Source organism: Deltaproteobacteria bacterium (assembly GCA_016180845.1).
Lineage (GTDB): Bacteria > UBA10199 > UBA10199 > JACPAL01 > JACPAL01 > JACPAK01.
In genome coordinates, this window is sequence record JACPAK010000008.1 from 1 (window position 1) to 57,671 (window position 57,671).

The 57,671-nt window shown below is 50.1% G+C and carries 52 protein-coding genes (1 of these 52 running past the window's edge); 21 read left to right on the forward strand and 31 right to left on the reverse strand.

The window, feature by feature from the left end; translation table 11 throughout:
* Positions 1-241: hypothetical protein (locus HYT76_09275; GenBank protein MBI2083736.1), on the reverse strand; the 241-nt coding region annotated here is incomplete at its 3' end.
* 187 nt (positions 242-428) lie between these two features.
* A complete protein-coding gene (locus HYT76_09280) occupies positions 429-4,499 on the reverse strand; it encodes a hypothetical protein (protein ID MBI2083737.1) in 4,071 nt (1,356 codons plus the stop codon).
* 99 nt (positions 4,500-4,598) lie between these two features.
* On the opposite strand from HYT76_09280, the gene HYT76_09285 reads away from it, so the two are divergent.
* Positions 4,599-5,252 (forward strand): hypothetical protein, encoded by a 654-nt coding sequence (locus HYT76_09285; protein MBI2083738.1) that lies wholly within the window; start codon positions 4,599-4,601, stop codon positions 5,250-5,252.
* Here the strand turns inward: HYT76_09285 and HYT76_09290 are convergent.
* From HYT76_09290 to HYT76_09305, 4 genes are read right to left on the reverse strand one after another with little or no spacing between them, the layout of a single operon-like run.
* Positions 5,230-5,859, reverse strand: coding sequence for a hypothetical protein (locus HYT76_09290; GenBank protein MBI2083739.1), 630 nt, complete (start codon positions 5,857-5,859; stop codon positions 5,230-5,232). The genes HYT76_09285 and HYT76_09290 overlap by 23 nt on opposite strands.
* Positions 5,846-6,637, reverse strand: coding sequence for an inositol monophosphatase (locus HYT76_09295; GenBank protein ID MBI2083740.1), 792 nt, complete (start codon positions 6,635-6,637; stop codon positions 5,846-5,848). The genes HYT76_09290 and HYT76_09295 overlap by 14 nt, the downstream gene beginning before the upstream one ends.
* A complete protein-coding gene (locus tag HYT76_09300) occupies positions 6,637-7,353 on the reverse strand; it encodes a ComF family protein (GenBank protein MBI2083741.1) in 717 nt (238 codons plus the stop codon). The genes HYT76_09295 and HYT76_09300 overlap by 1 nt, the downstream gene beginning before the upstream one ends.
* Positions 7,322-7,918 carry an outer membrane lipoprotein carrier protein LolA gene (locus tag HYT76_09305; GenBank protein MBI2083742.1) on the reverse strand — a complete coding sequence of 199 codons (597 nt, stop codon included), beginning with the start codon at positions 7,916-7,918 and terminating at the stop codon, positions 7,322-7,324. The genes HYT76_09300 and HYT76_09305 overlap by 32 nt, the downstream gene beginning before the upstream one ends.
* Positions 7,919-8,180: 262 nt before the next feature.
* On the opposite strand from HYT76_09305, the gene HYT76_09310 reads away from it, so the two are divergent.
* The 4 genes from HYT76_09310 to HYT76_09325 all read left to right on the forward strand — a co-directional run bounded on the left by HYT76_09310 (position 8,181) and on the right by HYT76_09325 (position 11,953).
* Positions 8,181-9,179 (forward strand): hypothetical protein, encoded by a 999-nt coding sequence (locus HYT76_09310; GenBank protein MBI2083743.1) that lies wholly within the window; start codon positions 8,181-8,183, stop codon positions 9,177-9,179.
* 19 nt (positions 9,180-9,198) lie between these two features.
* On the forward strand, positions 9,199-10,050 hold the full coding sequence (locus HYT76_09315; protein MBI2083744.1) for a TIGR02147 family protein: 852 nt from the start codon (positions 9,199-9,201) through the stop codon (positions 10,048-10,050).
* A gap of 292 nt (positions 10,051-10,342) precedes the next feature.
* Complete coding sequence (locus tag HYT76_09320; GenBank protein MBI2083745.1) at positions 10,343-11,011, forward strand: hypothetical protein; 669 nt, start codon at positions 10,343-10,345, stop codon at positions 11,009-11,011.
* Positions 11,012-11,041: 30 nt separating this feature from the next.
* Positions 11,042-11,953 carry an Ig-like domain-containing protein gene (locus HYT76_09325; GenBank protein MBI2083746.1) on the forward strand — a complete coding sequence of 304 codons (912 nt, stop codon included), beginning with the start codon at positions 11,042-11,044 and terminating at the stop codon, positions 11,951-11,953.
* Positions 11,954-12,035: 82 nt separating this feature from the next.
* Here HYT76_09325 and HYT76_09330 read toward each other — a convergent pair whose 3' ends face one another.
* From HYT76_09330 to HYT76_09340, 3 genes are read right to left on the reverse strand one after another with little or no spacing between them, the layout of a single operon-like run.
* Positions 12,036-14,306, reverse strand: coding sequence for a DNA translocase FtsK (locus HYT76_09330; protein ID MBI2083747.1), 2,271 nt, complete (start codon positions 14,304-14,306; stop codon positions 12,036-12,038).
* A 10-nt stretch (positions 14,307-14,316) separates the two neighbouring features.
* Positions 14,317-15,654, reverse strand: coding sequence for a hypothetical protein (locus HYT76_09335; GenBank protein ID MBI2083748.1), 1,338 nt, complete (start codon positions 15,652-15,654; stop codon positions 14,317-14,319).
* Positions 15,651-16,106, reverse strand: coding sequence for a hypothetical protein (locus HYT76_09340; protein ID MBI2083749.1), 456 nt, complete (start codon positions 16,104-16,106; stop codon positions 15,651-15,653). Before HYT76_09340 ends, HYT76_09335 begins: the two co-directional genes overlap by 4 nt.
* 53 nt (positions 16,107-16,159) lie before the next feature.
* Here HYT76_09340 and HYT76_09345 point away from each other — a divergent pair, with 53 nt between their 5' ends.
* From HYT76_09345 to HYT76_09365, 5 genes are all read left to right on the forward strand, one after another.
* Positions 16,160-18,805 (forward strand): PDZ domain-containing protein, encoded by a 2,646-nt coding sequence (locus HYT76_09345; protein MBI2083750.1) that lies wholly within the window; start codon positions 16,160-16,162, stop codon positions 18,803-18,805.
* On the forward strand, positions 18,802-19,689 hold the full coding sequence (locus HYT76_09350) for a bifunctional riboflavin kinase/FAD synthetase (protein MBI2083751.1): 888 nt from the start codon (positions 18,802-18,804) through the stop codon (positions 19,687-19,689). Before HYT76_09345 ends, HYT76_09350 begins: the two co-directional genes overlap by 4 nt.
* A complete protein-coding gene (gene aroE / locus HYT76_09355; protein ID MBI2083752.1) occupies positions 19,686-20,516 on the forward strand; it encodes a shikimate dehydrogenase in 831 nt (276 codons plus the stop codon). The genes HYT76_09350 and aroE overlap by 4 nt, the downstream gene beginning before the upstream one ends.
* 29 nt (positions 20,517-20,545) lie before the next feature.
* The gene (locus HYT76_09360; protein ID MBI2083753.1) at positions 20,546-20,704 is read left to right on the forward strand and encodes a prepilin-type N-terminal cleavage/methylation domain-containing protein; all 159 of its coding nucleotides are present in this window, start codon (positions 20,546-20,548) and stop codon (positions 20,702-20,704) included.
* A 148-nt stretch (positions 20,705-20,852) separates the two neighbouring features.
* Positions 20,853-21,329, forward strand: coding sequence for a response regulator (locus HYT76_09365; GenBank protein ID MBI2083754.1), 477 nt, complete (start codon positions 20,853-20,855; stop codon positions 21,327-21,329).
* Here HYT76_09365 and pcrA read toward each other — a convergent pair whose 3' ends face one another.
* Positions 21,330-23,471 (reverse strand): DNA helicase PcrA, encoded by a 2,142-nt coding sequence (pcrA, locus tag HYT76_09370; GenBank protein MBI2083755.1) that lies wholly within the window; start codon positions 23,469-23,471, stop codon positions 21,330-21,332.
* A gap of 46 nt (positions 23,472-23,517) precedes the next feature.
* Here pcrA and HYT76_09375 point away from each other — a divergent pair, with 46 nt between their 5' ends.
* Together HYT76_09375 and HYT76_09380 are read left to right on the forward strand one after the other, a co-directional pair.
* Entirely contained in the window at positions 23,518-23,937 is a 420-nt protein-coding gene (locus HYT76_09375) for a rhodanese-like domain-containing protein (protein ID MBI2083756.1), read from the forward strand.
* Positions 23,938-24,366 (forward strand): hypothetical protein, encoded by a 429-nt coding sequence (locus HYT76_09380; protein ID MBI2083757.1) that lies wholly within the window; start codon positions 23,938-23,940, stop codon positions 24,364-24,366.
* Positions 24,367-24,376: 10 nt separating this feature from the next.
* On the opposite strand, the gene HYT76_09385 is transcribed toward HYT76_09380, so the two are convergent.
* From HYT76_09385 to HYT76_09405, 5 genes are all read right to left on the reverse strand, one after another.
* A complete protein-coding gene (locus tag HYT76_09385) occupies positions 24,377-24,982 on the reverse strand; it encodes a hypothetical protein (protein ID MBI2083758.1) in 606 nt (201 codons plus the stop codon).
* Between the two features lie 89 nt (positions 24,983-25,071).
* Complete coding sequence (locus HYT76_09390) at positions 25,072-26,268, reverse strand: hypothetical protein (GenBank protein MBI2083759.1); 1,197 nt, start codon at positions 26,266-26,268, stop codon at positions 25,072-25,074.
* A gap of 196 nt (positions 26,269-26,464) precedes the next feature.
* The gene (locus HYT76_09395; protein MBI2083760.1) at positions 26,465-26,857 is read right to left on the reverse strand and encodes a PIN domain-containing protein; all 393 of its coding nucleotides are present in this window, start codon (positions 26,855-26,857) and stop codon (positions 26,465-26,467) included.
* A gap of 8 nt (positions 26,858-26,865) precedes the next feature.
* The gene (locus HYT76_09400) at positions 26,866-27,066 is read right to left on the reverse strand and encodes a type II toxin-antitoxin system VapB family antitoxin (GenBank protein MBI2083761.1); all 201 of its coding nucleotides are present in this window, start codon (positions 27,064-27,066) and stop codon (positions 26,866-26,868) included.
* A 109-nt stretch (positions 27,067-27,175) separates the two neighbouring features.
* Positions 27,176-27,625 carry a hypothetical protein gene (locus HYT76_09405; protein ID MBI2083762.1) on the reverse strand — a complete coding sequence of 150 codons (450 nt, stop codon included), beginning with the start codon at positions 27,623-27,625 and terminating at the stop codon, positions 27,176-27,178.
* A gap of 169 nt (positions 27,626-27,794) precedes the next feature.
* On the opposite strand from HYT76_09405, the gene HYT76_09410 reads away from it, so the two are divergent.
* Positions 27,795-28,343, forward strand: coding sequence for a nucleotidyltransferase domain-containing protein (locus HYT76_09410; protein ID MBI2083763.1), 549 nt, complete (start codon positions 27,795-27,797; stop codon positions 28,341-28,343).
* The gene (locus tag HYT76_09415; GenBank protein ID MBI2083764.1) at positions 28,340-28,720 is read left to right on the forward strand and encodes a nucleotidyltransferase substrate binding protein; all 381 of its coding nucleotides are present in this window, start codon (positions 28,340-28,342) and stop codon (positions 28,718-28,720) included. Before HYT76_09410 ends, HYT76_09415 begins: the two co-directional genes overlap by 4 nt.
* Here the strand turns inward: HYT76_09415 and glmS are convergent.
* Both glmS and glmU read right to left on the reverse strand, forming a co-directional pair.
* Complete coding sequence (gene glmS, locus HYT76_09420; protein MBI2083765.1) at positions 28,707-30,533, reverse strand: glutamine--fructose-6-phosphate transaminase (isomerizing); 1,827 nt, start codon at positions 30,531-30,533, stop codon at positions 28,707-28,709. The genes HYT76_09415 and glmS overlap by 14 nt on opposite strands.
* Before the next feature lie 26 nt (positions 30,534-30,559).
* Positions 30,560-31,891 carry a bifunctional UDP-N-acetylglucosamine diphosphorylase/glucosamine-1-phosphate N-acetyltransferase GlmU gene (glmU, locus tag HYT76_09425; protein ID MBI2083766.1) on the reverse strand — a complete coding sequence of 444 codons (1,332 nt, stop codon included), beginning with the start codon at positions 31,889-31,891 and terminating at the stop codon, positions 30,560-30,562.
* A 77-nt stretch (positions 31,892-31,968) separates the two neighbouring features.
* On the opposite strand from glmU, the gene HYT76_09430 reads away from it, so the two are divergent.
* The 4 genes from HYT76_09430 to HYT76_09445 all read left to right on the forward strand — a co-directional run bounded on the left by HYT76_09430 (position 31,969) and on the right by HYT76_09445 (position 34,021).
* Positions 31,969-32,403, forward strand: coding sequence for a single-stranded DNA-binding protein (locus tag HYT76_09430; protein MBI2083767.1), 435 nt, complete (start codon positions 31,969-31,971; stop codon positions 32,401-32,403).
* Positions 32,404-33,327, forward strand: coding sequence for a thioredoxin-disulfide reductase (trxB, locus tag HYT76_09435; protein ID MBI2083768.1), 924 nt, complete (start codon positions 32,404-32,406; stop codon positions 33,325-33,327). It begins immediately after the preceding gene.
* A gap of 104 nt (positions 33,328-33,431) precedes the next feature.
* Entirely contained in the window at positions 33,432-33,719 is a 288-nt protein-coding gene (locus HYT76_09440; protein MBI2083769.1) for a type II toxin-antitoxin system Phd/YefM family antitoxin, read from the forward strand.
* Complete coding sequence (locus HYT76_09445) at positions 33,716-34,021, forward strand: type II toxin-antitoxin system RelE/ParE family toxin (protein MBI2083770.1); 306 nt, start codon at positions 33,716-33,718, stop codon at positions 34,019-34,021. Before HYT76_09440 ends, HYT76_09445 begins: the two co-directional genes overlap by 4 nt.
* A 124-nt stretch (positions 34,022-34,145) precedes the next feature.
* Here HYT76_09445 and sdhB read toward each other — a convergent pair whose 3' ends face one another.
* The 7 genes from sdhB to HYT76_09480 form a co-directional block, all read right to left on the reverse strand.
* A complete protein-coding gene (sdhB, locus tag HYT76_09450) occupies positions 34,146-34,892 on the reverse strand; it encodes a succinate dehydrogenase iron-sulfur subunit (protein ID MBI2083771.1) in 747 nt (248 codons plus the stop codon).
* A gap of 5 nt (positions 34,893-34,897) precedes the next feature.
* Positions 34,898-36,649 (reverse strand): succinate dehydrogenase flavoprotein subunit, encoded by a 1,752-nt coding sequence (gene sdhA / locus HYT76_09455; protein ID MBI2083772.1) that lies wholly within the window; start codon positions 36,647-36,649, stop codon positions 34,898-34,900.
* 13 nt (positions 36,650-36,662) lie between these two features.
* Positions 36,663-37,274 (reverse strand): succinate dehydrogenase, encoded by a 612-nt coding sequence (locus tag HYT76_09460; protein ID MBI2083773.1) that lies wholly within the window; start codon positions 37,272-37,274, stop codon positions 36,663-36,665.
* Positions 37,275-37,276: 2 nt separating this feature from the next.
* Positions 37,277-38,206, reverse strand: a complete 930-nt coding sequence (gene mdh, locus HYT76_09465) for a malate dehydrogenase (GenBank protein ID MBI2083774.1) — start codon at positions 38,204-38,206, stop codon at positions 37,277-37,279.
* 66 nt (positions 38,207-38,272) lie between these two features.
* Positions 38,273-39,124: an SDR family oxidoreductase gene (locus tag HYT76_09470; GenBank protein ID MBI2083775.1), complete on the reverse strand. Its 852-nt coding sequence runs from the start codon at positions 39,122-39,124 to the stop codon at positions 38,273-38,275.
* The gene (gene icd / locus HYT76_09475) at positions 39,124-40,353 is read right to left on the reverse strand and encodes an NADP-dependent isocitrate dehydrogenase (protein ID MBI2083776.1); all 1,230 of its coding nucleotides are present in this window, start codon (positions 40,351-40,353) and stop codon (positions 39,124-39,126) included. Before icd ends, HYT76_09470 begins: the two co-directional genes overlap by 1 nt.
* Positions 40,353-41,489, reverse strand: coding sequence for a citrate synthase (locus tag HYT76_09480; GenBank protein MBI2083777.1), 1,137 nt, complete (start codon positions 41,487-41,489; stop codon positions 40,353-40,355). Before HYT76_09480 ends, icd begins: the two co-directional genes overlap by 1 nt.
* Before the next feature lie 97 nt (positions 41,490-41,586).
* On the opposite strand from HYT76_09480, the gene HYT76_09485 reads away from it, so the two are divergent.
* Positions 41,587-43,206, forward strand: a complete 1,620-nt coding sequence (locus HYT76_09485; protein MBI2083778.1) for a ChaN family lipoprotein — start codon at positions 41,587-41,589, stop codon at positions 43,204-43,206.
* Here HYT76_09485 and HYT76_09490 read toward each other — a convergent pair.
* The 7 genes from HYT76_09490 to HYT76_09520 all read right to left on the reverse strand — a co-directional run bounded on the left by HYT76_09490 (position 43,184) and on the right by HYT76_09520 (position 55,760).
* Entirely contained in the window at positions 43,184-46,435 is a 3,252-nt protein-coding gene (locus tag HYT76_09490; protein ID MBI2083779.1) for an efflux RND transporter permease subunit, read from the reverse strand. The genes HYT76_09485 and HYT76_09490 overlap by 23 nt on opposite strands.
* Positions 46,436-46,540: 105 nt before the next feature.
* Positions 46,541-47,539, reverse strand: coding sequence for an efflux RND transporter periplasmic adaptor subunit (locus tag HYT76_09495; GenBank protein MBI2083780.1), 999 nt, complete (start codon positions 47,537-47,539; stop codon positions 46,541-46,543).
* Entirely contained in the window at positions 47,536-48,738 is a 1,203-nt protein-coding gene (locus tag HYT76_09500; GenBank protein MBI2083781.1) for a TolC family protein, read from the reverse strand. Before HYT76_09500 ends, HYT76_09495 begins: the two co-directional genes overlap by 4 nt.
* A 113-nt stretch (positions 48,739-48,851) precedes the next feature.
* Positions 48,852-49,208 carry a hypothetical protein gene (locus HYT76_09505; GenBank protein MBI2083782.1) on the reverse strand — a complete coding sequence of 119 codons (357 nt, stop codon included), beginning with the start codon at positions 49,206-49,208 and terminating at the stop codon, positions 48,852-48,854.
* 41 nt (positions 49,209-49,249) lie between these two features.
* Complete coding sequence (locus tag HYT76_09510) at positions 49,250-49,795, reverse strand: hypothetical protein (protein ID MBI2083783.1); 546 nt, start codon at positions 49,793-49,795, stop codon at positions 49,250-49,252.
* 3 nt (positions 49,796-49,798) lie between these two features.
* On the reverse strand, positions 49,799-54,289 hold the full coding sequence (locus HYT76_09515; protein ID MBI2083784.1) for a thrombospondin type 3 repeat-containing protein: 4,491 nt from the start codon (positions 54,287-54,289) through the stop codon (positions 49,799-49,801).
* A gap of 157 nt (positions 54,290-54,446) precedes the next feature.
* Positions 54,447-55,760 (reverse strand): inositol-3-phosphate synthase, encoded by a 1,314-nt coding sequence (locus HYT76_09520; GenBank protein ID MBI2083785.1) that lies wholly within the window; start codon positions 55,758-55,760, stop codon positions 54,447-54,449.
* An 88-nt stretch (positions 55,761-55,848) separates the two neighbouring features.
* Here HYT76_09520 and HYT76_09525 point away from each other — a divergent pair, with 88 nt between their 5' ends.
* Both HYT76_09525 and HYT76_09530 read left to right on the forward strand, forming a co-directional pair.
* Positions 55,849-56,355, forward strand: coding sequence for a hypothetical protein (locus HYT76_09525; protein MBI2083786.1), 507 nt, complete (start codon positions 55,849-55,851; stop codon positions 56,353-56,355).
* A gap of 84 nt (positions 56,356-56,439) precedes the next feature.
* Positions 56,440-57,671: the 5' portion of a hypothetical protein gene (locus HYT76_09530; GenBank protein MBI2083787.1), read on the forward strand. The gene runs 1,207 nt beyond the window's last position; the window shows 1,232 of its 2,439 coding nt (coding positions 1-1,232); it begins with the start codon at positions 56,440-56,442; its stop codon lies off the right edge, out of view.

The following is a 57,671-nucleotide window of genomic DNA, read 5'->3' on the forward strand; positions in this document are numbered from 1 at the left end:
CTGCCGCAGCGGTGATCGGTTGATCACAAAACTGAAGAATCGCCTCCGAGACAGTGCCAGTCGCACAGATCGAAACTGTCGCCCCCACCGGTCCACCGGAGGGGTAGATCGAAACGAGTCGGACAGGACCGGTCAGACCGGCAGGTCGATCCTGCTCGGCATCACCGCCTCCGGAACATCCCGAGAAGATCCCTATCAGGACAAATAATATTAAGATTGATCTGAAAAGACTCTTCCCCATCAACCCAAGATATGTGCAGGATCTGTGCCAACGTTTGGAAATTTGCGTACCTGGTACGCTTGTATATGCTTGATAATAAATTGTTATTTTATCTGTTGGGCGACCTCCTGGATCGGCTGGGAAAAGTAGGGTTTTGAGTCACCGATTTTGGGGAATTATTTAAAGGGCAAGCTCAGGACGTTCGGGTCTATTCGGGTCTATTCGGGACGATCTCATTCGGCTCCCACTTTCGTGCGCGACAATAATGGGTTGGCCGGCACTCGAGACAGGGGAGCTGACCATCATGCTCGATACAGTTTTGAGGACAGTCGGTTGTATAATTACAGCTCGGCATCTTAAAGAAGAGCATCACCGGTGCAATCGAGTCGCTTCTTTGATTCTTGTAATGATAGAGTCGGTTGGGTCTTAAGAATCGGGCATGACCATTCCCCGGATCAATAGAACCATAATCGTTCAACTCAATGCCGTTAGGAACGGGATCTGGAGGAAGGGGGGTGTCAATATCATCAGGGGTATAGGTCACACCATCGATCCCTTCGGCGGTAATTCTGAAAGAGAGGACGCGTAACTTGCTTGTAAATCTGAAGTGGGAATGAACACCATCGGTCACCAGTTGTGGGTCAACGACCGCCTCAAGTCCCTCGGCATGTCCTTGCGCAATATATTTCCCCGTTGTGAACTGATAAAGATCATTGTCTGAATCGTTACCAACCGGCCGGTTGTCTTCATTCGCAGGCCATCTGAATGTATTATCACCATCATCTGATTCGGAACAGGTCTGCCACTTTCTCGCATCGGAGTAGGTGATCCCGCTTCCACCAAACTCGTCCCCCGGAAGTGATTCCCATCCCTTGATCCAGCCTTGACGCTCCGGGGTATAATAAACATTGTCCGTTACATCATAAGGATTCCAATCAGGCACAAAACGGGGGCTGCCGTAATAGTCTGGGTACGGCAAATAATCATGAGGCGAGCCACAATCCCCATCCCGGCAGGCACTTCCCGACAACAGCCCGTCATAGTTACAGTCACCCAGACATCCCCAGAAGAGGACCTGGAGTTGAGGTTTCGCCTTCAGATGCTGTGCCTTGAACGGGATGATGTAGGTGTATTCGTCCTCCTTGATCCCTGGATTGTCACAAACCTCTTCCTGCGTCGGCATCTCGGAGTTACGCCATGAGGCTGGAGAGCCACCCGCTGCCGCCGTGCTCGTTTCCCCATCCTCTGTCGTTTGGTAATAACCGAGACTCGCCGCCTCGGTCGCATCGATAATGACTCCAGGGGTCGCTACCTCGAATTCGGAGCGGTACCGGAGATCGAGCGTCTTTGCGCGTGGATATTGATCATGCCAGCCAAACTGCCAAGCCTTCATCATGTAACGGTTACAGGTGTTTCGCTTGCGGGCACGGAGGTGATTCCCATGCATCTGAAATCCGATCTCATCAGACTCAGTCCCCGCCTCCCCCTCCGGTGTGCTTGCCGGTTCCGAGGCAATGGGGCTCGTCTCAATATTGTTTTGATCCAGATACCTCTCCCAACTCGTTGTCTCCAAGGCCGGCTCTGGAGCGGTCATCATCACGGAGCTGTTGACCATCGTCCGGAGATTGATCGGCGGGAAGAGATGCTTCCACTGAGAGTCGTTTCGCACCCCTTCAGAGGGCTCGGGGGTATACCCCTTGTCATTCTCACATCCACCCGATTCATTCGCCAAACTGTAGGCAGACAACTCGATCCGCTCCGCCCACGGGAATTTGTAGTCCCCCTCTCCGGCGCGAAGCGTGCCTGAAGAACTCCCACCACCGGTAACGACCTCACGCACCATCATCGGCTGGTCGAAGTACCAGTGCATTCGGACATCACACCGACCGACATCATCATCAAAAGTCGCCTCCACAACGGCATCATCATCCGCGTTACCATCCCACTGGATCACATTCTCATCACAAAGGCTGGGGGCCACATCGGAACCTTTTGTCACCTCCGGGGCTGTTCGATGTCCTTGATCTGTTCCAGGTAGAGCGCCGCTATCGACCGCAGTCAGCTTGAGCCGAAGGTCTCCTATCCCATCGATCGCCCCATTCTCACCCAGGACAACCCGATATTTTTTCTCAATCTCCTGATCGATTCCAAGTGCGCGACAGGTCACGACCATTGTCGTCGTTTGGGTCGGGATGTAGCGGTATCCCAGATCGATCGTATCGGTCACCTTATTCCCACGCTCATCGACACGAATCTCGCTCATCGTCCTGTTGGCATCGAACCAATGAGACACCGCTCGAGCGGCAGCCCAGAAACCGCTGTCGTCCGACTCGGCAGCATCCGAAAACGCCTCGTCGACATCGTAATCCTCCGCCCAGCCATAAGGGTTATAATCACCGAAGAAATCACCCGACGCATTATTGGATAAACCGATACCACAAAGATCATATTCAATTTCTCCGAACCAACCCATATCAATGACGGTAGGCTGACATTCCTCTTCCTCCTCATCATCAGATCCCCAGAAATCAGACCAGGAGGTATCATCATCCTCTTCCTCAAACTCCCCCTGATACTCGACCTTCACCTCAGCATAGGTCGCATTTTTGAAGTTCATATTGACCTTGAGGTAAGGGGCCTTGTCATAAGGCTCGATATCACACCCACTCGGGCGGTAGTCACCATCTCCAACATCATCCGGCGTAGAGATCTCGACAGTGGGTGAAGGAACCTCACGCACCTCGACCCTCTGTTGCTCATGAATCCCTTCGCCATAGCGAACGACCGCCACAAACTTGTGATGACGGCTGACCAGCTCGAAGAGGAAGAGGTCATTGCGCACATTATAACGATAGATCCGCTCTCCTTCGAAATTATCGTCATCAATAAAATGATCGTCTAACCCCTCACAATAATTCGGGTCGTTCGGTTGTGCACGCGCGAAACAAGGAACGAACTCTCCGTTAGTAAGGATCCGGCGATGATAGAGCGAGGCGCCATTCGCCCTCTCGGTCGCTGTGGAAACCGTCTTCTCAAAAATCCCCGGTTTTACATAGGACACATTTCCATTAGGTCGGGCACCCAGTCGCACATACCCTTCCTCGGCCAACGCCTCACGATAGTCTTCGTCCGCCTCTTCTTCGGCATCGATCGTCATCGATTCCGCTGCAAAGTTTCCATAGATGTAGGCGATCTGGGCATCGTCGGTCACAATCTTCATCGCGCCAAATTTTAGACGATCATTCGTCTCCCCCATCAGACCGGTATTCAGGGTTGCCTGACCGACGTCAGCCCCGTCCGGAACAGGGGAGCTATGGACCCCATCCTCATTTTCCTTGATCTCCACTAAAAAGATCGGCGCGTCAGAGGGTTCGGGGTTTGCCTCACAGGTATGGGTCCCCTCATTACAGCTACAACCGGTCGTTGCGCAATCAGTTGTAACCCCCAGCGCCGTTAACCTCTCATTCGTACAATGGGCAGAGGTTGTGCACTCGATCTCCACACAGCTCTTGGTTGTCGTATCACAGGTAAAACCGGGGCCCGTCTCCTCAGGGCCATAGTGACAATCGGTATCCGCGAGACATTGAACACAATCACCGGTCGTTGTGTTACAAACAGGTTTATCGTAGGGACAGGTCATTTCATCAGGGCAAGTGATGTCGGTATCGACCGGTTCATTCCCCGTCATTCGATCGCGTCCACCTGGAACTGTACCCTCTCCATCACCATCACCGTCCCCACCTCCATCTCCGTCACCATCTCCGCTTCCTCCACCGGAACCTCCACCACTACCACCACCTCCGGTCGCTCGACCCCTATCTCGATTCCCATCCTCCCCATCCTCTGCTATCGCTGTCACCGTAAATGGAATCTCATTGCTCTGCTCGGTCCCGGCCGCCGCCAATACCTTCACCTCTCCGGTCGGGCAGGTCTCAGGCACGGTCAATAAAACCTCAGTCGTTCCCTCGTCACAACCAACATATGAAGAATCATCTTGTAGATCTAATCTTAAGGCCTGATTCTCTGAGGTCTCGACCGGCTGATCACAGAAACTAAAAATCGCCTCGTCGGCGATCCCTTGAAGACAGACAGAAACGGTGGCCCCGGGAGGACCACCGGAGGGATAGATTGAAACGAGTCGAACAGGCCCGGTATACGGTCCCTGATCCTGCTCCTCGACATTCCCACCAGAACATCCACCAGCACCACCCCAAAAGGACCAAAGCAAGAGACCTGTTAAGAGGATTAAAGCGAGCTTGAAAGAAAGATCCTTCTTCATCAACTAGGTGTTTTTGCAGGATCTGTGCCAGAGAGGGCTGTTTTTTGAAACTATTTATCCTGTTGAAATTAATCTGTTTTTAGTGGAGCTTCTTTAAAGATGTCTTCAAAAAAGAACCAGACCCGGAGACTCCTCTCACCGGTTTTTATCATCCTGCTCCCCATCATCTTTTGTCCCCTACCAAAAGGTACCGGTTACTTATTGGCATCCGAACAGGAGATCCCCCGAGCACTCGACTTTGAGCTGAGGGAGTCCGAAAGCTATTCTCTCGAGCTCACCCCGAATGGCGGCGAATATTTTGGGGATAAACTGAATCACTCTTTTGTGGTCGGTCAAAATATCCAATGGAATCTGACTCCGGCGTTAGGAATAATCACCGATTTCGGTTGGTCCAAGATCTCGGTGGATGGGGGAAGTCCCCTCGGACGGAGCATCACCAACAAAAATCTCTATATGATAAGCGGAGGCTTTGCGATCACGAAGCCAGCCGCCTACCGAAGCAAAAACCATGTTGTGGAGATGGATTTTTTTACAACAATCGGTGGAGGAGCTGTCTTCTTCAACGAAGGAGAGAGGGGGATGGGGTTTATCGGAGGCGGAATCAAGACACGATTCAAAAAAGTTTCGTGGTTCGCCCTGAAAGTGGAATTCCGCGAAAATCTTTTCTCGATCCCAAATCCGGGTGGGAGTGACTTTGCCTCAGATGCTACATTGACCGTGGGACCGACGTTTATGTTGTGGGCAGAAGAGTAGAAAGAAGTTTTGTGAAGAGCTGAATAAACTTCTCTTCCTTTTTCGCCTCCGCCAACACCAACCCCTTCTCAAGATACGTCCGACAAAGATTGACCTCAAAATTTCGCGCGAGAAACCCCTCGATCACCTCGAGGTTGATGTTGGCTGCCGTGACCATCAACTGAAAATCACCAGTCATCGACGCCTCAAGACTTGTCTTGGCCTTTTTCCGCTCCCCCTTCTTGAGGTAAGCAAGCGCCATAATCGCATGAGTCTGATGTTCAAAAGAAGGCGATCCTTTCGTCATCTCCAAAACTTTTTTGAGTTTCTTCAAGGCGGTATCGTATTGCGCAAAGCGCTCGATCAGGAATTTCGCCGAGATGATTTTCAGGGAAGGATCATCGGAGAGGAGCTTTTCGGCCCGTTCATAATGTCTCCAGGCCTCCTTATCTTCTCCCTTCACCTTGCAGAGAACGCCCCACGTCGAATGAAAAAGCGCCTGCTGGGTTTCATCCCCCACCTGTTCGAAACGTAGAAGCCCTTCCTGAAGAATTTTCTCCGCCGCAGAAAAATCCTTCTCCTTTATCTTCTGAAACGCCTCGTAAATTTGCGGGTTAATATTTTCCATTCAAAACCTCAATCATCGCTCGATGAATCCGCCCATTATTCGCCACAATCTCCTTCCCATAAATATCCAATGAAGAGCCATCAAAATGAGACACGGCCCCTCCCGCCTCCTCCACAATGAGCGAACCGGCGGCAACATCCCACGGGAAGAGATTGATTTCCCAAAAACCGTCAAACCGTCCGCAGGCGACATAACAGAGATCAGTTGCGGCAACCCCATCGCGCCGAACCGCCTGGCTTGTCATAATGAAGTTCTGGAAATGATCGAGGTTATTGGATTTAACCTCCTGGACATTGTAGGCAAAACCGGTCGAGACAAGCGCCCGACGAAGTTTCGCGATCTTCGAGACATGAATCCGACGTCGATTCAGAAAGGCCCCTTTCCCACGAACCGCATAAAAAAGTTCCCGAAGATTCGGCTCAAAAACAACCCCGACAATCACCTTCCCACGATACTCAAGTCCAATGGAGGTGCAAAAGAGGGGATAGGAATGTGAATAGTTGGTTGTTCCATCCAACGGATCGATAATCCATTTATAATCACTCCCACTTTCACGCGCCTTGCCTGATTCCTCCGCGAGAATATCATGATCCGGAAAATTTTTTCGAATATTCTTGATAATCATCGCCTCGCAGCGCTTATCGACCTCCGTCACGAGGTTGATCTCGCCTTTGAAACGGATTTTTTTGACCCGGCCATAGGAGGCCATCTGGATCCGGCCCGACTCCTGGGCAATCCTTACGGCAAACTTCAGGTAACGATCAAAATCATCTTTCATCAGACAGCCCTCGCCACGACAGAAGCCGACACACTCTGGACTCCAACTTTTAGAAGAGCCTTCGTAGCAGCGGTCAGCGTCGAACCGGTCGTGTAAACATCATCCACGAGAAGCAGTTTTTTTCCATCAATTTTTTTGGGGTCTAAAACCTGAAACGCCTCTTTCAAGTTTTTCATCCTCTCCTCGCGGTTGAGTGTTGTCTGCAAAGGGGTTCTTCGGACACGAACAAAATCATATTTTTCGACCGGGATCTTTAAAATTCTCCCGATCGCATCACTAATCCTCGCCGCCTGATTAAATCCTCTCTCACGAAGTCTCTCCCGATGCAAAGGGACCGGGACAATAAGATCAATCGAAAGATCTTGGGTTTGAAGTTTGGTCCCCAACCACTCCCCCAGCAGATCGGCAATCCGCTCCTCTTTTCGGTATTTCATGCGCCCCACCAGATCAGCCAAAATCCCCTGATAGAGACCGAGGGGATAAACTTTTTCGAAAGGAGGTTTTGAGACGAGGCAGTCTCCGCAAAGATGCCCCCTCTCCTCTGAAGGATCGGGAGAAAAAAAAGGGCGGGCGCACAAAGAACAATAGGAAGAAGGGAGTGAGGGAAATTTTTCCTGACATGAGGCACAAAGCACCTCCTTCGAAAAAATCCTGCAGGCGATGCATTTATTGGGAAAAATAAAATTAAGGATGGAAGAGACTGCTCGCAATATCATCTTTCACCTTTATCCTCTCAAAACGATAATGACTCCTATTCCCATTTTCCGGATACAGTTCAATCTCTTTCGCAAGATTCATTTTGGGATCGATCCATAAGACAATCTTCTTAAAAGGCGATTCCGGACGACGCGGGGTCAAGATCAGCCGGTCTGTTTTCCCGGAATGATCTTCAGCGACCTGAAAATCCTTCTCCATCTCTCCGAGGCCGCTCAAAAAGGTCAAGGCCTCCGGGCTGACCATCTTCTGAATATCCTCAAAAACCTCGGTCTCTTTCTCCCGGAGATGGACAATCCAGAGTTTTTTCCCATCTGAAATATACCGTCTTTCCCTTCGCCCCTTATAATGGATATTGAATCGTCCTGGCTTGGCAAGAATAAGAGAGCCTTTTTCCTCGATCTCCCTCTCCAGGATCTCGACATAGGTCTTCTGGACAAATTCCGCCTCGATCGCCGGTGTGGTACGATAGGTCTCTTGAACTTTTTGAATCAAATCTCCGGCAAAACTATCCGTATTCACAAAAAATAGGGAGAAAAAATAAAAGGACCATTTGAGATGTCTCATAAAAACTAGAAACTCCAACTAATCACGCTGTACACCGAAATCCAAACTTTCTTCCACAAACAATAGACTTCCATCTCATATTGAATACTATTATTTACTAATTGTAATGTATATTATTATAAATACTAGTAATATCATTTAGTTATATTAATAACTGCATACAAAAGTATGCATTAATTATAAAAATTGATTGTGGTTCCAAGAGCGGTCGCTATACTTTGAGCCATGTTACGAGAGACACAATTCAACATGAGGGGGTCTTATGAAAACAAAAATAGTTCTGCTGGCTGCTCTGATTCCTTTCTTTATCGGCTGCAATGAAAAAGAGGTCGCTCAGACATTTGCGGAAGAGGAAACAATCAACGAAGAAGAAGCAACCGATGAGGTGACCGAAGAAACGAGCAACGGCATCGATGAAAGCAAGCCGATTGTAAGTCCGGGGAAGAATGTAGAGTACATCTATGTCTATCCCTACGACGGCAATCCAGAGACTGAATGGAAGATTGCAGACATTACCGCATGGTACGGCGGGCAGGTCGTTGTTGCGGATCCCGATAAAAATTTCCCGATCAACTGGAAAGATGATGAGACGATTCCTGAAGATTTTGATCCAAAGACAATAAAGACCGTTAAGGAAGAAGACGGAAATCCTGATTCTTACGATTGTATCCTTGGTGGCAAACCTGTTGCCAACATGGACGCTTCCTGGAAAGGCTACGAAAACGGGGGGTGTGGAACATGGGCTACCGCTGTCTGTAATCGCATCCTCGGGGAGGCGGAAGGTGAGGTGAGTCAAGGGGAATGGAACAAGATCGCTGATGGTATCAAGCAGAATGCCGATGGCGGGGCCTCCATGAGCGACCAATCAAAGTATTATGAAGATAAAGGTTATTGTGTAACTGAAAAAAAATTTGGCGGATCCGAAGCCGACTATCAGGAAATGGAAGAAGAAATGGATGACGAATGTGATGTGAAGCTTTTTGTGTGGAAACGACAGGAAGATGGCAGCTTCGTCAATGGTCATGTTGAAACGGTGCTCAGCGTTGATCCCGAAAGCAGATCGTGTACGACCAACTCATGGGGAGTCGAAGCGGATGTCCAGGGGGGAAACGATGGGGGATTCAGTCACTCCAGTGATGGCGAAACATTTCAGGATAGTGAAGGAAATAAAATGTGGCCGGAAGATGCGACCGAAGTCTGGGTTTCTTATGTTTGTGAATGTTCGTTGCTGGATAGCCTCGGAAAGTTAGTCGGATTTTAGAGAGGGAAAAATGAGCCCTATGGAAACCACGACGCAAAAATCACGAATCAACATCTTTGAGTACCTCGACTATAGAGAGTTTCTCAGAGACTGGTACAAATCGCACAAGAGTGGCCGCTCCACTGTCTCACTAAGATCCTTTTCAAAAAAGGCAGGTTTCACCTCTTCCAACATATTAAAACTGGTTATGGATGGGAATCGGAACTTGACGGCAGAGAGTGCCGCTCAATTTGCCATAGGTCTCGGTCTTAATAAACAAGAAACAGCCTTTTTTCTAAATCTGGTTTTCTATAATCAGGGAAAATCTGTTGAAGAAAAGGATTCTCATTATAAAAAACTCGTTCAATCAAAAAAATTCAGCGAGCTCAAATCGGTCGAAAAGGATCAGTATGATTACTACTCAACCTGGTACCACCCCGTCGTCCGAGAGCTGATGACATCCAATGAATTTGATGGAACCCCTGAGTGGATTATGTCACAGATTCGACCTGAAATTACAGTGATACAGGCCAAGAAATCCATGGAACTACTTGAGAGACTCGGATTTGTCAAAAAAACGCCAAAAAACCAATGGGTCCAGTCAAATCCCCTGCTAACAACCGGTCCAGAATCTTCCTCGCATATTATCCTTCGATATCATCAGTCACTTCTTGAAATCATTCGCTCTCTTCTTGTTCAGATTGAACCAGAAGACAGAGATGTCGGTGCCCTCACGTTAGGAGTTTCAAAAAAAATGTTTCCTGAAATTAAGAAAAAAGTTCAGGAATTTCGGCGTGAGATTCTTAAAATGGTTAGCACTGAAAATAATCCTGAGGTGGTTATCTCGCTGTCAACTCAATTGATACCGCTTGTTAAAAAAGGAGAAGAATAAAATGAAGAACCCCTTAAGAAAACGTCTCCTTTATGTTTTTTTTGCAGGTTTCCTTATTCTTGCCAGTTGTAGTGGAGAAGAGTCTGGCTCAACAGATGAAGGGGGTACGGAGGTAGGAAACCCTCCTTCCAATATTCGACTTATCAAGGGTCAGATCTCGAGTCTTTCCAACATAAACCAATGCATCGCTACAAAAGTTAAGTTCGTGGACTCGAGCGGTCAATCGTCCTCAATCTCGGTCGGTTCCGATTGCACCTTTTCGACTAACCTGAATGAAGGTGATGCTAAAACAATGACTTTTTTCGAAGAAGAAACTTTGCTTGCCATCATGACATTCAATCATCACCGTGAAATGTTTGAATCAAATATCCTTATCGTAAGTCATGGAGTCGAACCGATCGATTTTGGACAAATACAGTTCACAGGAACCAAAGGACGTGCGGCATTGGAGCCTGCTTATCAAAATGACCAGGATGGAGATGGTATTGTAGATTTTGACGATGAGGATGATGACAACGATGGAACTCCTGACGTTGATGAACGGGATTGCGATTTCGATGGGTTCTTTTATGCCAATGATTTAGACAACTCAAGTTGTGAAGCAGCCGGAGATATTGGTGATGTGCCGCTTCAGCCAGGTGAGGATTGGATCCTCGAAGTGCTTCCAAGGAATCAAGCGAAGTTTGTTTCAATTGATCAGCCGGTTAAGGTACGGGCGAATTGTGTCGTCGATCCTACTTCTCTGAGCAGGGCCTATTTCAGTGTGGGAGACTCAAAGGGAGGTCATATTACTTGTAATCTGAGTCTCTCTTCCTCGGGAAGAGAGGTCATATGCAATCACGATAATTTTTTGGCCAATATGTATCACACCGCAACGGTGGAAGGTCTGGATTGCGCCGATCATGACGGCGGAATTCGGTCAGTCACGTGGCACTTTACCACAGCGGTGCCCAGTGACTAGCCAATTTGCTGTGAATGATAGGAGAATTATATGAAGACAATTAAATACAAATGGCTGCTGACTATAGCCCTCCTTGTGGGGCTTGGTGGGTGTCTGTCTGTTGAGCGAGAGAAGATGCCCTCCGAAGAGGCAATCACAAGGGCAGTTACGGGATTTGTGCCAAGCAATGGGAATCTCCAAGGACTTGCTGAGGATGGGTCTGAAGAGATCTGCGCAGCTGATGCCGTGCATGCGACGGATACATCAGGAGTCACAGCAAATACTCTTGTTGATGAAAACTGTTTTTTCAGCCTTTATCTTGAGGTCGATAAGACGTACGCGCTCAGTTTTTCTCGGGACGATGAGTTCGTCGCGACCCTGTTGTTCCGCGATAGTGAAGGGCACGGCTCTTACAGCCTCACTCTCGAAGAGGGTTCGGAGCTTTCTCTGGGAGAGGTTGTGATTGTTGGTACGAGCGCGATTCCCAGTGATGATTTTCAGGCCCAAAACGAAGCTGTTGTGGAAAACGAAGGAGATGAGGAGGGGTCTGATCAGGAGGAATCTCAAAGTCAGGGTGATTCTGAAGCTAAGGAAGAAGCAGCCGAAGTTGGCGATATTGGCGACATCGGCGATGTTCCCCTTTCATCCGGTGAACCTCATATCGTCAAGACGATCCCTAGCAACGGTGCCCGTAATGTTGCCACCAGTGAGGCAATCATGGTTCAGGCAAGTTGCGCGATTGATCCTTCCACAGTGGGCAAGGCCTATTTCAGTGTTGGAGACTCAAATGGGGACCACGTGATTTGTGATCTGGAACTCTCGGCATCCCCAGATGAGATCATATGCAAACATGCTGATCTTCTCACTGAGATGGCTTACACCCTCAATGTAGAAGGACTTAAATGCCTCGATACGAAGAAGGGGACGATTCGGTCACTCACGTGGCATTTTGAAACGAAATAGCTGTCACTTTCTCAAAGAGACAGGACCAAAAAAGTAGGGGCGTATCGTGCGATACGCCCCTACAATATTGGGAATAACCGGTTCATTGAGGTTCAATGCCACCTAACGCCTGCGCATAAACTTCCCTCGGCTTCGCCCCATCCGCCGGCCCCACCACCCCTTCGCGTTCCATCCTCTCGATCAACCGTGCCGCACGATTGTACCCGATCCGAAGCCGGCGTTGAACCATCGAGATCGAGGCCTGACGTGTTTCCGTCACAATACTGACCGCCTGATCATAAAGTTCATCCTCAATCTCATCTTCGCCCTCCACGCTTCCCTCTTCGCTCTTCGTCTCCAGAACCTTCAACGCCTCCTCCTCCAAATATTTCGGTTTGCCTTGATTCTTCCAATGCTCCACCACCTTCAATATCTCCTTCTCGGAGACATAGGCGCCATGAATACGCAAGAGTCGGGAGGTTCCACCAGACATAAAGAGCATATCACCCGAACCAAGCAGATGCTCGGAACCGACACGATCAATGATCGTCCTCGAATCATGCTTCGAGGTCACCTTGAACGAGATCCGGGCAGGAAAATTCGCCTTGATAAGACCGGTCAAGACATCGACCGAGGGCCTCTGTGTCGCGAGGATCAGGTGGATCCCGGCGGCACGGGCCATCTGAGCGAGGCGCGTAATATAACGTTCCACCTCGTGAGAGGTCGTCATCATGAGGTCGGCCAGTTCATCGATCAGGATCACAATAAAGGGAAGCCGCTCCTTCTCCGAAACCATGCTGTTATAACTCATAATATTGCGCGCCGCCTTCGCCGCGAGAATCTCATAGCGTCTCTCCATTTCTTTAATGGCCCAATGAAGGGCGACAGCCGCACGCCTCGGCTGCGTCACGACAGGAAGCAAAAGATGTGGAATCCCCTCGTAAACAGAGAGCTCGAGCATCTTAAGATCGATCATGATCATCCGAACCTCTTCGGGTGTTGATTTGTACAAAAGTGAAAGGATCATTGAGTTGACCGAGACCGATTTCCCGGAGCCGGTCGCCCCGGCAATCAGCAGGTGTGGCATCCGCGCCAATTCGGTCACAAACGGAAATCCTTCCGTATCCTTCCCCAAGGCAAGCGTCAGTTTGGATTCCGATTTTTCAAATTTCGGGTGACCAATGATATCTTTCAACCAAACCGTCTCTCGATCATTATTGGGAATCTCTATCCCAACAGCCGCCTTTCCCGGGAGAGGGGCGATGATTCGGACAGACTTCCCCCCCATCGTAAGCGCCAAGTCATCCTCGAGATTCACGATCTTGTTAACCTTCACCCCCGAGGCCGGCTCGAATTCATACATCGTGATAATCGGCCCGGGATGGATCTTCGTAATTTTTCCCTCGACTCCATAATCAAGAAGCTTTTGTTCGAGGAGCTTTGAATTGAGTTTGAGCGATTCCTCATTAATATGGACCTGGGGTTGGGATTCCGATTCGAGAAAAGTAAGCGGGGGGAGCTGATATTTGGAGTCGGAAACAGGCTTGATCAGTTCCAATTGTTCACGACGCGTCTCTTTCACCTCGGCACGCGGAAGGATCTTCGGACCCGGGACCGCCCTTTCGATCGTTTTCTCAATCGCCGTTGAGGCCTGCATGGCAACAGGGGAAGTCGCTGTTGAGCCTGTCAGTCGATGGGAGATCAGCAGCGGCTGAGGTTTCTTGATTATTTTACCCTTGTCTCCAAACCGCTTCGTCAGTTGAGCGATACTGAGCTTGGTACGCGCCCAAAGTAGTTCGCCCCATCTCGCCGCCCTCTTTTCACAGAGACGACCCAGATCCAGGGCAAACTTCCAGATCATCAGGAGCGGGATCTCCGTCAGCCAGATGAAAGCGATCAACAAACCGGCCCCCACCAGGAGATACGCCCCTGTTTTTCCAAGTGAAGAGACCAAAAGATGACCGAGAGACCACCCGATGAGCCCCCCCGCATCAATCGGTCGTTCTCCGATCGGCGCGAAGAGGAGATGACAGAGGATAGAGGAGAGAACCGTCATCATCAGCAGCGCCTGCAAACGGACCCAACGCGCCTCGATCTCTCCACGAAAAACAAGGTACCAGGCGGCCAGTCCGCAAAAAGCGATCGGAACGACGTACGCCCCATACCCCACCAAGGTATAGAGGAGATCGGCAAGATACGATCCAACCACACCGCCAAGATTGTGGACCTCACGCCCCGGTGCATAGGAATTCAGAGAAGGGTCAAAGGAGTCGTAGGAAATAAGACACAGAAAGAAAAAGAGACCTGTCGCCAGATAAAGAAGGCCGAAAAGATCCCTGGATCTCTTTGTGTTCCCCCAAGCTGGAGCACCCATGTTGGAAAAATTATAGGGCGAAGGAGTGGAAAGTCAAAGGGATTAACGCGCACCCGCCAGCATCGGGTGATGAATCAGTAGTCTTCTGTGTCCCCTTCGTCGTCACAATATCCGTCGTCGTCTGTGTGCCGGTAATAATCACCTCGCCCCCGGAAGAGCAGGCAAACGTGCCGGGTACCGAGGTTGCCTGAAAACCGGACTGCGGGGGATCACAGGGCTCGATACTCGATCCTCCGGTAAAGGCACTACTGATCTTCTCGATCTCCAATTGGTAGGAAACACCGGGGCTCAGTCCCTTGATCGTAAAATCCCCCTCCTTGGCCTCACAATTCTCCGAACTGCCAACGTAGAGCTGACCGGAGACAAAGCTTGTCGCCTCCAGAAGCGGATTATCCCCCCTCTTGGCAACGACATTCACCCCCTGAAGCTCTGTGATCCCATCAGCCTGGAAGACCTTCCCTTGCAAGGTACAAAAGGAGGTCCCGAGCGCGCTCGAGGGGTAGAGAAGCGCCAATGAAACAATATCATCGAAGTGGGGTGACCTCTGTTCCTTCCCATCGATCAAAAGCGGAAACATTGTCGGAATCCCGGCAACCTCTGACTTATCCCCCGAAAGCGCCTTTACGGCAGAGGAAAGGTTGACCTGCGTATGATCGAGACCGATGAAGTGGCCGATCTCATGGAAAATCGCCCCTTCAAACTCCTCCAGCGTCACCTCCGGGTCCTGACAGGAATCGGTCTCCTTCGCCCCCTCAGGACAATCAATGAAAAGTCCATTCAAGACCGCCTGCCCCTCCGTGATAAACAAGAACCCTTCGACCCGCTCGATCACACGAGGGCCTGCAAACCCGATAATGCTCTCCTTCGCCCCCTCTCCATGGATCAGATCGGTAATCTCTCCATCGGTATCAAAGAGAATCGGACTCTGGCCCGTCCGTGCTGAACCCAAGACAAAGGGTGGGTCTTCAGTGGGACAGGTCTCGGTAGGGGGGCAGTAGCTAAAATGATCCTTAAGATTATCCGGTGTCACACTCCCCAACCCTTGTCCCTCCACAACTGAAAAATTGGCCACTGCAATCCCATTCAATGTCAACTTCTGCCACTCCTCAAAAAATGATCGGAGGATCGCCAAGGTCTCTTCATTGGAGAGTCTTCCCAATCCAGCTTCAGCCCCTGATTCGGGGTTATATCGAACCACTCGATCCTGCCAGCTGACCCCAAGCCCGGTCTGCTCGGTATCGACCAGGATAGGGCCGGCACCTGTTGTAAATAAAAAGCAGAATAGTAGAAGACAACTGGCCACAAGGACCCGAGATCGTCTCTCGGAAGGTTTTTGTGGTGTTTTCATGGAACCACCCACCGACGAACTTTCACAAGAAACGACTCGAGATCGATCTCATCAAGTTCCTCCGAAAGATGGGGATAGGAACTCGTGACCTGTTTCCTCCAACTCTCTCCAGTCTCAACAGAAAATTGCCCCTGACCAAAGCCGATCGGAGATGTGAAACCGGCTCGGCTTTCCGGATAGAGAAAGAGGACGACCTCCTCTGTCTTCGAACAAACAGGGGCCTTTTGAAAATCGAACCGCTTCACCCACAGCGTTTCCCGATCCCGAACCCCCTTGACCCCTTCCTCAATCTGGTACTGAACCCAGTAGGTGGGAAAACCGCTTTCATCGAGTTCATGGGAATAACCGACACAGTGCCCAACAAAAATAATCGCTGCCTCTTCGGTGATTTTCTTAAGGCCGAGAGGCAAAACGCTCGCCGCAAAGAGAGGAAAAGGAATAAGAATGAGCAAAATCCACTTTTTGACCTTGAAAAAGCGCCGCCCACCGGTAAGATATTGAATAAATGAAGAAAAAAATCTGGTTGGCCCTGACCTGTCTGCTCGTCGCTCTTTTTTTCCTCGCCAGGAAAGCTCCAGAGACATCGGCTCAAATCCCCCTTGTTGATATCCCGATCATCGGGAAAACGCTGCATTATATCGAAAAAAGTTATTTTGATCCAACAGCTATCGATCCGAAGAAACTGTTTGAAGAAGCGGCTCGAGAGCTGGAGGGTTCTATCTCACCCTTCCTCGTCAAAATCGAGGAGAAAAAGATTCATCTCCGGTATGCCGACAAGACCGCTGATATTTCGGTCCCTTCCCCGTTCACCCTCTCGGATCTGATCCCCATCTTCCGTCAAACGTTAGGGTTTCTGAAGGTGAATTATGAGGGACGTCTCGATGAAAAAGAACGCGAGTATTTGACCGCTGCGGGGATGATGGATGCCCTTGATACCCATTCCAATTTCCTGCACCCAAAGGTCTACCAGGAATTTAAAATCGGAACACGGGGGACCTTCGGGGGACTCGGGATTGTGATCGGGCTTCGCGAGGGTCACCTGGCGGTCATTTCTCCCCTGGAAGAAACGCCGGCCTGGAAGGCAGGGATTCGCGCCAAGGACCGGATTATCCAGATCGATGAAGAGGCGACGATTAACATGTCTCTTACCGAGGCGGTTGAAAAACTCAGAGGAGCGGTAGGAAGCCAGGTCACTATCCTGATCCAACGAGATGGGACACCAACACCGCTGCGGTTTACCCTCACACGAGCCAAGATTGAAATCCGTTCGGTCGCGGGACGATTGCTCGAGGATCAAAAAATCGGCCTCGTCAAGATCAAACATTTCCAGGAAGACACCGCCGACAAATTCGATGGGCTCTTTAAAAAATTCCAGAAACAAAGCCCTAGCCTCGAGGGACTCATTCTTGATCTCCGAAACAATCCAGGCGGTCTCCTCGATCAGGCGATTGAAATGGCAGACCGATTCCTGGCGGAAGGGGTTATCGTGAAGGCGGTCGGGCGTCGCTCGCTGGATCTTGAAAAGGCGAAACCAGGCTCCCCCCTCGAATCAATCCCCCTCGTCGTCCTCGTCAATGAAGGAAGCGCCTCCGCCTCGGAAATTGTCGCCGGAACCTTTCAGCAGACGAAGAGGGCCCAGGTGCTGGGGACTCTGACCTTTGGCAAAGGGACAGTCCAAACGGTCTATGACCTGCGAGACGGTTCCGCACTCAAACTGACTATCGCGAAGTATCTCACCGCAGGAGATCGTGAGGTGCAATCGATCGGCGTCCAACCAAACATTGAACTCCTGCCGGTGACTGTTCAAAAAGAAACAGTCAATCTTTATGAGGATGAGCGAAGGGATTCCGATGATGAGAAGGAAAAACGGCTCCCTGCCCCTCAAGCAGAGTTTCGGCTCCAATATCTCGCCAGCGATCCCAAGAAATCAGAAGACGAGGAATCGTACCAAATCGGTCTGGAAGAAGACTTTCCGATCCAGCTCGCCAAAAAAATGCTCCAATCCCCTGCAGAACCGATTTCAAAATTAATCGAAACAACCGCTGGGGAAGAAAAGAAAAGGATCGAGGAGTCTCTCACAAAAATTGGAATCGATTGGTCCAAGGGTCCGAAGGGAGGATCTCCCAAACCTGTTGTGACGGTGACCCTTACCGATACGCAAGGCAATCCCCTCAAGGTAATCCCCCCAAGCACCTCAGCGGTTTTGAAAATGGAGGTCGAAAATCAAGGGACCGGGGATCTCTATCAATTCGCCTCTGTCAGCAAAAGCGATGATCCCCTCTTTGATAATATTGAATTCCCTTTTGGTCACCTGAAGCCCGGAGAGAAACGTTCCTGGAATACCCAGATTAAGACCTCTGATAACGCGATACCACGTAGTGAACCGGTTCAGTTCAATTTCCGGGAGGCCTACCGTCGTCTCCCTGCCCCTGTCACCCTCGACTTCTTGATCCAAGAGATCCCTCTCCCCTTCTTCGCCTATTCTTACTCCATTCATGATGGGGGTGAAAAGGGAACCTCGGGCAATCAAAACGGAGTCCCTGAGAGGGGGGAAACAATCGGACTCAAGATCATGGTAAAAAACGAGGGACCGGGTGAGAGCGCCGAACCGGTCGTCAATCTCAAAAACTTGAATGGCCCTGAGATCTTTATTAAGAAAGGGCGCGAGGAACTTCCCAAGATGGGCCTGGGGAATCAAGCCCCGGTCCTTCTCTTGTTCCGGATCGCTGATAAAATGCCAGAAGATCACGAAAAGGTATCATTTGAGCTCTCCATCCGCGACAAAAAGCGCGATCAGGAATTGATCGATCGTATTGAACTCCCCACAAAACCGAACTCTTCGGTCTCTTCGGCGCCCGGTCCCTGGCATGAATCACCGCGGATTTCCCTCAATCTCCCTCCTCTGAAGACGAATCAAAGTCAGCTAACTCTGAAGGGAAATGTCTCGGATGATGAGTCCGTTCGGCATATCTTTATCTTCGTCGGACGGAACAAGGTCGCCTACTTCTCTCAAAAAGACCACCCCCCTTCCCTCGCTTTTGAAACAAAAGTAAAACTGAAAGAGGGTGCTAATCTCGTCACGGTCGCTGCCCAAGACGATCATGAGCGCACGACGAGGAAACAGTGGATTGTCTGGAAAGGGAAACCGTGAAAAACCTCGTCATGACGATCGGTGTTTTTGATGGCGTCCATCGAGGACACCAGAAGATTTTTCAAAAGGTTGCCCATTGTGCCAAGGAGCATTCCGGGAAAAGTCTTGCGTATACCTTCGATCCTCACCCCGCACGCATCCTGGTCCCCGAATCCTGTCCTCCGATGATCATGACCCAAAGGCAAAAACGTGCCGCGATTCTGGCAAACGGCATTGACAGGGTTGTTGTCCAGAAATTTACCCCCGCCTTTTCCAGACTCTCCGCCCAGGATTTTTTTGACCGTATTCTGCTCCGCCAGATTCGACCTCAAGAGATCTTTGTCGGCTACAACTTCACTTTCGGCTATCATCGGGGTGGCACGGTCGAGACACTCGAGGCGATGGGGAAAAAAGCAGGCATTCGCGTCACGGTCGTCGAGCCGTTCCTTTGGAAGGAGATGTTGGTCTCCAGCACACAGATCCGCTCCCTGCTTTCGAAGGGGCAGATTTCCCAGGCAACAGAACTCCTTGGAAAACCGTATCGAATGACAGGAAAGGTCGTGGGGGGGCGAGGACTCGGGGGAAAGATCCTCGGAATCCCCACAGCAAACTTGAGATCGGAAAACGATCTTATCTTGCCAGTTGGAGTCTACGCCACCCTGACAATCCTGGGAAAAAAATCTCACCCCAGCGTCACAAATATCGGGCGAAATCCAACCTTCGGTCCCAGAACACTCTCGATCGAAACCCATATTCTTAATTTCCAGAAGAAAATTCTGGGGCATCAGATGGAGATCGAGTTTGTCGAAAGAATCCGGGATGAAATTCCTTTTTCCTCACCGCGGGAACTATCCCAACAGATCCAAAATGATATTCACTCCACAAAGAAAATCCTCAAGGTATGATCTCTAAAATCTTTGGAATTATCGGTGATCCAATTGATCATTCACTCTCACCGCAGATGTTCAACTCCTTTTTTCAAAAGAAAAACCTTCCTCATCTCTATTTGCGGTTTCACCTGAAAAAGAAAGATCTGGGCCGGTTTGTTAAAAAGTGTCGCGGTTGGGGGCTTGTCGGTTTCAATGTCACTATCCCGCACAAAGAATCGATCCTTCCTTTCCTCGATAAAATCGATCCGGCGGTCAAAATCATCGGGGCAGCTAATACGGTCGTCGTGAGAGGAAATCGCCTGATCGGTTACAACACCGATGCGGAGGGGTATTCCCTCTCCCTCCGGAGGGAGACCGGTTTCGAACCGCGAGGAAAATCGATCCTGGTCATCGGCGCTGGCGGGGCGTCACGGGCGATTCTTTACACCCTCGGTCGCCATGGGGCCCGACAGATCTTCCTGACGAATCGGACCCGATCCAAGGCCTTGAGGCTCTGCGATGAATTCAAGAGGCATTTCCCAAAAACTGCTTTTAAGGTGGTCCGCTTCCATCCAACGGACCTTGCCCCCCTCTTTCCCAAAATCGACCTGCTGATCAACACCACATCGGTCGGATTGAAAGGGACAGGTTTCAAGAATCTCCCCCCCCTCTTGTTCCTCCATTCGAAGGCAATTGTCTCGGATATCGTTTATCGTCCTTTGATAACGCACCTCCTCAAAGAGGCCAAGAGATGTCATCTGAAGACGCACGGAGGACTCGGGATGCTCCTTCATCAGGCTGTTCTTGCCTATCGAATCTGGACGGGAAAAAAGGCGCTACTTGACGCGCCCAAGGTATCTTGAGTACTACCCTGAATTATCTTGGAGGGATTATGAAAAAAAATGGTTTCTCACTGATCGAACTCATGGTCATTGTGGCGATCATCGCCTTCTTTATTGGCCTTACCCTCCCTCAATTTCTTAAAGAAAGGTCGAACCAAAAGCAGCCCGAAGGCCCGCAAGCCAAGGTGTCAAAAACCCTAGAGAACTGAGTTCAATTCTACCCTTTCATATCCCCCCCTTTCCAAAATCCTTTAAGGGAGTTACAAAAAATACAAGTAATTTCATATACTTAATTATATCCCCCAAAAGGGCTTTAAAAAAGCATCTTGGCATAATGATTGCAAAGTTTTGGGATAGATGGCCTTGGCACTTCCAAATGAGAGTTCCTCCTCGCAACAACCAAAGAGGGTTGTGGTGGTGGATGACAATGAAATTCTGCTTCGTGCCTGGAGAAAGATCCTCGACAAGCAGGAGTGCCAGACCTTTATCACCTCAGACCCTTTTGAGGCGCTTTCGTACCTGACATCGAATGGAGTCGATATCCTGATTGCCGATGTGGTGATGCCGTATATGGACGGTTTTGAACTGATCCAAAAGGCCCAGGCCTCGTTCCCACAACTCCGAATTATTCTGACCACCGGTTATGTCTGTGATTTTCAAAAGATCAAACTCCATGTCGAGACCCCCGATATCCATGTCCTCCTGAAACCGTATAACGACATCCAACAGATCCGAAAATTTCTGACGCGGGTTTTGGAGGATGATGATACGCTCGATACGGAGGATTCCTTCAAAAATCCGGACGATATCCGGATTCATCTTTGGGCGTTATAATCACAAAACCTCAAGCCCGGCGAATTTAACCATCAAGGTCTTCACCCGCCCATCCTGGAAATAGACGGTGATTTTTTGTCCTTCGCCCCTTCCTTCCCGTTTTTTGACCACTCCGACTCCAAAAGCCGGATGCCTCACCTGCATCCCGATCCGGATCCCCTCGTCAGGAAGTTGGGATTCGCTCTCATAAGAAAAGGCAGGCTCATCTTCTTCCTTCGAAAACGGAGGTTCATAAGACGATCGGTCGAGTTCACTTGCTGGAATCTCCTCCAGAAAACGCGACGGCATCGGGTATTGATCCCCTCCATAAAGATTTCTGCGCATCGCATGCGTCAGAAAAAGACGCCTCTTGGCCCGCGTCATCCCGACATAACAGAGCCTCCTCTCCTCCTCCAGCTGGACAGGGTTTTCCATCGATCGTGCATGAGGGAAAAGTCCCTCTTCCACACCGACCAAAAAAACGTTTAAAAATTCCAACCCCTTCGCAAGGTGAAGCGTCATCATCGGAACCATCCCCTTGGCTGGGTCCCAGTTATCGGTGTCACCAACGAGGGCGGCCTGTTCCAGAAAATCGGAGAAACTGCCGGAGGGATTTGTCCGCGCAAAATCCTCGAGCACATTCAGAAGTTCCTGGAGGTTTTCGAGACGATTTTCAGCCTCGACCGTCTCCTGCTTCTCCAGATCCTCACCGTAACCAGACTCTTCTATAATCATCTTCACGAGGTCGGAAAGTTTCAGGGACTTTATCTGATGAAACCAACGATCGAGGTTTCCGCTAAATTCTTTCAACTTCTGTTTTTGTCCCGATGAAAGCTCGTTGATCGCATCCGCCTGAGAAAGCGCCTCGCGAAGGGGGAGATCATGTTGGTCGGCATACCCCTCCAGGAGTTCGACGGTTTTCTTCCCGATCCCGCGTGTTGGCGTATTGATAATTCTCTTCAGGGATAGAGAATCTTTGAAATTCACCAAAATCCGCACATAGGCGAGGATGTCTTTGACTTCTTTTCGATCATAAAAACGAACGCCCCCGTAAATTTCATACGGAACCTTTTTCTTCCTGAATTCATCCTCAAAAGTTCGTGACTGCGCATTGGTTCGATAAAAAATGGCGAAGTCGTTGTACCGCCTCCCCTCTTCACGACAGAATCTCTCGATCTCCGCGACAACAAAACGGGCCTCGTCCTTTTCATCCTGTGCCGTATAAACGAGAAGTTTGGGCCCCTCCTCATTCTCTGTCCAAAGCGTCTTCCCCTTTCTCTCGAAATTATGCGCAATCACGCCGGAGGCCGCCTTCAGGATCCTCTGGGTCGAGCGATAATTCTGCTCCAGACGAATCACGCATGTTCCGGGGAAATCCCTCTCAAAGGACAGGATGTTGTTAATATCCGCCCCTCGCCAGGCATAGATCGACTGGTCATCATCCCCCACCACGCAGAGATTTTTCCTCTTCTCGGCTAAAAGACGGATCAGGCGATATTGGGCGAGGTTCGTATCCTGATACTCATCGACCATGATGTAATGAAAAAGATCCTGATAATGATTCAAAACAGACGGGTGTCCTTCAAACAGCAAGACCGTCTTCATCAAGAGATCACCGAAATCGAGCGCATTCGAGCGAAAGAGTTTTTCCTGATAAAGTTTGTAGATCTCTCCGACACGCCTCTCAAAAAAATCTGAGGTGGAGGAAAGATATTTTTCAGGATCAATCAATTGATTTTTGGCCCCGTCGATACGAGAAAGAACCGCCCGGGGGTGAAACGCCCGCTCGGCAATTTTTAATTCGTCGAGACAACTTTTAAGAAGGGACATCTGATCGGCGTCGTCATAGATCACGAAATCAGGGCTGTAGCCGATCCGCTCGGCATTCTTCCTCAGGATCCGCACGCAAGAGGAATGAAAGGTAGAGACCCATATCTCAGCCCTGTTCCCCAGGAGCGCTGTCACCCTATTTCTCATCTCCTCCGCTGCCTTATTCGTAAAGGTCACCGCGAGAATATTCCAGGGCGTTACCTTCTTCTCGTGAATCAGGTGGGCGATCCGATGCGTAATCACGCGGGTCTTGCCACTCCCCGCCCCGGCGAGAATCAGGAGGGGACCGTCGGTGTGATAAACCGCTTCGAGTTGTTGAGGATTGAGTTGCATTGGTATATAAAGTAGTGAGATAAAGTTTCTTTGACAAGGAGGAAACATGCCAATCCAACAAACAACACCTGATAAGGCAAAGGAGATTCTGGACAAGGACCCCGAGGTGACCTACCTCGATGTCCGCTCGATCCCTGAGTTCACGCAGGGACATGCAGCCAAGGCGATCAACATCCCGTTGCTCCATATGACAGGGGGAGAGATGGTCCCAAACGGCGACTTCCCACGCGTTGCGGAGGCGGTCCTCGATAAAAACAAGACCTACGTCGTCGGATGCAAGATGGGGGGACGCTCCCAAAAGGCCTGCGAGATTCTTGATCGCATTGGATTCAAGAAACTCTATAACATCCATGGCGGATTCGGTGGGGCGCCCGATCAAAAGGGGTGGAAGGATCTCGGTCTTCCAGTCAGCACGGATAACGGCGAAGGGGTCAGCTACGAATCTCTTCTAAAAAAGGCGACGTAAGTGTCGCCGCTGGTCTGGAAGTTCGTGATCTTCGGTGTCGTCGGTCTCGCCGGAGAGGTCTGCTTCACAGCGCTCCTCGATCTCTTCCGGACACGACGCCTCCGTCTGCATGGATTCAGCTTTGTCTGGATGTTCCCGATTTACGGTCTCCTCGCTATTCTATTTCCGATCATCTGGAAGTTTGTTTCCTCTTATAGCTGGCCCGTACGCGGCATCGTCTACATGTCGGCGATCTATCTCGTCGAATTTTTGTCGGGAACTATTCTGACGGCATTCGTGGGGACACACATCTGGCAATACACAGATCGTCTGAACTTTAGAGGTCAGATCACGCTCTTGTATGCCCCTGTCTGGTTTTTGGTCGGATTGGCTGTTGAAAAATATTACCCTTGGGTGGAAAAGGCGAGTCAGTCACTCGCCATTCTTTAAGAGGACGGACTCAATCCCGATTCTTCATCATTTGATCTGCCAGAGCAACGCCACCAACAACAAGCCCAATAACGCCAATCACAATCACCGTCTTTGACGCGACCTGGACCCGTGATATCCGCTTCCAAACCTTCTCCGCATGAGGGGCAAGAATATCGATTTTAAGAAATTGTCGATCGGCCCTTGTGTTAAAAAAGAGTCCAACCACGGTGAAGAGTGCACCGGCGACAAAAAGGCCAAGGGGCCAGAGCTGACCGATCTTGTCTGAGAGTGAAGGCTCTTTATAACCAAGCACCCTGCATTCCAGGAGGCCAAGCAACTTGCTCTCGGTGATCGTTCCACCAGTCCTCTGCCATCCGTCACGGTCTTCACATATTGACCTGAGACCAAACATTGATCTCGAACCGAGGCTGTTCAGATTATCTGCAATAAAAATATCCCGAACGCCCCGTCGGTTCGGTTCACACAAAATCTGACCATCATTATTAACATCTGCGGCAAGAAGACCTGGGAAATCCGGATTTCTGTAGAGATTGTAGACCGTTCCGGAGCCATCGATGGCGCCACATCGACCATCATCCTCAAAAGTAACGAGGGCTACAACATCAGCTGCCATTATGAATTTCCCCCCTCTTGATGAGGCCATCGTCGAAATCAGATGGAGGTTGCGCGAGAAATCAGCGAGAAATCAGGAAGGTCTTGAGGTTATGATACCAACCACCTCAGCAAAGGACCCACAATCTTAATTGACGCATAATTATAGAAATTTTCAACCCCTTGACGGAGCTTGCTCGTCGCCTCATCAAGCGCCGCAAGATTTCTTTTGGAAGCCCCTCGGTCGGGAGTCCCCGCGACCTGATTGCGAGCATATTCAATCGGTAACTGCGCCCAGCCAGCTTTATAAGGATCGCAAACAGAGAGAACACAAGCCTCGTCCACCGCCTCTAAGGCTGATAATACGGCAACATACCGGGCACCTTCTTTGAGCCTGGAAATTTCTTCTCTCACCTGATTGTCATCTTCTCTTTCAGTCTGGATAAAGAATGAGCCTACCGCAAGCAATTCCTCTATAATCTCGATCCCCTGAAGAAAAGACTCTGGCCTCTCCCTGACGTTTCGATAAACCGTTCTGGTCGATGTCAGGGCTGATTGAATGAGACTTGAACGGAAGGTTTCGAGTCGGGCAAGGAGTGCGAGATCATCAACATTTGCCTCTTGGGACCACCGATACCCCAGTTTAAGAATCTCTGTGATCTCCGTTAGATCTTCACCATAAATTTTCAAACGACCGTCTTCTGTGTGCGGCGTTTTATGGAATCTCCGATCCAGTTCAGAGACAATCGCCCATACCCCTCGTCGTTTGAGCTCCTGTCTCTCTTCAGCCGTTATCCTCTCGGGTAACGTAACCTCATGTTTTTGTAAGGCCAGCGGGACCCACTCAAGCTGAGCCAAGACTCTCTGGATATCCTGCACAGACGGATTCTCATCTCTGAAAACGCTATGGAATTCCTGCTCGACAGAATTAAAAACCCCCAAGAGAATGCTGTGTGCCCACTCGTTATCAACAGGAATGGGCTGAGGGGTATGATTTAATCTTTCGAGGCCCTCGAATACCTCTACATAATTTTTCTCCCTTAAGCTTGCCTCAACCGCCACTCGGTCCTCAAAGTATCCCTGGATCGTCCAAGGAAGATACATCCCAAGACTTCCTCTGAGTGGTCTTACAAGACTTTGGTACCTCAGATCCCTCGAAGAAACTGGTGTCACCTGGTCCGCCTCCACCACTCGATCGACTCCAGTCCCTGCTTTGTCATCGGCAAGAACCACTTGGCCAAACGGTGTCTGAACAGGCACATAGATAGGGGCTTCGGAATAGAAAGGGAGCGCCGAATCACGGTCCATTGGACTAGGGTCAGTGATCGAGGGAAATGTATATCCTGGAAGAGGCGAACCGTATCCCGGAGGAAATGACCCGTGATTCTCGAGAGAAAACTGCCGGTGGAGCTGGCTAGTGTCCCACCAATTGAGATTACGCATATACTTACTTAACTTATCGACCAAAGGAGGGTTGGAGTTGTGGCATTTTTAGGAAAAATTCTTATGAATAAATCCTCAAATCAGAATGTTTGGCAATCAGAGTAAAATGCTTGTCGAGAGTAAAAACAAGACAGTCGTTTTCAATCGCTAAGGCTGCTAAAAGAACATCCAGCGTAGCAATGGTTAATCCCTTCCTCCTCATTGAATAAGAAAGGCGCCCAGCCTCCTCCCATAAATCACTGGAAGGATCAATCCGCTCCACCGGTTCCAAGAGTGTTACAATTTTTGCCAGCTCCTTATCATTCAATGCCCCTTGAAGAAGTTCGGTCAAAACAAGTCCCGCAATGACAACGCGACCTTTTGTTAAAAGAGAGGAGACTTGATCGACAATCGTCTTTTCCTTCCCTCTGAAGAAGGCAACCCAAACTGAAGTGTCGATAAGAACCTTGTCCATAATCCGAATTATCTCTTGTGCCGCGCCGCTGACCAATCATGGTGGGGATCTAGCAGGACGTTACCGGCCGCTTGCGCCAATTTCTCCAATTTCTTGAGACGAATATATTCACTCAAGGCGGTGGTGATCGTTTCCGTCTTGGTTTTCTTCTTGGACAGTTTGGTTGCCTGCTTGACAAGATCTTCAGGGAGGTCGAGTGTGGTTCTCATATGCCTTATTTTAGACAATAATATGCCTAAATCAAGCATATAATATTGTTAATTCATATGCCATGAGATCTTATGACAAAATAGGAACCAACTGGCCATTAGAAAAGAACTAACGAAGTGAAGAAATAGTCGCAACAAAAGCAAATCCCGCAATCGTCATTCTCCAACAAATCAACCATCGGACACCCTGAACGGGTCCGTGAGCTGTATGGAGAACTCCAGGTTCACTGATCGGTACATGCCAAACCCTTCCACCAGCCCCCTCATTCCCGTAGAGTGTCTTTAGAAAATCCCAGGCCACGCTCCCCTTAGGATGTATGTTCCGGTCTCTTGTAAAACCAACAATGACAAACCTGTCTCTCTGTTGAGAGGCATCTCTGATGGCCTGACGGAACTGCCCCCTGTAAAGAAGCCCTGGTCTCCCTTTCCCTTCTGCCTTGTCATATTGAATCCCATCGAGATCGAGAAGCACTCCATCCTCGGGACCTAGTTCCACTGCATCAATGAAATGATTCCCCGGAAATAACGCCTTCACCTCATCGGAGGCTTGTAGTGCCATGGCAGAGGCATCGTCGGGAATGGTAGAAAGGTTGTCTTAATTCCGATAGGAATTCCGATAGGAATTTATTGTTTTTCTAAGCCACCGATTTCAATCGGTGGCCCATTTTTTAAATATTAATATTGTATTATTGACTAATATAATTAGTCATTTTATAGTATTGGCGATTATGTTCGTATTGGATGCGGTGAAATTCCGAGAGGCGATCAGGACCAAATATCGGTCTATCGAAAAATTGGCAAAGACCTTGGGGATCCACCGAAACACGATTCATTATTATCTCTCAGGGCATCGCGTCCTACCCGCTGCCCTCGAAAAAATGCTCGAGTCGCTGGAACTCAAGCCGTCCGAAGTTCTGACCGAAAAAAAGAAAGAGGACTCCCAGTCTTTCCAAAAAATTGCCGCCGTCGTGGATCAATTACATCAAGAATTCCCGACCATCACCTTTGTCCTCTTTGGCTCACGAACTCAAAAGAGGGCCCACCGTTATTCAGATTGGGATATTGGTGCCTTTTCAAAAAAGGGACTTCCTCATCCCATCTATAGAAAACTTCTGAGACGCAAAGATGAGCTGGTCGAGTCTCTCCCTGTGATGATTGATTTGATTAATCTCAATCGGGCCCCCATTACATTTCTACAGGAAATATCAAAAAACTGGCTATTTTTGAGCGGAAATCAATTAGACTGGCTTGAACTTCAGAGGAGTATCTCCCAATGAAAAAACCGAATGATGAAAAACAGGACAAACTGAAAGATGCGATCCAAAAACTGGAGCATGCACTCAGTTTTTTAAAAGAGACGAAGAAAGATTCCCTCTATGCCTCCGCCATTTCTAAAAGCTTCGAGGTCTGCCTTGAATATGCCTGGAAAGATCTGAAACGAAGAATCATTGAAGAGGGGATCGAGGTTTATAGTCCGAAAGAGGTTATCAAACAAGCAGGACGACTTGGGATGATCGACGATGTCGAGAAGTGGCTCGATTTTTTGGAGGATCGCAACCTCGCCGTTCACGACTACCTTGGCATCTCCGATGAGGAGTATCTCAAAACGATTCAAGACTTTTTACCTGAAGTTAAGAAGATCATTCGACGGTAACGCTCTTCGCAAGATTTCTCGGTTGATCCACATCGGTCCCCTTATGATCTGCGATATGGTAGGCCAAGAGCTGGAGCGGGACCGACATCAAGATCGGTGTGATATACCACGGCGCCTTCGGGATAGAGATCACGTCACGACACTTTTCGGCGATCTGCTGGTCTCCCTGGGTCGCCAAGGCGATCACATCGGCCCCTCGGGCACGGACCTCCTCGATATTACTCAAAACCTTCTCGTAGGTATGGTCTCGAGGCGCCAGCACGACGACCGGCATCCCATTGTCGATCAGCGCAATCGGCCCATGCTTCATCTCACCGGCCGAATACCCCTCGGCATGGATGTAGGAAATTTCCTTCAGTTTAAGCGCCCCTTCCAGAGCGATCGGGTAATTAACCCCACGACCGAAGTAGAGAAAATTAGGGTGTTGCCCATACCTCTCAGCGAGGGAGGTATAATCAATCTTCAAGAGCTTCTCCATCTGCTTCGGCAAACGAACCAACGCCTGAAACGCCTCCTTCTGCATGGAGGGGAGACCCCGAATCTTTCTCAAATGAAGGGCCAACAGCAGAAGCATCACCAGTTGAGTGGTAAACGCCTTCGTCGAGGCGACACCAATCTCGGGACCGGCTCGTGTGTAGAGGGTCGCGTGAGAGGCGCGGGCGATGGCGGAATCAATCACGTTACAAATCGAAACAATCTTCGCCCCTCCTTTTTTGGCCAGGTCAATAGCAGCCAGCGTATCCGCCGTCTCTCCCGATTGGCTAATGGCGACCACAAGCGTCCGGCGATCAAGAATCGGATTTCGATACCGAAACTCGGAGGCCTGATCGACCACAACCGGCAGGCGTGCCATATCTTCAATATAGTATTTTCCGGCCATCGCGGCGTGATACGAGGTCCCACAGGCGACGGCATAAATCTTGTCAAAAGGGAAAGAACCATTCGAATTCAAAAGAGGATCGATATCCTTTAAACTGATCCTTCCCCGGCTCTCCTCAAGACGACCCGACAACGTATCAGCAATCACACGCGGTTGTTCAAAGATCTCCTTCAACATGAAATGCTTGAATCCCCCCTTCTCCGCCATCGAGAGGCTCCAGGTCACAGAACGAATCGGTCGTTTGATCTTCTTGAAGTGATGATCCCAGAGTTGACAATGATCCCGGGTCAGGATTCCACAATCGCCATCTTCGAGCAGAATAACACGTCTCGTGTGTGAGATCACCGCAGGAATATCCGAGGCGACAAAATTTTCCCCCTGACCAATCCCGACAACAAGCGGAGGAGACCCCCGACGCGCAAAATAGAGCCGGTCCGGTTCATCCTCATTCATGACGACAAGGGCATAGGAACCTTCGATCTCGGAAAGCGCCTTCTGAAACGCCTTCTCCATCGAGAGCCCCTCATAAAGTTTTTGTTGAATCAGATGGCAGGCAAGCTCCGTATCCGTCTCTGTCTTGATCCTGTGTCCCTTCTTCGACAAAACCGATTTGAGTTTTAAATAATTTTCAAAAATTCCATTGTGGACCAGGACCACCGGGCCCGCCTTATGCGGATGGGCATTGGTCTCGGTTGGCCGGCCGTGGGTCGCCCAACGGGTATGACCGATCCCCAACTGACCTTTCGGTGGAGAAGGCTGAACCTTCGACTCGAGTTCCGATAACTTGCCAACCGCCCGAACAATCTGAACCTTCCCCTTTTCCCAGACGGCAATACCGGCCGAGTCATAGCCGCGATATTCCAGGCGACGAAGTCCATCGATCAGAATCCCGGTTGCCTGATGTTTCCCAATGTAACCAACGATCCCGCACATAAAGTACCGTGAATAGTGTCTAGTGCTTAGTGTCTAGACCTTTTTCTCCTTTTAACCCAGCCATTAATATTCTTTTGCTCAACTCTGGTAATAGCCAAGGAATCTCTGGGAACTTTTTTCGTAACCGTCGTTCCGGCAGCGATCCAGGCGCCGTTTTCAACCTTAACAGGGGCGACAAATTGCACATCACTGCCAATAAATACATTCTTGCCGATGACGGTTTTGTGTTTCTTGAATCCATCGTAGTTACAGGTGATCGTCCCGGCCCCGACATTCGTCCCTTCTCCAATCACGGTGTCTCCCAAGTAAGAGAGGTGATTCGCCTTGACCCCCTTCATGAGGCGCGCCTTTTTTAATTCGACAAAATTTCCGACATGCCCCCCCTCCCCTACCACGCTCCCCGGTCTCAAATGCGCAAAAGGACCGATACGGGCAAAAGATTTGATCTCACTCTCTTCAATCACAGAATAAGGAAGGATCTCCGCTCCTTTATGGATCCGGCTCTTCCCGGTAACCACAACCCCCTGATGGATTTGAACATCTCTCTCCAACATCACATCGGCATCGATCGAAATCGAATCCGGATTTCTCATCGTAACTCCCCTGGCCATCCAGGATTCATTAATCCTTCTTCGAAGTTGACTCTCTGCCCTCGCCAGCTCCAAACGACTATTGATACCAAGACATTCCTGGGAATCATCGGCAACGACGGAAACGACCTTTTTCCCTTTTCTCAAAAACTGCTCAATCAAGTCAGTCAGATAATACTCTCCGGTCACGAGGCTCTTTTCGATCTCCCGAACCCCCTTGAGGACCTCCTGGCAGTCGACAAGGTAAAGTCCCGAATTGACCTCGCAAACCTTTTTCTCCTCGGCAGTGGCGTCTTTTTCCTCCACTATCCTGATCACCTCGCCGGCAGTATTGCGAATAATCCGCCCGTAACTGGTTGGATTTTTGACAAAGGTCGTCAAAAAAGTGAGTGTTGCCTTCTCTTGGTAAAATGACCGCTGCATCTGACGTAACGTCTCGATTCTCAAAAGCGGAACATCTCCATACAGTATAAAGAGCGGCCCCTTACTCCCCAAGAGAACCCGCGATGCCGAAAGAACCGCATCGGCAGTCCCCTTTTGCTTCTTTTGCAGAACCCAAGTCACCTTCGAGTCTCGAAAAGTTTCTTTTACCTTTTTCGCCTGATGACCGAAGACAACGATAGTCTTTTTCGGCTTGAGTTGTTTGACGGTGGTCAAGAGATGGGAAAGCATCGGCTTCCCTGCGAGCGAATGAAGCACCTTGGGCAGAGAAGAATTCATCCTCTTCCCCTCTCCAGCCGCCAAAATGAGGACAACGGGTGATATCATGAACTCTGTTTGTACAAATTCCCCCTTGCCAAATCAAGGCAATCGTTCTACCTCAGGTTCAAAAAAAGGGAGGACTTATGGCGTCAGTCAATAAAGTGATCCTTGTTGGAAATCTTGGTGGTGATCCGGAGATCCGATTTCTCCCCTCCGGCCAACCGGTCGCCAATTTCAACATCGCCACATCAGAACGATGGACGGCAAAAGATGGGAATCCTGGCGAACGAACGGAATGGCATCGTATCGTCGTCTTCGGAAAACAGGCAGAAAATTGTAAAGAGTACCTCAAAAAGGGGCGCCAGGTTTATGTCGAGGGGCGGCTCCAGACCCGTGAATGGAATGACAAGGAAGGTCATAAGCGAAACACAACAGAGGTTGTCGCCCAGATGGTTCAGTTTTTAGGAACAGGAACTGGCGGAGGTCGCACTCGAGATGTCGAAGCCCCTCCAGTCGTTTCCGAAGAGGAAACGAAACCATCACCTCTGGGTAATTCGGACGATGATATTCCCTTCTAAATGACCACCGAAAACGTCATCATCATAGGCTCCGGACCCGCAGGCCTCACCGCAGCGCTTTATACCGCTCGGGCTGACCTGAATCCGCTCTGTATCGAAGGATACCAGAGAGGTGGCCAACTGATGCTTACGACGGAAGTGGAAAATTTTCCCGGTTTTCCGAATGGGATCCTCGGCCCTGAACTCATGGAAATCTTCCGGAAGCAGGCGGAGCGGTTTGGGACACGATTTATGACTCAGGATGTGACGCGGGTTGACCTCAAGAAAACCCCATTTCTGGTTGAGGTCGGCAATGAAAAACATGAGGCCCGCGCCGTCATTATCTCCACAGGAGCCTCCGCCCGTATGATCGGTCTCCCGAATGAAAAACGGCTGATGGGTAAAGGAGTGACCACCTGTGCCACCTGTGATGGCGCCTTTTTCCGAAACATGGAGGTTGCGGTGGTTGGCGGAGGGGATTCCGCAATGGAAGAGGCGATTTTTCTGACCCGATTTTGCACCAAGGTCACGGTCATTCACCGTCGTGATCAACTACGCGCCTCAAAGATCATGCAGGACCGTGCGTTCGCGAATAAAAAGATCCAGTTTATCTGGGACACGGCGGTTCAAGATGTCATCGGAGAGAAAGAGGTCCAGGCACTCAAGCTCAAGAACTTAAAGACAAACGAAGTGAACGAATTAAAAGTCGCCGGGCTTTTTGTCGCTATTGGTCATGAGCCGAATACCCAGCTCTTCAAGGGCCAGATCGAGATGGATAAGAACGGTTATATCGTCACCAAGGACGGCTCGAAGACGAATCTTCCAGGCGTCTTCGCCTGTGGTGATGTCCAGGATCATGTCTATCGTCAGGCGATCACCGCTGCTGGCAGTGGCTGTATGGCGGCGATTGATGCGGAGAGGTATTTGGAGTCACTGGCTCACTGAAACACCAGAAAGTAACCGGTACCTTGCTGTGGCACACAGATCGGCATATCACCAATTATCCTACTGTATTGACTTTTAAACAGCCTTTCTATAGTGTTGTTGACGTGTACACCCTCTCTGAAACAACGACTTTAGTCCCCTTCTCCGAGCTCCGGACCAAGCTGGATGAAGTTCTCAAGGCGCTCAAGACGAGCAAGGTGGTTCTGGAGCGCCGCAAACGGCCTTTTGCCGTCTTGGTCCCGATCGAAAAGTTCGAAAAGATGGAGGAGCTCCTGGAAATGGTGGAAGATCGGACCTTGGGCTACATCGCCCAGGAAAGGGACAAGAAAGGAAAAGAAAAAGACTACCTCTCCCTGGACGAGGCTGAAAAGAAGGTCGGGCTCAAGAAGTGAGTTGGGAGGTCCTGTTTCATCCACTTGTCTTCGACGAGGATTTCAAAAAGGTCGACCGCTCCCAACAGCAAAAAATTGTTAAGGCGATCCGCAAAAAGCTCAGTATCGATCCCAAGTCATTTGGCAGTCCGCTCCGCGGCCAATTCCATGGCTTCTGGAAACTCCGTGTCGGAGATTATCGCGTTGTCTATAAAATCGAAGAGGATCGAATTCTCGTCAAGGTGATCAAAATTGGTATTCGCAGAGATTTTGAAATCTATGAGGATTTGATCCGAAGGATACCAAAAATCCTGGATTATTAGCTCCCCAGTAATTTCTTGAAAACTCGCTTGGTCGCCTCCCAGTCGATTCGCTCGCGCGGGGTGAACCCGACGCTCGCTAAAGTCAGGGCGAGATCCTGCTCTCGCCCTGGCGACCCACATCGATTTATGAACCCAAGAGTTTTTTAAACACCCGCTTGGTTGCCTCCCACTCCATCGTGGCAATGGAAGTGGTGAGGGGGATGTTTTTCGGGCAGACCTCGACGCACATCTGGGCATTGCCGCAATCCTCGAGCCCACCTTGTCCCATGATCGCATCAAGCCGTTCATTCGCATTGAGCTTCCCGGTCGGATGCATATTGAAGAGACGCACCTGAGAGATTGCCGCGGCACCAACAAAATCAGACTTGTCGTTAAATTGCGGACAGGCCTCGAGACAACAACCACAAGTCATACACCGTGAGAGCTCATAAGCGATCTGCTGGTCTGCAGGATTCATGCGGGGTCCGGAACCGAGGTTGTGGGTTCCATCGATCGGAATCCAGGCCTTGACCCGTTTCAAATTTTCGAACATGACACCGCGATCCACTCTCAAATCACGAACTGTCGGAAATTTGCTCATCGGCTCAATGGTAATTGGTTGTGAAAGACGATCGACGAGTGCAGAACAGGCCTGTCTCACACGACCATTGATCACCATGGTACAGGAGCCGCAGACCTCTTCCAGACAAGAGTCATCCCAGACAACAGGCGTTGTCTTCTCCCCCTTTGAATTCACCGGCCTCTTTTGAATCTCCATCAAACAGCTGATGACATTCAAATTAGGACGATAAGGGATCTCAAATTCCTCCCAATAAGATCCAGAGCCAGGAACCTCAGAGCGTTTAATTTTTAAAGTAATCGTCGTCGCCATAGATCCTACTTCACCACATCATACTTTCTAGGCCTCGGCTTAATATACTGCACATCGACTTCCTCATAAGAAAATTCCGGTTCATCTTTCCAACCCCTGGATTTTGCCTTGGTCGTCTTGAGCCAATTCATATCATCTCGATCAGGGAACTCCGGTTTAAAGTGGGCGCCGCGACTTTCATTCCTCCTCCAAGCACCAATCGTAATGACACGTGCCAGGGCCAACATATTTTTTAATTGTCGAGCAAAGAGAAGCTCTTTGTTGGACCATGAACCTCGATCCGGCAAGACGATCCTCTCGTATTTTTCCATGAGTTCCTGAATCTTATCATCCGTCTTCCGAAGCTTTTCATTAACCCGGATCACCGTCACATTCTCTGTCATCCAATTGCCAAGCTCCTCATGAATGACGTGGGGATTGATCCCATCACCGTCACGACGAGTCAGTTCTTCACAAATTTCACGTTCCCTTACCTCTACAGCATTAAATAAGGAGGCATCGAGAGAATCCGATTGTTTTCCAAGCCCCTTGGCATAACGAACCGCTGCAGGACCCGCGACGAAACCACCAAAAATGCAGGAGATAAGGGAATTTGCGCCGAGACGGTTCGCCCCATGGTATTGATACTCACACTCCCCTGCCGCAAAAAGACCAGGGATATTTGTCATCTGATTGAAATCAACCCAAAGCCCTCCCATCGAGTAGTGAACAGCAGGAAAGACCCGCATCGGAATTTTCTTTGGGTCATCACCGACAAATTTTTCGTAAATCTCCAAGACCCCTTCCAGTTTTCTTTTTAACATCTCCGGATCGAGATGGGAGACGTCGAGATAAACCTGTGGCCGACCTTCAATCCCCAATCTAAGCTCATAGACTACCTTAAAGATCGCGCGTGTCGCGACATCACGCGGGACAAGATTCCCATACTTTGGATACCATTCTTCCAGAAAGTACCACGGCTTCCCATCCTTGTAGACCCAGACACGCCCCCCTTCACCCCGAACCGATTCTGAAATGAGCCGGAGCTTGTCCTCACCTGGAACCGCCGTCGGATGGACCTGGATAAACTCCCCATTCCCATAAAAAGCGCCGCCTTGATAACAGGCAGAGGCCGCGCTACCGGTACAGATCGTGGAATTGGTGCTCTTGCCATAAATGGCACCGGGACCTCCTGAACAGATGATCACCGCATCCGCGGGAAAGGCACGAACTTCCATCGTGTTCATGTTGATCGCTGTGATCCCACGACAAACGACAGAATCATCGGTAATTGGCGAGAGGAACTCCCACCCCTCAAATTTCTGGACCTTTCCTTCCGCCTCAAAACTCCTGACCTGCTCATCGAGGGCATAAAGAAGCTGTTGTCCTGTCGTCGCCCCGGCGAATGCGGTGCGGTTAAAAAGAGTTCCACCGAAACGGCGAAAATCGATCAAACCCTCCGGTGTCCGATTAAACATCACCCCCATCCGATCGAGGAGGTAAATAATCTCCGGCGCCACCTCGCACATATTTTTAACCGGTGTCTGGTTCGCGAGAAAATCACCACCGTAAATAGAATCATCGAAATGTTGCCAGGTAGAATCCCCCTCCCCCTTTGTATTCACCGCGGCATTGATTCCCCCTTGGGCACAGACCGAGTGGGAACGTCGAACAGGCACAACAGAGAAAAGTTGGACCGGGATCCCCGCCTCAGCCACCTTGATAGTCGCCGAGAGACCCGCGAGACCTCCACCGACAATGATGATTTTTGGTGCCACCCTCACCCTCCACTCAAGCAAATTTCAACAATATCCCCACTCCCCAAATCCCCATCACGACAAACAACCCCATCGTCATCGCCGAACTAACCCTCTGGGCCTTCGGCCCTACTGTGATCCCCCATGTCACGAAAAAACTCCAGATCCCATTACAGAAATGGAAAACGGCCGAGAGGACCCCCACGAAATAGAACCAAAACCAGAGCGGTTGTTTCAAGATATCCACCATATAATTAAAGGTCATCTCTTCCCCGGCGAGTCCTGTTTTGATCCTTGTCGTATAAGAATGAGTTGCAATAAAAATGAGGGCGAGAAACCCGGTCACCCTCTGGAAGAAAAACATCCAGTTTCGAAAAAAACTGTAACTCGTAAAATTATTTTCTCCTCGATAAATAATGGCTACGCCTAGAACCGCGTGAAGAAGTATCGGAAAATAGATCAAAAGCGCCTCGATCAGAACAACCATCGGAAGACTGACCAAGAATTTTGTATGCTCGTTATAGGCCTCTGGAGAAATAAAGACGTATGAATTGGAGAAAAAATGCTGGACCAGAAATCCGCCGACCGGCAGAAGGCCCGTGATCGACATCAATCTCTTAAGAAGAAACGAGGATGGATTTGCCATTTCTAAAGATTTATTTGTGTGACGAGGTTTTTAACGTGTTCGACACTGGCGTCAAACACTTTCTTTTCATCGGGACTCAGCTTCAGCTCAATGATTCTCTCGACTCCATTGGCGCCGATGACGACAGGAACCCCCATGTAATAACCACGGACGCCATATTCACCATCCAGATAAGCGGCGCAGGCGAGAACACGCTTTTTGTCCCGAAGATACGACTCCGCCATCGAGAGCGCCGACGACGCCGGTGAGAAAAAGGCGCTCCCGGTCTTCAAGAGATTCACGATCTCTCCTCCCGCAAGCTGAGTTCTCTTGATGATCGCGTCAATTTTCTCTTTCGAGAGAAGTTCGGGTAGAGGAATCCCATTGATGGTGCAGTAACGAGGCAAAGGAACCATATCATCCCCATGCCCTCCCAGAACAAGCGCCGTCACATCCTCCACCGAGACCCCAAGTTCCAGTGCCACAAAGGTCCGAAAACGAGACGAATCAAGCACCCCCGCCATCCCCACGACTTTATTCTTTGGGAAGCCGGTGATCTTCTTCATTGTGTAGACCATTGCGTCGAGCGGGTTTGAGATCACGATCACAAAGGCACCGTTGCAATATTCCTTAACGTTCGCCGCTACCTCTTTCATGATCGTCACATTTTTCTGGAGGAGGTCATCACGACTCATCCCCGGCTTTCGTGCGAGCCCCGCCGTGACGATCACGACATCGGCCCCCTTCACATCCTGATAGTTATTGGTTCCCATGAGGGAAACATCAAAATGATCGACCGGACTGCTCTCGAGGATATCGAGCGCTTTTCCCTGTGGCACCCCTTCGACGACATCAAAAAGGACAATATCCCCCAACTCTCGTTGGGCCGCGAGTTGGGCCAAAATTCCGCCGATCTGTCCGGCGCCGATGAGTGCGATTTTAGGTCTTTTCACAATGGGGAATTCTTTATTACCAGAGCTAAGGGAACTCAACCTATTTTTGATCATTCATCTGATCATTTACTTTTTTTTAGACTTGGCAGACCGTTCAGCCATCTTCGCCCAATCCTCCGGCGTCATCTCGGTCAGCATGTTGAATTCCCCGGCGCCGGAGAGCCATTCACCACCATCGATCGTGACAACCTCCCCATTGATATAATCGGCATAGTCCGAGACAAGATAGGCGGCGAGGTTCGTCAACTCCTCATGACGACCGGTCCGGCCTAGGGGAACTCTTTTCTTCCACTTCTCTTCATAACCATCGGGCAGGAGATTCTTCCAGGCCTGCTCGGTCGGAAAAGGCCCAGGGGCAATCGCATTGAGTCGGATCTTGTATTTCCCCCACTCCACCGCAAGCGAGCGGGTCATTGCCACGACGCCCGCCTTCGCACAGGCGGAAGGAACAACATAGGCCGATCCTGTTGAATGATAGGTCGCCGCGATACTGAGTACCCGCCCTCCCCTTTGCTGATTGATCCAACGTCGTCCGGCAGCCAACGTGCAGTGAAAGCTCCCGTTGAGGACAATCCCAACAATCGCATTAAAACCATTCGGGGAGAGAAATTCGGTCGGTGAGATAAAATTTCCGGCGGCATTGTTCACAAGGATATCGATCGGTCCCAGTGTCTTTTCCGCCTCGTCAAAAACCGCCTCGACCTGATCGTAATTTCTGACATCCGAGGTTTTGTAGAAAACCTTTGTCCCCTTTTTCCCGATCTCCCGACTTGCCTCTTTCAGGACCTCTTCACGCCGACCGGTGATCGCAATGTTGGCACCCAGTTCCGCAAACCGAAGCGCCATCGATTTGCCGAGACCGGTTCCACCGCCGGTGATGAGGATTGTTTTGTTTTTAAGAAGATCTGACTGGAACATTACATATTCTCCACAATCGCCTTCCCAAACCCGGAACACGAGACCAGCGTCGCCCCTTCCATCTGACGATGAAAATCATACGTGACCTTCTTTTGGGCGATTGTCTTTGCCAGTGCCTGCGTGATGAGATCAGCCGCCTCTTGCCAGCCGAGATACTCCAACATCATCACCCCCGAGAGAATGACCGATCCCGGATTGACTTTATCTTGTCCTGCATATTTCGGAGCGGTCCCATGCGTCGCCTCGAAGATCGCGCAGCCGGTATCATAATTGATGTTGCCACCTGGGGCGATTCCGATCCCCCCAACCTGTGCCGCCAAGGCATCACTGATATAATCCCCATTGAGATTCAGTGTCGCAATCACCTCATACTCATCGGGCCGCGTCAGGATCTGTTGGAGGAAATTGTCGGCGATGGCGTCCTTCATCATGAGACGTCCGTCCGATTTCCCCCCGGACTCCTCCCACGTCACTACCTGATCCCGAAACTCCCGCTTCGCAAGCTCATAGCCCCAGTTCCGAAACGCCCCCTCGGTAAATTTCATGATATTCCCCTTGTGCACGAGCGTAAGACTCTTTCTCTTCTTCTTCAGGGCGTAACGGAGGGCCGCCCTCACAAGACGCTCGGTCCCTTCACGAGAGACCGGCTTGATCCCGATTCCCGAGGTCTCCGGAAAACGGATCTTTTTGACCCCCATTTCGTTTTGTAAAAAATGAATGACCTTTTTCGCCTCTGGAGATCCCTCAGCCCACTCAACGCCGGCATAGATGTCTTCGGTATTCTCCCGAAAGATCACCATATCGACCTTTTCGGGATGTTTTACCGGGGACGGGACACCAGAAAAATAACGGACCGGTCGGAGACAGACGTAAAGATCGAGCACCTGTCGAAGCGTGACATTGAGACTCCGGATCCCCTCACCGACCGGCGTCGTTAAGGGACCTTTGATCGCAACGAGATGTTCGCGGATAATATCGAGCGTCTCGTTGGGAAGAAGATTCGGCGGGCACTTGGTTCCAAGGACCTTTTGAGCCTTTTCACCGGCATAGACCTCACGCCACTCAATCTTCCGTTTCCCTCGATAGGCCTTCTCCACCGCCGCATCAAAAACCGCTTGAGAGGCATGCCAGATATCGGGACCTGTCCCGTCTCCTTCGATAAAAGGAATAATCGGCCGGTCTGAGACCTGCAGGACACCCTCACGACTGATTTTGATTTTTTCGCCCATTACCGCTGATCGATGGGAACGTACTTGAGATTCATCTTTCCAATATAATCACATTCTGGCCGGATCAAACGATTGTTGCGGTATTGTTCGAGGATATGGGCTGTCCATCCCGCTGAACGGGCCACCGCAAAGATACCGGTAAAGAGGTCTGACGGAATCCCAACGGTTTCATAAAGAGAGGCAGAGTAAAAATCGACATTGGGATCTAACCCCTTCATCTCTTTCATTACCTTCTGGATCTCAAGGCTCAACTCAAACCACTTGAGGTTTCCTTTGGCGCGACCCAGTTGCTCTGACATCTGCATCAGATGAATCGCTCGTGGATCCATCGTCTTATAAACCCGATGCCCAAACCCAAAGATTTTCTTCCGATCGGCCAGCTCCTGCTCGATAAAATCCCGCACGCGGGAGACATGACCAATCTGTCGGAGCATCTTGATGACTTCTTCATTCGCCCCTCCATGAAGAGGACCTTTCAGCACCGCAATTGCTGCTGTCACCGAAGAATAAATATCCGAAAGGGTCGAGGCACAGACACGCGCGGCGAAGGTAGAGGCATTAAAGCTATGCTCGGCATGAAGGACCAAGGCGACATCCATCGCCTTGATCGCCTCAGGACGAGGATCTTTCCCTTGTAACTGGTAGAGAAAACGGGTTGCGATATTCTGTCCTTTCTTGTGAGGCACTAATTGATTCCCCTTTCGGAACCGATCAAGCGCCGCCAGAAGAGTCGGAATTTTAGCGACTATCCTCCTCGCCTTGTTCTCATTGGCAGCCCAGGAACGATCCCCCGCCTCTGGGTCAAAATGGGCAAGCATCGAGACGAAGGTCCGAAGCATTCCCATTGCTGAGAGACGTGGGGCAATATGCCGGAGGGTCTCCATGATTTCTTCAGGAATCTCGGATTCCTCGTCCAGCTCTTGTATTAAAAACTTGAGCTCTGACGGGGTGGGTAAACGGTCATTCCAGAGAAGGAAGACCACCTCTTCAAAAGTCGAATGCTCAGCAAGGTCATGGATATTATAGCCTCGATAGACGAGCTCCCCCTTCTTGCCGTCAATCCAGCAGATACTGCTTTGCCCCGCGATGACATCCTCGAGCCCGGCTTTGTATGCAGATTTAGTTCCTTCCGACATAGTGCCCATCGTTTAGCGAACCTATAATCTTTGTCAACCTGATCAAAATCAGAAAAAACTGATTCAAATCCTTTAGCAATGATATTATACCCTTAACGTGCCAAAAACACTATCCCCTCGCGAAGAACTTCTTAAGATTCAAAAGAGGATTTACGCGAAAAATAACGAATTCATCCGGAGCCAGACCCTGATCCAGGAAAAGGGATTCGACACCTATGAGCGCCGGTATAAAAGATATGTCCAAAATTATGCGAAAATCTCTTCTATTGAAGAGCTGATCGAAGAGGTGATGAAATCCCAGATCATCTATCTGGGTGACTACCACACCAACAAACAATCTCAGAGGATGCTTCTCCGCCTCTTGAAACTTCTGACCGAAAAAACCCAAAACTTCTCCGTCGGACTCGAACTCGTCCAGAAAAGAGACCAAAAGATTCTCGATGCCTTCTTGAAAGATCAAATTACCGAAGAGACATTCTTAAAAAAAATACGGTTCCAGAAATATTGGTATTTCGATCTCTGGCAAAATTTCAAACCACTCTTCGACTTCGTCCGCTATTGGAAGATCCCTGTCTATGGGATCGAATGGTCGCTGTCAGGAGACAGCTCCCTTCTCGATCGAGACAAAAAAAATGCGCAGATCATCGCTTCTATTTTGAAAAAAGATCCGACCCGAAAACTGATCGTCTTCATCGGCGATCTTCATATTGCCCCCCCTCACCTCCCGAACCAGGTTCAAACTCTGTTCACAGGGAAGGAAAAACCAAAAGATCTGATCCTGTATCAAAACAGTGAAGCGATTTACTGGAAATTGGCTGAGAGGGAACTCGAAGACAAGACAGAGATCTTGCGGATCGACGAGCGGAGTTTCTGCCTCATCAATACCCCTCCCATCATTGCGCAACAATCTTACCTCAACTGGCTCGAGCATGAAGAGGGGCAGATTGATTATATCGATGCAAAACACAACTTTCTCGAACTGCTGCATCAGATCGCCGGCTTCCTGGAAATCACACTGGAAAAAAATGCTGACGAAGTCGAGGTTTTTACCTGTGGCGACTTGAGTTTTCTGAAGAGGCTCGAGGAGGATGGCGGCTTTTCAAAACAGGAGATCCGACAGATCAAGCGCCAGATCCTCGCCTCGGAGAGCTACTGCATCCCCTCAAAAAAATATGTCTACCTCGCCAATCTTTCCATGAATCATGCCTCGGAAGAGGCGACACACTACCTGAAGTTCCTCTGTTCCGGGACGGAAGAGCCTCGCTATCTTGTCGATGCCTTCTACGCCAATACCCTCCACGAGGCGCTTGGATTTTTCGGCTCCAAGATCATCAATCACAAGAGAAAATGCTTTCATGAAAAGGAATATGAAGAACTCGTCCAATATCTTAAATCAGCCCGAGGAAACCAACAGCGACAATTTGAGCTCGAAATGGCGCTTCTGATCCTCGAACATAAAAAACTCGAGAAGAAAAGATTGCCTCTTCGATCCAAAAAATTCTTCAAATCCCATCCCGATCTCTTCTTCGCGGTGACGCATGGACTTGGTTATATGTTGGGGGACACCCTTTATTACTCCCTCCTTGAGGGGAAAACCTCCAAAGAAGAACTCAAGGCGCTCTTCTTTGACCCAATGAAGGAAGATGGAAAACCTTATGAGACCTACATGCGATTGATTCGGAAGCTCCGAGGGGTCAAGATCCCGAAGAGGGTTTAATCTGACGCTTCCACAAATAATAAATCGCCGGATAGACGAGAAGTTCCATTAAAAACGAAGTAAAGAGCCCACCAACCATCGGGGCAGCGATCCGTTTCATGACATCAGCGCCGGTTCCGGTACTCCACATGATCGGCAAGAGACCGACAAACGCACAGGCGACCGTCATTACCTTGGGACGCACCCGCTTCACCGCCCCATGCAGGATCGCCTCCTTCAGATCACCATCATGTCTCATGAGCCCTTTCCCCTTCGCCTCGTCATAGGCAAGATCGAGATAGAGCAGCATAAAGATCCCGGTCTCCGCATCGAGTCCCAAGAGGGCAATCAGCCCGACCCAAACACCGATCGACATGTTGTATCCAAGGATATAGAGGAGCCAGATCGCCCCGACCGCCGAAAACGGGACCGCCAAAAGGACAATGAATGTCTTCGGAATTGACTTCGTGTTCCAATAGAGCAGGAAAAAAACGATCAGCAGCGTCAGTGGCACCACAAGCAGGAGTCGTCCCTTGACCCGCTCCATCGCCTCATATTGACCGCTCCAATGGAGAGAGTAACCAACCGGTATTTTCATCCGCTCTTGAACAACCTTCTTCGCCTCATGCACATAGCTGCCAACATCACGACCCGCCATATCAATAAAGACATACCCTGCGAGCATCCCGTTTTCGTCGCGAATCATCGCAGGGCCGGTGCGAAACTTCAGATCGGCAATCGAAGAAAGGGGGATCTGTGCGCCGGAAGGGGTTGGTACAAGCACACGTTTCAGATCATCAAGGTCATCACGCAATTCACGCGCATAGCGGACATTGACAGGATAGCGTTCTCTCCCCTCGATCGTTCGCGTGATATTTTCGCCGCCGATCGCCGACATGATGATCATCTCGGCGTTGTCGATCGTGAGGCCGTACCGCCCTAGCTCCTCCCTCTTCAAATCAAAATCGAGGAAATAACCACCAGCAACCCGTTCGGCAAAGACAGACCGGGTCCCTCGAACCTCCTGCAGGACAATCTCCAACTGCTGTCCTATCTGCTCGATCTCCTTCAGATCCGAGCCAAAGACCTTTACACCGATCGGTGTCCGGATACCGGTCGAGAGCATGTCGATCCGGTTTTTGATCGGCATCGTCCAGGCATTCGTCCAGCCGGGGAATTTCATTTTTTGATCCATCTCATCAATCAACTCTTCCCATGAAATCCGATCCGACCAGATGTGACTCAGGAAATAAGGGACCGGAAATGACAGCCATCGATACCATCGATCTTTTTTACGCCACTCCTTTTCCGGTTTCAGGATAACAACCGTCTCTGCCATCGAAAACGGCGCCGGATCAGTCGCGGTCTCGGCACGCCCCATCTTGCCGAAGACACGCTCCACCTCGGGAAAGGAGCGCAAGATTCGATCCTGCTCTTCAAGAATCCGTGATGCCTCCGTCACCGAGATTCCTGGGAACGAAGTCGGCATGTAGAGGATCGCCCCCTCGTTCAGCGGTGGCATAAACTCAGATCCAAGACGTAAAAAGGGAATGATCGTGATGCCGACAATGACGAGCGCGATCTTGATCACTTTTTTCGGATGGGCCAGCACATAATGGATCGCCGGTCCATAAAGCCGAAAGAGAACCTGACTAATCGGGTGTCGTTCCTCGGAGACCATCTTCCCGACAACAATCGAATTAACCAAACGAGTAAGCTTTGGAGAACGCAATCGAAACTCCTTCAGATGCGTAAAAAGGAGCCGGATCGCCGGATCGAGCGTGATTGCAAGAAACGCAGCGATCCCCATCGCGAAATTCTTTGTAAAGGCAAGCGGTTTGAAGAGCCGCCCTTCTTGCTCCTCCAGTGTAAAAATCGGCATGAAAGAAACAGCGATCACAAGGAGTGAAAAGAAACTGGGACGAGCGACCTCCTGAATCGCGCTCACCAGGATCTTACGATAATCCCCCTTTTTCCCCTCCGCCTCCCATCGCTCCAGTTTTTTGTGGGCGTTCTCCACAACAACAACCGCCGCATCGACCAGCGCCCCGATCGCCACCGCGATCCCCCCGAGTGACATGATATTCGAGGTCAGCCCCATCGCCTGCATCGGAATAAAGGAGAGAATCACCGCGACCGGGATCGTGATAATCGGAATCACGGCGGAAGGGAAATGCCAAAGAAAGATCAGGATTATGAGCGAGACAACGATCATCTCCTCCATGAGTGTCTTCTTCAGGGTGCTGATCGAACGTTTGATCAGATCAGACCGATCATAGGTCGTGACGATCTTAACCCCTTCCGGAAGTGAAGGCTCGATCTCTTGCAGTTTTTCTTTGATACGGTTGATGACACGCAGGGCATTCTCGCCATGTCTCATCACAATAATCCCACCGACCGCATCCCCACGCCCATCAAGGTCTGAAACACCGCGTCGAAGCTCCGGCCCCAAAGAAATCTTCGCGACATCCTTTAAAAAGATCGGGACCCCTCTTTTAGAATCATTCCCTACAGAAATTTTTTCGAGATCAGAGATAGATTTCAGATAACCACGCCCCCGGATCATATATTCCCGGCCGGAAAACTCGACGAGACGCCCACCGACCTCGTTATTCCCCTCTCGAATCGCACGAATCACCTCATCTAATGGAATCTTGTAGGCCAGCAGGGCATTGGGATCGATATTGACCTGATACTGTTTGACGAAACCACCGATACTGGCGACCTCCGAAACACCGGGAACAGACTGAAGGTGAAATTTGAGATTCCAGTCTTGAAGGGTTCGAAGTTCCGAGAGATCCTTCTTCCCCGACTCGTCAACCAAGGCATATTGAAAAACCCAACCAACCCCCGTGGCATCGGGACCCAGTTCCGTCTTGACCCCTTCAGGGAGGAGTGGCGTGATCTTCGAGAGATACTCAAGCGTCCGACTTCTCGCCCAATAGAGATCGGTCCCATCCTCAAAGATCAGATAGACATACGAAAATCCAAAGTCCGAGAAACCACGGATCGCCTTGACCTTCGGCGCCCCCAAAAGAGCTGTTACGATCGGATAGGTGACCTGATCCTCAATAATATCGGGCGAACGATCCCATTTCGAATAGACAATCACCTGTGTGTCGGAGAGATCGGGGATCGCATCGAGCGGGACGTGTCTGATCGACCAGATCCCGAACGCGACCAGGACAAGCGTCAACGCCAGGACCAGAAATCTGTTTTTCGCTGAAAATTCGACAATCTTTTCAATCATCCTAATCTCCCATAACGGTCGGGTCCTGTCTTAAGGTTCCGCCCACCCGTGCTCACCCGTTGCGCGCGGGCGGGCGCCCGACCTTAAGCCACCCGCCCGTGTCCACTAATGCCGATGCTCTCTTTCCTTTGTCATGCCCGACACCGCCGCCCGGAGTTGACTCTCCGAATCGATCAAAAACGCTGCACTGGTCGCAACGATCTCTCCTTCCTGTAACCCTTCCAAGACAACGCGCTCCTTGCCCACCTCCGATCCCAACTTCAGATCCCTCGCTTCAAAATGCGTCCCATCATGTACGACAAAGACAAATTGTCGTTCACCGGTATCAATCACTGCCTCTTTCGGAACCACGATCTGAACACCGAGTGGTACCTCCAAATAAACAGTCAAATAACTCTCAGGCATCACCTTCCCTCCGAGACCGGGGACCTCGATCCGTCCCTGAACCGCACGGGTCATCGGATTAATAACGGTCTCCTTCCCCCTAAGGACCCCTTCAAACTTCTCACCCGAGGGAAGAACAACTGCCGCCTTCTGTCCGATCTGAATCCCGGAGAGTTCATGTTCGTAAATCGGCGCATAAACCCAGACGGAACCGCCCGGCTCAGGAACCATAAGCGCCGGATCAGGATCCCCTCTTTTCTCAAGTTGATCGATCTCATCAGGAACCATCCCCATCAGTTTCAATCGATCGGTCGCCGCTTTTTTGAGAGAAGGAACCCCATTCGCGATCTCCAGATACTCCCTCTGCGCCATCGCGAGATCTGGGTCGAAGACAACGCGCCCCATCGCCCTGATCTCCTGAACAGCCTCTTTCTTCTCAACACTCGCCGTGGTCAATCCAATCCGTCTCTGCCGATCCTGCGGGATCATGACCCCCTTCTTTCCTTCTTTTTCCCCGTCCCGATACACCGGTATTAATTTCATCTGACAGATCGGACAATTTCCCGGCTTTTCCTGATGAATATGCGGATGCATGGGACAGGTGTAATGACTAATCTCAGCCTCTTCGCGATCGGAATGATGCCACCGGTGGTAAACAAAAAAACCTCCTCCACCCAAGATGAGCAGGCCGATTATTGGAAAAATATATTTCTTATTCATAATTCACCTCCCATGAGCCTCTCGAGGCGGGCATATGACTGGCCGAACCTCGCCTCGCTCTCATAAAAATCATTTTTAAGTTCCAGATAGGTCCGGATCGAATCAACATAGGTCAGGAGATCAACCTTGTTTGCGGCATAGGCGATCTTGGCCGCCTCGAGATTCGCCTTCGAGGCGGGCAGGATTGTTCCTCGATATTTCTCCAGAATTTTTTGCCCTGAGGTTACCGCCTGAAAGATCTCCTCAAAATCGTGCACCGTATGGATCTCCATCGCCTCGCGTTCAAGCTGCGTTGCCTTTTGCATTGCGCGCGCCTCACGGATCTCGGCACGATTTTTTCTCCAAAACCAGATCGGAAGATTAACCATGGCAGTCCCACTCCAGGTGTCCTCTTGCGTCCTCCATTGGTTATAGGAGAATTCGAGGGAAAAATCGGGGAGGAGGTTCAGCCTCGCCTCCGTCAATTTAGATTTTTCGCGATCCTCCATCGCCTTCAGGGTTTTAAGCTCCGGCCTCTTCTCTTTTGCCAGATCCAAAATTGACTCGCGGTCTAAACCGATATGTGGCCAATCGATCTGATGCGGCAGACGGATCGGCTCATGGTGATCCCGATTCAAGAGCGCCCTCAGGTGCGCCTCATGGGTTGTTCGCTCCTGTTCCAGCCCAATCTCCTGATTCTGGAGTTTTGTGAGTTCCACCTGGGCCTTGAGCGGCGATTCCGCAGAGGTGCGCCCCGCCGCGTAACTCGTCTCTGTCGAGCCAGCGAGTTGGCGAAGGAGCGATTGGGTCGATCGATTCACTTCAAGCTGGCGATCGACACGGTAGAGTTCGTAGTAGGTCATCTTGAGATCCAGAAGGATATCCTGAATCATCCCTTGGGAGGTCCCCTCCTCTTTTTTGAGGTCGAATCGGGCCGCCCGTCCTCTAACAAATCTCTTCCCTGGAAAAGGGATCTCTTGCCGGACAAGGTAATCGGTCTCCATCGATTGCCCGACATCGATCGTTTTTTTCGGGACATCGTCGAACATCACCCCGATCATCGGGTCTTCGAGGGATTTCGCGAGTGGGACGCGCGCCTTCGCCGCCTCGACTTTCTGGTGCGCCGCCTGAATCTCCGGGTTTCTTTGGAGTGCTTCTTCGATAAGATCAGAGAGTTGCTCAACTTGGGGCGGGTTAGCGGAACCCGAGACAGGACCCACCCCCACGAGTATTACGGATAGTAAAAATGTCTGTTTCCACCGAGAAACCATACACAAACTCCTTAACGAGACATGACCTCATGTCTCAAAAAGACCAACGCGTATGGTTTTTCTCAGAGGAGAAGGGTTATTTTTTCAGAGACGAGTGTTTTGGGAGGATCTAAAAGATGGGTCCGACTCAGGCGATAGATCGACCTCGGTTCAACATAAGAGGAAAAGTTAACTGTCAGGGCAACAGGAGAGGCTGAAAACCCCTCTTGTGTCGAAGAGGGGAGATAAGCTTGAGACTCCATACTGCCACAACAGAGGGTGGAGGCTTCGAAACCGGCCATTTCCGTACAGCACGCATGCACCGACTGATCAGCCTCTGCAGCGGTACAGACATAAGGACAGACCACCCAGAAGGCTGTCAGGAACGCAAGCAGACTCACGAACCCTCTCCACCCTCGTGTGGCAAGACCTTGACTCATACGCACGGAGTATAACACCTCCTCAGTCTCCTCGTAAACATTTATTCTTGAGTTAGCCGGGGGGCGATCTTTTTGGCGATCTGGAGGTACTCTTCCTGGCTGCAAACAACCCCTTTGGGCTTCGACGTGTCTGAAGACGACTTCTGGCAGGTCATTTGAATCGCTTTTGATCCCTTCTTGAGATACAAGGTGGCCAAACCACCAGTCGCCTCTTTCCCAAAACCGGTTTCTATCCGATACGAAAAAAAGGCTGCATCCCCCACCTTCGGGATAGCGATCTTCTTCCCCTTCTGCTCATGAGCAACACGGATCTCGTCAAATTCCTTCGGAAGGATCTGCTGGAAACTAATCAAACCTCCCCCCGTTCCTGTAAGAAACAGCTTTTCACAAGAGCCGTAGCCGGGAGGGCGGAAATAGTCCCACGATCCACCCAAAATGCCTGCCGCCTCCGTCGGTGTCAGGACCGATTCCTCAAGGGATCCTGGGGGACAGATATCAACCTCTTCACTGATCTCCTGCGCCGCTCCAAATCGTGGAGACAGCAAGGCTATCGTCAATAAGCTGATCAATAAGAGAGTCTTTTTCATCACCTATCCTCCTGAACCTGGTTCTGTCCGTGTAATCCGGACCCGCGCCTCGTTGCCTGACTCCCCCTCCGACATCCCGAGGACCTCAATCGTGATTCCCCGATTCGAATCGACGAAAGAGGTACCAGGACTGAGCCTGTAATTTCTCGGCACAAACACATCTGTATCTCCTGTACCACCACTACTCATCACAGAATAGTTAGTCTTAAGACGTAGATAGACCCCCTCTGCCAGAGGTGTCTGATAACCATCGGACCCATCAAATCCGATCGGCTTCCGATATTCGATAAAGTAGTAGTGCCCCCCCTCATGAAGCGGGACCTTGACTGTCTTGAGACCATCACCAGAAACCTCTAAGGCCTCTAAGATAAATTCGGTGGCCCCATCACTATCTGAAAGGGCAATTTGTTCTGAGCCGATGAAACCAAAGACCTCCTTGTGCCAGGCATGGTGGTGGTAGGAAGTCGATCCCCCCATCGGAGAATAGGTAGTTCCATAGACACTCGCGCTGCACCCCACATCGAGATAATTATCGATATCAGATCCAAAGGTTCTATCAGGACAGGTCCACGACCCATCATGTTGCAGGTGGCCTATCGTGTGACCCATTTCATGGGTAATCGTTCCTAGGAGCTCTCTTGGCGTAGAACCTTCTCTGAAGCCATTGCTAATCCCACTGAAACCGCCAGCCATTCCCGCAATTTCATCGATAATGACATCAGCATCGGCATAGTGGACTATTGGATCTGCTATCGTCCGTGCAGCACCCCTAATGGCGGTAATATTACAATTCGAGGCAATTCCTCCAATAACAGTCATGCAGTAATCTGACATCCGACCAGGGAGAACAAACGGGCCATACGCATTTCCCGTTATTGTCGATTGGCCATAAGAATTCTCTTCCAGGAAGGCCCGATACGATCGGGGACCGGAAAATACCAGATTGTCAAAATAGGCCGCATCAATGAGATTGCCAGAGGAGTCGTAGCGAGCCTCGGTCGAATCGGCAAACTGGAGATAGACAACCTTCACATTCCAGGAATCTCGTGGTGGACCACATGCGGGAAGAGGTGTTGTGATTTCCGCCGTCCCCAGTGAGTTGTAATCCTGATCGAGGGTCATCACCATATAGCGATTATCAATACCGGGAATGGCATAGTTATCATAACGAGTCCTTGTCGTACCGGTGCCTCCACTCAGACTTGTTCCAAAATAGATACCGTTCCGATAAAAGGCATAGCGAGTAATCGAACAACTTGAATCGGTCGGAATGCTCCACCCTAAACTCGTTCTCGCACATTCGTGAATTGTTGCAGTCAAACTGACAGGGGAACAGGATGTTACATTCGAGACCGGAGGTGGGAATTCAGGACAGGGAGGCATTGTGATCGAAAATTCGGCCCTCCCGATCTCTACATCACCGACCCCCATCATCGTTCTCACACTGACATCATGTCTCCTTCCTGGAGTTGCAAAACGACTTCCAGACGTTTGAGAAGGCATGAATATACCATTTAATTCTCCATCCACAAAAATACGAACGCGGCTGATATTACATTCTGCTCCTGTCGGTAGCTGCCATGACATGAAGAGCAACCTGCAAGCAGCAACGTTAGTGGGATCATAATGCATTGCCATGAGATCAACGACAGGACAGTCACCTGAAACGGTTACCGCACAATTATCGGCATCCAGCGGACAATTATCCGTCGTATCCGGTGTCCCATCCCCATCATCGTCTGAATCACAGGGATTCCCTTGCCCATCACCATCTGTATCGGTCTGGTTCTGGCGTGCCAAGTCAGGACAGGTATCGGTCTCATCGGGGAACCCATCCCGATCCCGATCGGAAGGCGTTGGCTCACAGAGATCCCCGATCGAGTCTCCGTCACTATTAGCCTGATCGGGATTGGCGACCAACGGACAGTTGTCGGTTATATCCGTAACACTGTCATTATCATCGTCAGTGTCACAGGCATCCCCTTCGGTATCGCCATCGGTATTCACCTGATCCGAGTTGAAGAGCAGTGGGCAATTGTCTTCGGCATCGACCCGAAAGTCATTGTCATCATCGAGGTCGCAGAGATCTCCGGCCCCATCGCCGTCGTTATTCCTCTGATCCGGATTGGCGAGCAGAGGACAGTTGTCTGATGTATCAGGCAACCCATCTCTATCTTCATCATGATTACAGGGGTCACCGAACGAATCCTGAGCCGTGCGATCGGAGCAGTCGGAATGATTGCAACGATCACCAACCGAATCCATAGTTGAGAGATCCGCACAATCCGTGTGGTTGCATGAGTTACCGGTTGAATCCTGAGGAGTCCGGTCAGAACAGTCAGTGTGGTTACAGGGATCCCCAATCATGTCTTGGAGCGACAGGTCTGCACAATCGTTGTGATTACAAACATCCCCAACCGCATCTCGGAGAGACCGATCGGGACAATCGTCATGGTTACATGGATCGCCAATGGAGTCTTCCAGAGATCGATCGGCACAATCATTATGAATACAGGCATCTCCAACCTCGTCTCGAGGGGTCCGGTCAGAACAGTCGGTGTGGTTACAAGGATCACCTACTGAATCCTCTGTAGAAAGATCCGCGCAGTCGTTATGAACGCAAGCATCCCCGACAGCATCTCGAGCTGATCGATCGGCGCAATCATCGTGATTGCATGGATCTCCAATCGAGTCTTCCAGAGATCGATCGGCACAATCATTATGAATACAAGCATCCCCAACATCATCTCGAGTAGACCGATCAACACAATCGTTGTGGTTACAGGGATCACCAATGGAATCATCAGGATCAGTGGGACAGGAGTCAACAACATCCTCTCTCTCGTCGTTGTCGTCATTGGTATCACAGGGATTCCCTTGACTATCCCCATCGGTGTCGGTTTGGTCTGTCGATTCCAGAAGAGGGCAATTGTCCGTAGCATCCGCAATACCATCATCATCATCATCAGAATCATCTTCCCGACAGACCCTGCTCCCTCGACTATCAATCACACCGATCTCCCTTGGAGCCAGCCGGGGTTCGCAATCAGTGATATCAGAAGTCCCGTCGTTGTCATCATCGTCATCATCAGGGACGCAGGAAGAGCGCCCTACATCCCCTAAAAAGATACTCACCTCTATTTCACCTTGCGCATCGAGGGGCAAACAGTCAGAGGTGTCCAAAGTTCCATCATTGTCATCATCCTCGTCATCCACAACACAGGAGGAACCCCCACTCTCATTGGTGATCACCATCTCCCCCTCTTGACTGAGCGGATTACAATCCGAACTATCCGGTGTCCCATCCCCATCATCATCGGTATCTCGATTATTCCCTATCCGATCATGATCGGTATCTACAGACTCCCGCGCATCCAAGGGAAAGGCGTCTGCAGTATCAACAACCCCGTCATTATCATCATCCGTATCGGCATTATCCCCTCGACGATCGCGGTCGTTGTCCCGCGACTCCCTCGGATCAAGTGGGAAAATGTCTTCCGTGTCAGGACTTCCATCCCCATCATCATCGGTGTCGGCTTGATTCCCGATACCATCGCCATCGGTATCTACAGACTCTCGACTGTCTCGTGGGAACGGGTCACTGGCATCCGCCACACCGTCGTTGTCATCATCGTCATCGTCGACCAGACAAGAAGATCCCCCTCTGCGATCAATGATATTGATCTCTCCGGAGGCGCTTCGGGGAAAGCAGTCAGAGGCATCAGGCGTCCCGTCATTGTCATCATCCATATCGGCATTATTGCCTGACCCGTCGCTATCGGTATCGAGACTCTCTCGCCCATCCCGCGGGAAGGCATCCCTCGTATCCGCCACTCGATCATCATCATCATCGTCATCATCAACCACACAGGCGGGCATACCAGATCGGTTGTTCACACCAATCTCACCCAAAGCGCTTAGTGGAGAACAATCCGATCCATCCGGTGTTCCATCGTTATCATCATCGTCATCATCCACAACACAGCGACGCCGTCTGGAGGCATCGGTTATCTGTATCTCCCCAAAGGCATTCCGGGGATTACAATCCAGCGCATCCGGAGTGTCATCATCATCATCGTCACTATCGTCTACGGTACATCGACGGGAACCGGTTTCGTCTGTCATAAAAATCGCTACCCGCGCATCGCGAGGGGCACAATCACCCCGGTCAATCGCACCATCGTCGTCATCATCGTCATCGTCGATGACACAAGATGAACCAGCGGATGGATTGACAATGACAACCTCACCATCGGCACTGAGGGGAGAGCAATCATTTCGATCAAGGGTTCCATCGTTATCATCATCGTTATCACAGGCATCTCCACGCCGATCCCCATCGGTGTCTGTTTGGTCATTATTGCGAACCGTAGGGCAGTTGTCCCGGAAATCGGCGATCTGATCCCGATCCTGGTCAGACTCAAGATTCTGTGAATAAAGGGGAAAGGCAAAGAGGAGTAAAAAAGAGAGGGCAAGAAGCTGACTCAGTCGCATAGTCATATCAGGTAGAAGCAACTTACGTGCCACAGATCGACTCAGATCACCAGAAAAAATCTTTGTAATTTGGCTAGTTACCTTTTTGGACCTGCTGACGTGGAGTCAAAATATTCTCAAAGTGATAAACAATTATCAGAATGATAAATGGAGCAAATCATTCATAGTACTCTAACCCAAGATGAGTGATCTGATCTTCACCCATCAGATACCGAAGTGTGTTCTTGAGCTTCATCTCCTGGATGAAGAGATTGTGTTCTGGATAGAGACCGGGGGCAGTCATTGGGCTCTTGTAATAGAAAGAAAGCCACTCCTGAATCCCCTTCATCTTCGCCCGTTGGGCAAGGTCCATGAACAAGGCGAGGTCCAGGACAAGTGGTGCCGCCAGAATCGAATCACGGCAGAGGAAGTCGACCTTCAACTGCATCGGATAACCGAGCCAGCCGAAGAGATCGATATTGTCCCATCCCTCCTTATTATCTCCGCGAGGGGGGTAATAATTGATCCGAACCTTATGAAAAATCTTCCCATAAAGATCGGGATAGAGCTCTGGCTGGAGAATCGTATCCAAGACACCTAGTTTGCTTTCTTCCTTTGTCTTAAAGGAGTCGGGGTCATCGAGGACCTCTCCATCACGATTCCCCAGGATGTTCGTCGAATACCAACCGGCAAGCCCCAAGTATCGCGCCTTAAATCCAGGAGCGAGGATTGTCTTCATCAAGGTCTGCCCTGTCTTGAAATCCTTTCCGGAAAGGGGAACATGATTTTCCTGGGCTAGTTCCATGAGGGCTGGAATATCAGACGTCAGATTAGGGGCCCCATTGGCAAAGGCAACACGCAACTTCAGGGCGGCATAGGCATAGATCATGCTTGGGGCGATATCCGTGTCGTTCGACTCAAGCCCCTTTTCAAAAGCAGCAAGTGATTGATGGACCGGCTTCGGCTGGAGATAAACTTCTGTCGAACCACACCAGACCACCACGAGACGTGAACAACCATTCGATTTTTTAAAAGATTCAATATCCTGTCTTAATTGATCCGCGAGATCCCGCTTCGTCTTTCCTGTTTTCACATTCGACCCATCCAGGCGACGGACATAATTTTTATCAAAAACCGCCTTCATCGGTCGAACCTTCTCCAGTTCAGTTTTTAATTGGTGAACCAACTCCTTCTCGAGGACACCGGCATGGAGCGCCGCCTCATAGGCATTATCAGGGAAGATATCCCAAGCGCCAAAAACCAGGTCGTTCAAGTTCGCGAGGGGAACAAATTCTCTGACGAGTGGAGTCCTCTTTTCAGTCCTCTTCCCGAGGCGAATGGTCCCAATTTGAGTCATCGAGCCGATCGGCTTCGCGAGCCCCTTTTTCACCGCCTCAACACCGGCGATAAAGGTGGTCGAAACCGCTCCGAGTCCGACAAGCAGGATTCCCAACTTCCCCTGGGCAGGTTCAATCATTGGTTTTGTCTTCATAAAATTGCGCTAACCCCTATATGAGCTTTTTAAATTAAGCAACCGTTTCTATTGAGAGACGAAGAGGAGATCAAATAAAGGGGTTTTTATGGGAGCGGAGAACGTCAAAAACAATCAAGTTGGCCTTGGCTGGGGGATATTCGGAGCAGCGATCGGAGGAACGGTTGCCGGAGGAATAGCTGGTTGCCAGGAGATTTTGCGCGGTTCTCCAATGAAAGTCGCCTCACGAGAAATCATCGCATGGGCCCTGATAAGTACGATTGTTGGAATCCCAACAAGCTGGATGACCAGGCGCTTTATGAAAAAAGATGAGGGGGAAAACAGCCAGACCCCTTTTTTAGGACTGGCCGATATGGCAATACTTTCTCAGGTAATCATACAATTTGGTGGTGGCGGAATTATTGCCCGTCTCTTTAATCCCACGGTTCATTCCTTTAGAGAAGCTTTTAGAGTCACCTGTAAAAATCCCCACTCTTTGGGGGCATTCGGTTCTGCCATCTTTGTAGGTCTTTGCGTAGCCGGTGCGCTTTCCTTCGGCGAAATGTGTCGGCTCGCCTGGGTCAGTGCCCAAACGGCAAGAGAGCTTCCAAAATAGACCTATTCGTCAAGAGATCTTCTGACAACTTTCTCTAAATCAAACCGATAATAACATTGAGCTTTTATGGTCAATGACCTTCAAATGAATCGACGGATTCATGACAAGATTGAAGAAGACCTGGAGTCCCTCGGTTCTCTTCAGACACGAATCGAGAATACAACCCACTGGGTTCCCCGTTTCGTATCCAAATGGACATCGGGATCCGGCGATCTCCTCGACGAATCAATCAGCCATAGAAAAAAGGCGTACGAAACCCTCTACCCGACGCGATACACGCTCGAATCAAAAGGAGTCGTCTCCCCTGAAAATCTCAGGGATACTTCGCAGAGGCTCTTGTCCGCCTCCCGTGAGGCCCAAACTGCCAAGGAACTTTGGTGGCAATACAATCAAAAATCAGTCGCCTCGGCAGAAAAATGGGAGTCATGGCTTCAAGCAATATCGGGGGGGATTCTAGGCGGTTTTCTTGTCGGATCGGTCTTTGGATTTTTTCCAGATCGGGGAGACCTCCGTAATTACTTTATTGATAGACTGCCTCACTTAAGCGATCGCTGGACAAAAAATCTTAAAGGTCCCACGTTTCTGCTTTTCACGGGTGCCGCAATTCTCTTCATGGGTTTCATTCATGGAGTTGTTGTCCCCCATGAGCCAGAAGATAAACTACCCGAAAAGGAAGAGCTGAGAAAACTTGCCCTCGAGGCACGGGAGGGGATCAAGACAAAAGATCCAAAAATCCTTCGAAAGATCGGTCAATTTACGATCCGCACCGAACAGGTGGTAGAGACCGAGCTTCTCACAAAAGCGGAAAAAGAGGTGGAACTTTCTCAGTGGAATAGTCTGGGAGAAACTTATCGAGGTTTAGCCGCCTCAAAAAAATCAGACGACTGGAAAGGACAAGTCCAGGCCATCATGCATTACAATTTTGAGAATTATTTTCAACATTATGTCCGGTCGAATGCCTTGATACGACAAGTCCTGAAGGGTTTTGGCGGGAATTGTGAGACATCGACGAAGATGACGATCGCTGCTTTTTATGAATCGGGAATCGAACTCCCCGAGGGATATATTTTAGGGGTACAAAAATTTCGCGACCATATGCAGCCGGTAATCTATAGCACAAAATACGGATGGATGTGGGACCTCATGGAGAATCAATGGACCCAAGAGATTCGTGCCCCGATTTTCCAGGTCACGATTCTCTACCACGCCTTCTTGAAATCGCAGAAGGTCGATCCAAAAGTTTCTGAAAAAGAGCTCCTGATCGCCCCCTCAAATTCCGTCGACGATACCCCCCGCACCGCCCGTCACGACGCGAC

Excerpts from the sequence above, each read along its gene's own strand:
- HYT76_09415 (MBI2083764.1), top strand. The coding sequence starts at position 28,340 with ATGAAAAAACCGAATGATGAAAAACAGGACAAACTGAAAGATGCGATC.
- pcrA (MBI2083755.1), bottom strand. The coding sequence starts at position 23,471 with ATGCAACTCAATCCTCAACAACTCGAAGCGGTTTATCACACCGACGGT.
- HYT76_09280 (MBI2083737.1), bottom strand. The coding sequence starts at position 4,499 with ATGAAGAAGGATCTTTCTTTCAAGCTCGCTTTAATCCTCTTAACAGGT.
- HYT76_09375 (MBI2083756.1), top strand. The coding sequence starts at position 23,518 with ATGCCAATCCAACAAACAACACCTGATAAGGCAAAGGAGATTCTGGAC.
- HYT76_09320 (MBI2083745.1), top strand. The coding sequence starts at position 10,343 with ATGACTTTTTTCGAAGAAGAAACTTTGCTTGCCATCATGACATTCAAT.
- HYT76_09310 (MBI2083743.1), top strand. The coding sequence starts at position 8,181 with ATGAAAACAAAAATAGTTCTGCTGGCTGCTCTGATTCCTTTCTTTATC.
- icd (MBI2083776.1), bottom strand. The coding sequence starts at position 40,353 with ATGGGCGAAAAAATCAAAATCAGTCGTGAGGGTGTCCTGCAGGTCTCA.
- aroE (MBI2083752.1), top strand. The coding sequence starts at position 19,686 with ATGATCTCTAAAATCTTTGGAATTATCGGTGATCCAATTGATCATTCA.
- glmU (MBI2083766.1), bottom strand. The coding sequence starts at position 31,891 with ATGATATCACCCGTTGTCCTCATTTTGGCGGCTGGAGAGGGGAAGAGG.
- HYT76_09315 (MBI2083744.1), top strand. The coding sequence starts at position 9,199 with ATGGAAACCACGACGCAAAAATCACGAATCAACATCTTTGAGTACCTC.
- HYT76_09295 (MBI2083740.1), bottom strand. The coding sequence starts at position 6,637 with ATGAAAGATGATTTTGATCGTTACCTGAAGTTTGCCGTAAGGATTGCC.
- HYT76_09480 (MBI2083777.1), bottom strand. The coding sequence starts at position 41,489 with ATGTCGGAAGGAACTAAATCTGCATACAAAGCCGGGCTCGAGGATGTC.
- HYT76_09515 (MBI2083784.1), bottom strand. The coding sequence starts at position 54,289 with ATGCGACTGAGTCAGCTTCTTGCCCTCTCTTTTTTACTCCTCTTTGCC.
- HYT76_09360 (MBI2083753.1), top strand. The coding sequence starts at position 20,546 with ATGAAAAAAAATGGTTTCTCACTGATCGAACTCATGGTCATTGTGGCG.
- trxB (MBI2083768.1), top strand. The coding sequence starts at position 32,404 with ATGACCACCGAAAACGTCATCATCATAGGCTCCGGACCCGCAGGCCTC.
- HYT76_09510 (MBI2083783.1), bottom strand. The coding sequence starts at position 49,795 with ATGAAAAAGACTCTCTTATTGATCAGCTTATTGACGATAGCCTTGCTG.
- HYT76_09385 (MBI2083758.1), bottom strand. The coding sequence starts at position 24,982 with ATGGCAGCTGATGTTGTAGCCCTCGTTACTTTTGAGGATGATGGTCGA.
- HYT76_09365 (MBI2083754.1), top strand. The coding sequence starts at position 20,853 with ATGGCCTTGGCACTTCCAAATGAGAGTTCCTCCTCGCAACAACCAAAG.
- HYT76_09400 (MBI2083761.1), bottom strand. The coding sequence starts at position 27,066 with ATGAGAACCACACTCGACCTCCCTGAAGATCTTGTCAAGCAGGCAACC.
- HYT76_09495 (MBI2083780.1), bottom strand. The coding sequence starts at position 47,539 with ATGAATAAGAAATATATTTTTCCAATAATCGGCCTGCTCATCTTGGGT.
- HYT76_09470 (MBI2083775.1), bottom strand. The coding sequence starts at position 39,124 with ATGTTCCAGTCAGATCTTCTTAAAAACAAAACAATCCTCATCACCGGC.
- HYT76_09285 (MBI2083738.1), top strand. The coding sequence starts at position 4,599 with ATGTCTTCAAAAAAGAACCAGACCCGGAGACTCCTCTCACCGGTTTTT.
- HYT76_09405 (MBI2083762.1), bottom strand. The coding sequence starts at position 27,625 with ATGGCACTACAAGCCTCCGATGAGGTGAAGGCGTTATTTCCGGGGAAT.
- HYT76_09305 (MBI2083742.1), bottom strand. The coding sequence starts at position 7,918 with ATGAGACATCTCAAATGGTCCTTTTATTTTTTCTCCCTATTTTTTGTG.
- glmS (MBI2083765.1), bottom strand. The coding sequence starts at position 30,533 with ATGTGCGGGATCGTTGGTTACATTGGGAAACATCAGGCAACCGGGATT.
- HYT76_09300 (MBI2083741.1), bottom strand. The coding sequence starts at position 7,353 with ATGATATTGCGAGCAGTCTCTTCCATCCTTAATTTTATTTTTCCCAAT.
- HYT76_09335 (MBI2083748.1), bottom strand. The coding sequence starts at position 15,654 with ATGAAAACACCACAAAAACCTTCCGAGAGACGATCTCGGGTCCTTGTG.
- HYT76_09330 (MBI2083747.1), bottom strand. The coding sequence starts at position 14,306 with ATGGGTGCTCCAGCTTGGGGGAACACAAAGAGATCCAGGGATCTTTTC.
- HYT76_09520 (MBI2083785.1), bottom strand. The coding sequence starts at position 55,760 with ATGAAGACAAAACCAATGATTGAACCTGCCCAGGGGAAGTTGGGAATC.
- HYT76_09390 (MBI2083759.1), bottom strand. The coding sequence starts at position 26,268 with ATGGACCGTGATTCGGCGCTCCCTTTCTATTCCGAAGCCCCTATCTAT.
- HYT76_09410 (MBI2083763.1), top strand. The coding sequence starts at position 27,795 with ATGTTCGTATTGGATGCGGTGAAATTCCGAGAGGCGATCAGGACCAAA.
- HYT76_09490 (MBI2083779.1), bottom strand. The coding sequence starts at position 46,435 with ATGATTGAAAAGATTGTCGAATTTTCAGCGAAAAACAGATTTCTGGTC.
- HYT76_09395 (MBI2083760.1), bottom strand. The coding sequence starts at position 26,857 with ATGGACAAGGTTCTTATCGACACTTCAGTTTGGGTTGCCTTCTTCAGA.
- HYT76_09505 (MBI2083782.1), bottom strand. The coding sequence starts at position 49,208 with ATGAGTCAAGGTCTTGCCACACGAGGGTGGAGAGGGTTCGTGAGTCTG.
- HYT76_09345 (MBI2083750.1), top strand. The coding sequence starts at position 16,160 with ATGAAGAAAAAAATCTGGTTGGCCCTGACCTGTCTGCTCGTCGCTCTT.
- HYT76_09325 (MBI2083746.1), top strand. The coding sequence starts at position 11,042 with ATGAAGACAATTAAATACAAATGGCTGCTGACTATAGCCCTCCTTGTG.
- HYT76_09460 (MBI2083773.1), bottom strand. The coding sequence starts at position 37,274 with ATGGCAAATCCATCCTCGTTTCTTCTTAAGAGATTGATGTCGATCACG.
- HYT76_09290 (MBI2083739.1), bottom strand. The coding sequence starts at position 5,859 with ATGGAAAATATTAACCCGCAAATTTACGAGGCGTTTCAGAAGATAAAG.
- HYT76_09430 (MBI2083767.1), top strand. The coding sequence starts at position 31,969 with ATGGCGTCAGTCAATAAAGTGATCCTTGTTGGAAATCTTGGTGGTGAT.
- HYT76_09525 (MBI2083786.1), top strand. The coding sequence starts at position 55,849 with ATGGGAGCGGAGAACGTCAAAAACAATCAAGTTGGCCTTGGCTGGGGG.
- sdhB (MBI2083771.1), bottom strand. The coding sequence starts at position 34,892 with ATGGCGACGACGATTACTTTAAAAATTAAACGCTCTGAGGTTCCTGGC.